The 47,654-nt window shown below is 52.5% G+C and carries 44 protein-coding genes (1 of these 44 running past the window's edge); 36 read left to right on the top strand and 8 right to left on the bottom strand.

Annotated elements, in window-relative coordinates; all coding sequences use genetic code 11:
• The 4 genes from BMX45_RS19080 to BMX45_RS19065 form a co-directional block, all read left to right on the top strand.
• Nucleotides 1-264: IS3 family transposase (locus BMX45_RS19080; RefSeq protein WP_139212466.1), on the top strand; the 264-nt coding region annotated here is incomplete at its 5' end.
• A 276-nt stretch (nucleotides 265-540) separates the two neighbouring features.
• On the top strand, nucleotides 541-2,115 hold the full coding sequence (locus BMX45_RS19075) for a cobyric acid synthase (RefSeq protein ID WP_090911044.1): 1,575 nt from the start codon (nucleotides 541-543) through the stop codon (nucleotides 2,113-2,115).
• 205 nt (nucleotides 2,116-2,320) lie between these two features.
• Nucleotides 2,321-3,193: a hypothetical protein gene (locus BMX45_RS19070; RefSeq protein WP_090911033.1), complete on the top strand. Its 873-nt coding sequence runs from the start codon at nucleotides 2,321-2,323 to the stop codon at nucleotides 3,191-3,193.
• 23 nt (nucleotides 3,194-3,216) lie between these two features.
• Nucleotides 3,217-3,456 (top strand): glutaredoxin family protein, encoded by a 240-nt coding sequence (locus BMX45_RS19065; RefSeq protein ID WP_036665795.1) that lies wholly within the window; start codon nucleotides 3,217-3,219, stop codon nucleotides 3,454-3,456.
• Between the two features lie 166 nt (nucleotides 3,457-3,622).
• On the opposite strand, the gene BMX45_RS19060 is transcribed toward BMX45_RS19065, so the two are convergent.
• Nucleotides 3,623-4,561 (bottom strand): NAD(P)-dependent oxidoreductase, encoded by a 939-nt coding sequence (locus BMX45_RS19060; RefSeq protein ID WP_090911032.1) that lies wholly within the window; start codon nucleotides 4,559-4,561, stop codon nucleotides 3,623-3,625.
• 331 nt (nucleotides 4,562-4,892) lie between these two features.
• On the opposite strand from BMX45_RS19060, the gene BMX45_RS19055 reads away from it, so the two are divergent.
• The 18 genes from BMX45_RS19055 (at nucleotide 4,893) to BMX45_RS18965 (ending at nucleotide 26,786) form a co-directional block, all read left to right on the top strand.
• Nucleotides 4,893-5,108 (top strand): hypothetical protein, encoded by a 216-nt coding sequence (locus tag BMX45_RS19055; RefSeq protein WP_090911031.1) that lies wholly within the window; start codon nucleotides 4,893-4,895, stop codon nucleotides 5,106-5,108.
• A 24-nt stretch (nucleotides 5,109-5,132) separates the two neighbouring features.
• The gene (locus BMX45_RS19050) at nucleotides 5,133-5,807 is read left to right on the top strand and encodes a hypothetical protein (RefSeq protein ID WP_009592614.1); all 675 of its coding nucleotides are present in this window, start codon (nucleotides 5,133-5,135) and stop codon (nucleotides 5,805-5,807) included.
• Complete coding sequence (locus BMX45_RS19045; RefSeq protein WP_090911030.1) at nucleotides 5,804-7,003, top strand: glutathionylspermidine synthase family protein; 1,200 nt, start codon at nucleotides 5,804-5,806, stop codon at nucleotides 7,001-7,003. Before BMX45_RS19050 ends, BMX45_RS19045 begins: the two co-directional genes overlap by 4 nt.
• The gene (locus tag BMX45_RS19040) at nucleotides 7,004-7,678 is read left to right on the top strand and encodes a hypothetical protein (RefSeq protein WP_090911029.1); all 675 of its coding nucleotides are present in this window, start codon (nucleotides 7,004-7,006) and stop codon (nucleotides 7,676-7,678) included.
• Nucleotides 7,675-8,067: a DUF350 domain-containing protein gene (locus tag BMX45_RS19035; protein WP_090911028.1), complete on the top strand. Its 393-nt coding sequence runs from the start codon at nucleotides 7,675-7,677 to the stop codon at nucleotides 8,065-8,067. Before BMX45_RS19040 ends, BMX45_RS19035 begins: the two co-directional genes overlap by 4 nt.
• A gap of 34 nt (nucleotides 8,068-8,101) precedes the next feature.
• The gene (locus tag BMX45_RS19030) at nucleotides 8,102-9,124 is read left to right on the top strand and encodes a potassium channel family protein (RefSeq protein WP_090911027.1); all 1,023 of its coding nucleotides are present in this window, start codon (nucleotides 8,102-8,104) and stop codon (nucleotides 9,122-9,124) included.
• A 449-nt stretch (nucleotides 9,125-9,573) separates the two neighbouring features.
• Complete coding sequence (locus BMX45_RS31045) at nucleotides 9,574-9,792, top strand: HPP family protein (RefSeq protein WP_254778133.1); 219 nt, start codon at nucleotides 9,574-9,576, stop codon at nucleotides 9,790-9,792.
• 771 nt (nucleotides 9,793-10,563) lie between these two features.
• Nucleotides 10,564-12,822: a hypothetical protein gene (locus BMX45_RS19015; RefSeq protein ID WP_090911026.1), complete on the top strand. Its 2,259-nt coding sequence runs from the start codon at nucleotides 10,564-10,566 to the stop codon at nucleotides 12,820-12,822.
• A gap of 18 nt (nucleotides 12,823-12,840) precedes the next feature.
• A complete protein-coding gene (locus tag BMX45_RS19010; protein ID WP_090911025.1) occupies nucleotides 12,841-14,034 on the top strand; it encodes a HEAT repeat domain-containing protein in 1,194 nt (397 codons plus the stop codon).
• Between the two features lie 22 nt (nucleotides 14,035-14,056).
• Complete coding sequence (locus tag BMX45_RS19005) at nucleotides 14,057-15,445, top strand: glycosyltransferase family 2 protein (protein WP_175495142.1); 1,389 nt, start codon at nucleotides 14,057-14,059, stop codon at nucleotides 15,443-15,445.
• Between the two features lie 58 nt (nucleotides 15,446-15,503).
• Nucleotides 15,504-16,310, top strand: coding sequence for a response regulator transcription factor (locus tag BMX45_RS19000; RefSeq protein ID WP_090911024.1), 807 nt, complete (start codon nucleotides 15,504-15,506; stop codon nucleotides 16,308-16,310).
• A gap of 175 nt (nucleotides 16,311-16,485) precedes the next feature.
• On the top strand, nucleotides 16,486-17,847 hold the full coding sequence (locus BMX45_RS18995) for a nucleotide sugar dehydrogenase (protein ID WP_015734405.1): 1,362 nt from the start codon (nucleotides 16,486-16,488) through the stop codon (nucleotides 17,845-17,847).
• On the top strand, nucleotides 17,847-18,773 hold the full coding sequence (locus BMX45_RS18990; RefSeq protein WP_090911023.1) for a hypothetical protein: 927 nt from the start codon (nucleotides 17,847-17,849) through the stop codon (nucleotides 18,771-18,773). Before BMX45_RS18995 ends, BMX45_RS18990 begins: the two co-directional genes overlap by 1 nt.
• Before the next feature lie 421 nt (nucleotides 18,774-19,194).
• On the top strand, nucleotides 19,195-20,682 hold the full coding sequence (locus BMX45_RS18985) for a polysaccharide deacetylase family protein (protein WP_090911022.1): 1,488 nt from the start codon (nucleotides 19,195-19,197) through the stop codon (nucleotides 20,680-20,682).
• Between the two features lies 1 nt (nucleotide 20,683).
• Nucleotides 20,684-21,997 carry a nucleotide sugar dehydrogenase gene (locus tag BMX45_RS18980; protein WP_090911021.1) on the top strand — a complete coding sequence of 438 codons (1,314 nt, stop codon included), beginning with the start codon at nucleotides 20,684-20,686 and terminating at the stop codon, nucleotides 21,995-21,997.
• A 20-nt stretch (nucleotides 21,998-22,017) separates the two neighbouring features.
• Nucleotides 22,018-23,889: a glycosyltransferase gene (locus tag BMX45_RS18975; RefSeq protein WP_090911020.1), complete on the top strand. Its 1,872-nt coding sequence runs from the start codon at nucleotides 22,018-22,020 to the stop codon at nucleotides 23,887-23,889.
• Nucleotides 23,890-23,933: 44 nt separating this feature from the next.
• Entirely contained in the window at nucleotides 23,934-25,691 is a 1,758-nt protein-coding gene (locus BMX45_RS18970) for a polysaccharide deacetylase family protein (protein ID WP_090911019.1), read from the top strand.
• Between the two features lie 30 nt (nucleotides 25,692-25,721).
• Nucleotides 25,722-26,786, top strand: coding sequence for a glycosyl hydrolase family 18 protein (locus BMX45_RS18965; protein WP_090911018.1), 1,065 nt, complete (start codon nucleotides 25,722-25,724; stop codon nucleotides 26,784-26,786).
• A 145-nt stretch (nucleotides 26,787-26,931) separates the two neighbouring features.
• Here BMX45_RS18965 and BMX45_RS18960 read toward each other — a convergent pair whose 3' ends face one another.
• Together BMX45_RS18960 and BMX45_RS18955 are read right to left on the bottom strand one after the other, a co-directional pair.
• Complete coding sequence (locus BMX45_RS18960; protein ID WP_090911017.1) at nucleotides 26,932-29,079, bottom strand: YhgE/Pip domain-containing protein; 2,148 nt, start codon at nucleotides 29,077-29,079, stop codon at nucleotides 26,932-26,934.
• 29 nt (nucleotides 29,080-29,108) lie between these two features.
• The gene (locus tag BMX45_RS18955) at nucleotides 29,109-29,495 is read right to left on the bottom strand and encodes a YhjD family protein (RefSeq protein WP_090911042.1); all 387 of its coding nucleotides are present in this window, start codon (nucleotides 29,493-29,495) and stop codon (nucleotides 29,109-29,111) included.
• Nucleotides 29,496-29,676: 181 nt separating this feature from the next.
• Here BMX45_RS18955 and BMX45_RS18950 point away from each other — a divergent pair, with 181 nt between their 5' ends.
• The gene (locus tag BMX45_RS18950) at nucleotides 29,677-30,186 is read left to right on the top strand and encodes a Crp/Fnr family transcriptional regulator (RefSeq protein ID WP_090911016.1); all 510 of its coding nucleotides are present in this window, start codon (nucleotides 29,677-29,679) and stop codon (nucleotides 30,184-30,186) included.
• Between the two features lie 200 nt (nucleotides 30,187-30,386).
• On the opposite strand, the gene hmpA is transcribed toward BMX45_RS18950, so the two are convergent.
• The gene (gene hmpA / locus BMX45_RS18945; RefSeq protein ID WP_090911015.1) at nucleotides 30,387-31,592 is read right to left on the bottom strand and encodes an NO-inducible flavohemoprotein; all 1,206 of its coding nucleotides are present in this window, start codon (nucleotides 31,590-31,592) and stop codon (nucleotides 30,387-30,389) included.
• Nucleotides 31,593-32,084: 492 nt separating this feature from the next.
• Here hmpA and BMX45_RS18940 point away from each other — a divergent pair, with 492 nt between their 5' ends.
• Nucleotides 32,085-32,777, top strand: a complete 693-nt coding sequence (locus BMX45_RS18940; RefSeq protein ID WP_009592920.1) for a YitT family protein — start codon at nucleotides 32,085-32,087, stop codon at nucleotides 32,775-32,777.
• A 64-nt stretch (nucleotides 32,778-32,841) separates the two neighbouring features.
• Here BMX45_RS18940 and BMX45_RS18935 read toward each other — a convergent pair whose 3' ends face one another.
• From BMX45_RS18935 to BMX45_RS18925, 3 genes are all read right to left on the bottom strand, one after another.
• The gene (locus tag BMX45_RS18935) at nucleotides 32,842-33,024 is read right to left on the bottom strand and encodes a DUF2188 domain-containing protein (RefSeq protein WP_009592922.1); all 183 of its coding nucleotides are present in this window, start codon (nucleotides 33,022-33,024) and stop codon (nucleotides 32,842-32,844) included.
• 139 nt (nucleotides 33,025-33,163) lie between these two features.
• Nucleotides 33,164-34,129: a peptide-methionine (S)-S-oxide reductase MsrA gene (gene msrA / locus BMX45_RS18930; protein ID WP_090911014.1), complete on the bottom strand. Its 966-nt coding sequence runs from the start codon at nucleotides 34,127-34,129 to the stop codon at nucleotides 33,164-33,166.
• A gap of 93 nt (nucleotides 34,130-34,222) precedes the next feature.
• Complete coding sequence (locus BMX45_RS18925; RefSeq protein ID WP_090911013.1) at nucleotides 34,223-34,834, bottom strand: TVP38/TMEM64 family protein; 612 nt, start codon at nucleotides 34,832-34,834, stop codon at nucleotides 34,223-34,225.
• A gap of 515 nt (nucleotides 34,835-35,349) precedes the next feature.
• Between BMX45_RS18925 and BMX45_RS18920 the strand changes: the two genes are divergently transcribed.
• Entirely contained in the window at nucleotides 35,350-36,051 is a 702-nt protein-coding gene (locus tag BMX45_RS18920) for a TerC family protein (protein WP_015734420.1), read from the top strand.
• A 94-nt stretch (nucleotides 36,052-36,145) separates the two neighbouring features.
• Nucleotides 36,146-36,460, top strand: a complete 315-nt coding sequence (locus tag BMX45_RS18915; RefSeq protein WP_090911012.1) for a hypothetical protein — start codon at nucleotides 36,146-36,148, stop codon at nucleotides 36,458-36,460.
• A 98-nt stretch (nucleotides 36,461-36,558) separates the two neighbouring features.
• Here the strand turns inward: BMX45_RS18915 and BMX45_RS18910 are convergent, their stop codons facing one another.
• On the bottom strand, nucleotides 36,559-37,377 hold the full coding sequence (locus tag BMX45_RS18910; RefSeq protein ID WP_090911011.1) for an AraC family transcriptional regulator: 819 nt from the start codon (nucleotides 37,375-37,377) through the stop codon (nucleotides 36,559-36,561).
• Nucleotides 37,378-37,517: 140 nt separating this feature from the next.
• On the opposite strand from BMX45_RS18910, the gene BMX45_RS18905 reads away from it, so the two are divergent.
• From BMX45_RS18905 to BMX45_RS18860, 10 genes are all read left to right on the top strand, one after another.
• Complete coding sequence (locus BMX45_RS18905; RefSeq protein WP_090911010.1) at nucleotides 37,518-38,618, top strand: Gfo/Idh/MocA family protein; 1,101 nt, start codon at nucleotides 37,518-37,520, stop codon at nucleotides 38,616-38,618.
• A gap of 170 nt (nucleotides 38,619-38,788) precedes the next feature.
• Complete coding sequence (locus tag BMX45_RS18900; protein ID WP_090911009.1) at nucleotides 38,789-39,874, top strand: Gfo/Idh/MocA family protein; 1,086 nt, start codon at nucleotides 38,789-38,791, stop codon at nucleotides 39,872-39,874.
• 52 nt (nucleotides 39,875-39,926) lie between these two features.
• The gene (locus tag BMX45_RS18895) at nucleotides 39,927-40,895 is read left to right on the top strand and encodes a sugar phosphate isomerase/epimerase family protein (protein WP_009592834.1); all 969 of its coding nucleotides are present in this window, start codon (nucleotides 39,927-39,929) and stop codon (nucleotides 40,893-40,895) included.
• A gap of 44 nt (nucleotides 40,896-40,939) precedes the next feature.
• The gene (locus BMX45_RS18890; RefSeq protein WP_090911008.1) at nucleotides 40,940-41,662 is read left to right on the top strand and encodes a ThuA domain-containing protein; all 723 of its coding nucleotides are present in this window, start codon (nucleotides 40,940-40,942) and stop codon (nucleotides 41,660-41,662) included.
• Nucleotides 41,663-41,836: 174 nt separating this feature from the next.
• Complete coding sequence (locus BMX45_RS18885) at nucleotides 41,837-42,499, top strand: uracil-DNA glycosylase (protein WP_009592822.1); 663 nt, start codon at nucleotides 41,837-41,839, stop codon at nucleotides 42,497-42,499.
• Between the two features lie 154 nt (nucleotides 42,500-42,653).
• Nucleotides 42,654-42,974 (top strand): winged helix-turn-helix transcriptional regulator, encoded by a 321-nt coding sequence (locus tag BMX45_RS18880; RefSeq protein WP_009592832.1) that lies wholly within the window; start codon nucleotides 42,654-42,656, stop codon nucleotides 42,972-42,974.
• 180 nt (nucleotides 42,975-43,154) lie between these two features.
• Entirely contained in the window at nucleotides 43,155-43,832 is a 678-nt protein-coding gene (locus BMX45_RS18875) for a hypothetical protein (protein ID WP_090911007.1), read from the top strand.
• A 178-nt stretch (nucleotides 43,833-44,010) separates the two neighbouring features.
• Complete coding sequence (nirB, locus tag BMX45_RS18870; protein ID WP_090911006.1) at nucleotides 44,011-46,449, top strand: nitrite reductase large subunit NirB; 2,439 nt, start codon at nucleotides 44,011-44,013, stop codon at nucleotides 46,447-46,449.
• A 93-nt stretch (nucleotides 46,450-46,542) separates the two neighbouring features.
• Nucleotides 46,543-46,860 (top strand): nitrite reductase small subunit NirD, encoded by a 318-nt coding sequence (nirD, locus tag BMX45_RS18865; protein WP_090911005.1) that lies wholly within the window; start codon nucleotides 46,543-46,545, stop codon nucleotides 46,858-46,860.
• 47 nt (nucleotides 46,861-46,907) lie between these two features.
• Nucleotides 46,908-47,654 carry the 5' portion of a formate/nitrite transporter family protein gene (locus BMX45_RS18860; RefSeq protein ID WP_090911004.1) on the top strand. The gene runs 42 nt beyond the window's last position, so 747 of the gene's 789 nt are visible here — the first part of the coding sequence; its start codon is at nucleotides 46,908-46,910; its stop codon lies off the right edge, out of view.

Here is a 47,654-nt window from a genome sequence, read left to right as displayed (position 1 = left end):
ATGAAGCCGTATCAGCATGCGCTTAAGTCGAGAGGCATTCTCCAAAGCATGTCACGAAAAGGGAATTGTTACGACAATGCCGTCATAGAGAATTTCTTCGGTATCCTCAAGACGGAGTTTCTGTACTACAAAGAGTTTGAAAGTGTGGAGCATTTTAAGAAAGAACTGAAAAAATACATTGAATACTATAATACCAAACGGTTAAAGGCAAAATTAAAAATGAGTCCGGTACAGTACCGAACTCATTTTGAGAAAGCTGCCTAATGAAATAACCGTGTCTAACTTTTGGGGGTCTCTTCACTACCGGATCGGCTTGTTTGTTATGCAACTATTCAATATACAGCTAACATGTTCAGGCTGATCAAGTTTCAAGGGGGTTTATGATTTCATGAGATAGAACTCCTTCATCAAACGGTTTGCTATAATGATGTGAGTAAACGGCTTAAGTAAGGGAAAAGGGTGAAGAAGATGAATGAAACGGAAGCGGAATACATAAGGGATACACCCGCGAAGATCGAGAAAGGACAAGGAGCGGTGCTCATGCTGCAGGGCACGGCTTCGGATGTAGGCAAGAGCATCGTAACGACCGCGCTGTGCCGTATTTTTCTGCAGGATGGCTATCGCACGGCTCCATACAAATCGCAAAATATGGCGCTTAACTCCTTCGTGACGCTCGATGGCAAGGAGATCGGCAGAGCGCAGGGCGTGCAGGCCGAAGCCTGCGGCATAGTCGCAACAACGGACATGAATCCGATCCTGATCAAGCCGATTCAAGATATGCATTCCCAAATCGTGATCCACGGCGTGCCCGAAATGCAGATGAGCGCGATGGATTACCGGACGCAGTTTCTGCCGAAGGCCAAGGGGATCGTCTTGGATGCGCTGGACCGGCTCCGGGAGAAGTACGATATCGTGGTCATGGAAGGCGCGGGAAGCCCGGCAGAGATCAATCTCAAGGATCGGGATATCGTGAACATGAATTTGGCAGGATGGGCGGATTCTCCGGTCATTCTGGTTGCGGATATCGACCGCGGTGGCGTGTTCGCCTCGATTGTAGGAACGCTCGAACTCCTGGAGCCCCATGAGGCGGCCAGGGTCAGAGGGTTTATCATCAACAAATTCCGCGGGGATTTGGCGCTGTTGAAGCCGGGACTGGACTGGCTTGAAGAACGGACAGGCATACCGGTGCTTGGCGTCCTTCCTTACATTCAGGACATGCGAATCGAGGCCGAGGATTCCGTAGTTCTGGATGAGCTTCAATATCAAAGACAGGAAAAACGCGACCTTGATATTGTTGTTATCCGGTATCCGCGCATTTCGAATTTTACGGATTTTGATGCGCTTCGCTGGGAGCGGGATGTCGTCGTTCGCTTCGTCCAATCGGTGGATGAGCTCGGCACGCCGGACGTCATCTTTTTGCCCGGAACGAAGGATACGATCAGCGATTTGGGGTTCATCCGGGATCGGGGCCTGGCGGAGGCGATTTTAAGGTTGACGCAGACGCATGATGTGCAGCTGGTTGGCATCTGCGGAGGATATCAAATGCTGGGCGAGCGGTTATCGGATCCGCATGCGGTGGAAGGCAGCGCCCGGGAAGCGGCGGGACTTGGACTGCTGCCGATGCGGACGGTTTTTTCAAAACAAAAAAAGACCGTTCGCGTAAGAGGGGAATTGTCACAGGAACATCCTCTGCAGCTCGTTTTATCGCATACGAAGGCTATTTCGGCAATAGGGGCCTACGAAATCCATATGGGCGTCACCGAAAGGAGCACGGAGCCTGGCGGATCAGAACACCGAACGCTGTTTTCGATTGAAGCAGATTCGGCGGATTCTTTGGAAGCCGGAGAAAATATTCAAGCATATCCTGAAGGTTTAGCCACCGCCGATGGACGCATCTGGGGTTGTTATCTGCACGGCTTGTTTGACAACGATGCCTTTCGCAGGTCCTGGCTGAACGGCATTCGGATGAATAAGGGGCTGGATGCCATGTGGGAAACGTTCCAAGCGGAAGAACGCAAACTCGCGGAATACGACCGCGTGGCGGACATCGTGCGGAATCATGTGGATATGGAGAAGATTTATGAAATCATCGGCAGTACACACCGAAAGCCATAAGGAATAGATCCTTTAGTTTGGGCGATAGTGAAGAATAGGAGGATAACACCATGCGGGCGGCATGGTGTTGTTTGCGTGGAGAGCGGGAATGGATCAGGTGCTATAATAGAAAAAGTTGATTAATTATAGGATAGGGGGGTATACTAATTACAGAAGCGGATGATAAGTCATCTTACAGCATATCCAATGAATGGAGTGATAGCGCATGTTGAAAAAGAAGGGTGCTGTGCTAACCTTAACGAGCATACTTGCAATTGGATTAATGACATCATGCGATAATGCGAAGCAGGCCACGGATACAGGCGGCCACGGCGGGAACCATAATCAGGAAGCCGTAAATCCGGAAGAGAACGGGCACAGTGGGCACGGAGGCGGGCATGAGACGGCCTCGAACAACTACCAGGCTGAATTTACATGGAATGAACCGGCAAGCGCAGGCACCCAATCAGAGTTAACGATTCAGATCATGGACAATAACGGTGGACCCGTCCAGGAATTTAATGTCAATCATGAGAAGCTGCTCCATCTGATCATCGTGAATCGCGATTTGTCATTTTTCAACCATATCCATCCCGATTACAAGGAGAACGGCGAGTTTACCGTGAACACCACGTTTCCCGCCGGCGGCGAATATAAATTGATTGCGGATTTCGTGCCGAAGGGCGCTGCAGGGAGCACGCTCAGCGAATGGGTTCGGGTGGAGGGAGAAGAAGGAGAGCCTTCGGCCATTGAGCCTGACTCAAGCCTGATCAAACAAGTCAGCGGCAAGGAAATCGAACTGAGCCTGAGCAATGCCTTATCGAATGAAGAGGCCGTGCTCACCTATCATATTCAGGATGCGCAGACGAAGCAGGGAATCAGCAATCTGGAGCCTTACCTAGGCGCGGTCGGTCATGTTGTCATTCTGTCCGCAGACGCCGAGAAGTACATCCATGTGCATCCTCTTGACGAATCGAGCACCGGTCCCAAAGCGGAGTTTGCGACTACCTTTCCGCATAGCGGCATCTACAAAATCTGGGGACAATTTCAGCATCAAGGTGAAGTGATGACCGTGCCTTTTGTTGTTGAAGTCAAATAATTTTCGTTTAAGGAGTGATCGACATGACAGAGCCATTGAAAATTTACACCATACCCACTTGCAGCGATTGCCATCATGCCAAGCGTTACTTCAAGGAGCAGCAGGTTCCATACACGGAATATGATTGCACGCAGAATCCGGAATATCCGGAAGAAGTGAGACGTCTGACGGGAAAACAGATCGTGCCTACGATCGTTATCGGCGACAACGTATTTATCGGATTTGCCGATAACTTTCAGGAAATCAGGGAATTGATTAAATAAGCAAGGTTCATGGATATAAAAAAATGAAGCATGGATCGGTCCTCGCCGGATGATCCATGCTTCTTTTGTATGGAGGATCAAGAATCGCTTCGCATGAGTTTCTTAAAGTTCGACGCAGGTCGTATGTCGCCGTCAGTCCCCGCCGATAATAGCATTCTTCTTCCTGTTAAGACGATGGACGCTTACGAATCAGCTCAATCACGCTGGCGAAGTCGTCCCCGCCATAACCTTCCTCTACCCGTCGTTTCATCAGTTCGAAGATCGGCGCGAATGTTTCAGCGCTAACGCCTTGTACTCTGCTGACCTCCCCGATGGTGTCATGAGCGGCTTGCATCGCCAGACTCGCATCCTTGGCGGAATAATCTCCGGTATCGATCTGCTTCGCCATTTCCGGCATGGTGGAGATCATGGCTTGCAGAAATGGAATCAGCAGCGTTGTCGTGAAATCCGCTGCCTTCGTGCCTTCGGAACCCGCAAGGGCCACGGCATGGATGAAGCCGCCAAACATGCCATACATGCCGCTTAGCAGTGCCAGGTCATTCAGCGGAGCGAGAGCAGGATCGGTCCCTAAATAGTGACTAGTACCTAAGCCTTCCAAGGCTTGTTCATATGTTTCGTAAGCTGTTTGTGAACCGCTGTAGAGTATGACGGCATGAGGCGTGGCGATCAGGGATGGCACGGCCATGATGCCGCCATCCAGATATTCGGCGCCATGGGTTCTCATCCAGGTCCCCATCGTGCGGGCCTCTTCGGGAGTGCCGGTTGTCAGATTTACGACAACCTTGCCGGAAAGCTTCTCCCTCATGGGTTCAAGAATATGGCGGGCGGCATCATAATCAAGTACGCATACAATCAAGAGGGGGCTGGCGGCTATCGCATCCGCGATGTCCGTAGTGCCAGAGGCACCCAAGCCTACAAGTTCAGCGGCTTTTTCAGGCGTGCGGTTCCAGACGGTGGTGACATATCCGTTGTTCACGAAGGTGCGGGCCAGTTTGGAGCCCATGGCGCCTAATCCGATCACGGTTACCGGACCAAGGATAGAGCCGTCCGCCTGCGCATCGTAAGGATGATTACCATTAGAAAATCTCTTTGGATTTGTATTCATCGATATAACCCCTTTCTGGGTTTGGGATGATACCCATCCTAAAGTATGACACTAGTGATAATGTCAAGAGAGACGATGATCATGAAAATGGATGCTACACCTTATAAAACGTAAATAATCAGGCATTGCGCGTCTAGAATGTTCGTTTTCAAGAGTTTTTTAATGGTAATTCGAAGGTGTAAATAATCAGTAGCGATGTTATTATATGGATTGTGTCTTTTTGCAGCTAATTTTTCGTCCAAGCGCCGATAGCCCATCATAGTTTTTTGAAACGATTCCCAATACAATGCGTAACAATACTCACTGCTTTAATATGGAAGGGGTTGTCATCATGGATTATGGAATGTACGTTATTTTGTTTGAAAAAAGACCGAACGGTGAGCTGGTGCAGATTGAAGAGCGGGCATGGACGATGAACATGGTCGCTGCGCTGGAGCACGTGAATTATATCGTCGCGGGCGGCAGGGAATATGAAACGATCGAAGGCAGATTAAACGTGGACACGGGCAAACTGGAGCTTCTGCTCGTTCCGATGCGGAACGATTAATTCTGTCCGAAAGGAGACATCATCTTGAGTAATGAAAAAGACAAAAAAGACCAGCCCGCTTCCAAATGGCTGACGCCGGAAGGCAAACCGATTCGAGTCTTGTCAAGCTCGCTCGGCATCGCCTTGTTGGCGAATGCGTTTCTGGTGTCGGGCGCGGCAGCGAAGGATCTCGCTTCGGAAGCGGTTACCTCATCCGAAGAGCCGCAGCTGGTATCCTGGTCGACGGAAGAAGTAAAGAAGTATTTTGACAAGAACGTGGACTGGAACATCCCGTTCCCTAGCGCAGAAGAATTCGAGGAAGAGCCGGCGGAAGGAGCATCCGCAGGATCAGGCGGGGGAACGACGGTAATCAATAACTATGGCGGCTACAATTCCGGTTTCGGCTGGGATGATCTGCTGCTCTACCACATGCTTTTCAACAACGGCTCCTATTATTCCTCCAGCGGATGGTACAACAATCATCGCGGATATTACGCGAATAACGGCAAGCCTTACAAACCCCGCACGTATTCGAGCGGTACGTTCCAGAACAAACCGGTGGTGAACTCCAATGTCCGTCCCAAGACCTCAACGTCCTCTTCGGGAACGATAACGCGCCGCTCCACATCGTCCAAGTCCGGCGGCATTGGCGGCAATTCCAGCGGCTTCAGCTCCTCGGGTTCGAAATCCAGCTCCAGATCCGGCGGTTTTGGCGGATGAGCCGCGAAAGCGTGTTTACCGTTTCGGGACAGCCTGACCCCAATCGGGATGAGCGGGTATCGAAGCTCGCCGAGCTTGGCTTTACCTGGGCGAATCTGGAAGGGGAAGCCTACTGGATAGACCAAATCGTCACCTTACGTCAAGAGACCTATCGCGAGCTGGAAGAAGCCGCTGCGGTACTGTGGGCGACGCTGGACAAAACCGTGCGTTACGTTCATCGCAACCATCATATTTACAGCTTGATCGGCATTCCGCCGATTCTGTGGCAGATGCTGGACGAATGTCCGCTGCCGGAGGAAGGGTTGATCAGCCGGTATGCCAGATTTGACTTTGCAATTGCCCATGACGGCAGCATCAAGCTGCTGGAGCTGAATGCGGACACACCCACAGGGTATGTTGAGGCTTCCATTGCAACGCCGTGGATGTGCGCTCAGGCCGGCATCTATTCTCCCAATGAGCGGATGCAAGAGCTGGTGGCACAAGCGTGGGCGGCAGAGCGTCCGGATACGGCCGCATGCATTGCTTACGGCGAGCATCTAGAGGACTCCGGCACGATCGAAGCATTGGTCCGGCACAGCGGGCTGGATATCAAGCTGGTGGATTGCCTGGATCTATGGGTGGACGAAGGCATGCTGAAGGACGGCGAAGGCCGGGAGATTCACCGGATGTTTGCTCTGTATCCGAAGGAATGGATGTCCGTCGATGATGGCGGAGATGCGCTTGCCTATGCCATCGAAACGGGGCGACTCCAGCTGTTCAACTCGCCGCACAGTATTCTGCTGCAGTCCAAAGGCTTGCTGGCCGCCATGTGGGGCATGTATGAGCTGGGCCTATTGTTCGATGAGCAAGAACGTGAAGCGATCGTTAAATATATGCTGCCGACATACAACAAACCGGTATTCTCCGGCAATTTCGTATCGAAGTCGATGTTCGGCCGAGAGGGTGGTTCTGTCAAATTGTACGACCAGACAGGACAACTCGAGATAGAGGATCAGGACGGATATGATACTAGCGTCATGTTTCCGACGGTCTATCAGAGGAGGGCCGAGCTGGCTCGCGTCGAGACGGCGGAAGGGGAATTTCATTTGCTGACGGGGATGTTCGTCCTTAATGGTATCCCATGCGGTTTGCTGGGACGGGCGGGCGGTTTGATTACGGGCAATTCGAGCCATTTTATCGCAATGGGAGTGAAATAAATGCAGTTGAAACAAGAGAAAAGGCAGCAAAGCGGTGCTCCGAAGGGAAAGAGGAAACCTCCGGTCGTCCTGGCGGTGCTTATCTTATCCCTTATGGTTTTAGCGCTGAGTGCATGCTCCGGCGGCAGCTCCACCGTGTTCCATACCGGATCGGAGGAAGTATCTTCAACCTCTAGCCGCGTGCCTTGGGACTATCGCATCATTGAAGGGACCATCGGCGATTTGATTGGCGGCGACATGACCGTCCTGCCGGATAACGAGCTCCTGCCTAACGATGACAACTATGCTACAGGGGACAAAATTTGGACGCTGCAATTCATGGACGCCGAGCTGACCACGGATGCGAATCAGCGCAACGATATCCGGTTATCGTCCTGGCAGACCATTAAGTCGTTCAAGGATAAAAAGACGGCGGAATCCGATTTGGCCAACCTGAAAGTGACCGTCAAAACCGACGTGAAGCTGGTTGGGGTATATAAAACAACGTACAAAAAAGACACCAGGCATTTTGCCGTTGTTGAGCTGCCGACGGGCAACCGGATCAAGCAGCCGATCGACGAGAAGCGTTATGCCGCAATGGAGAAGAAGGATACGGTTGATGTTGTATTGGAGGAAGTGCATGATTTCGCCGATTACGACTTGGCCTATGCAAAATTTCGGGGGTGGGCGGATTGACGGTTGTCATTAATATTGTAATTAGTGTGATCTGCATTATCGTGCTTCAATTGCTGGGGATGCTGATTTTCAGCTGGATGACCCGGTTTAACGACATGGAAGAGCTGAAGAAGGGCAATGTCGCGGTTGGTCTGGCATTTGGCGGCAAGTTTATGGCAACGGCCATTATTTTGGGGATATCGGCATATACGAATTCATCGATATGGCATATGATGTTGTGGTTTGCCGTCGGGTATGTATGCTTGATCATTGCCTATTGGGTATTCGAGCTGGCGACGCCGGGTCTTCGAATTTCCGAGCAACTGCAAAAGGGCAACGTAGCGATCGGCATTCTGCTGGCCATGGTGTTCATCGGCACGGCCTTTGCGATCAGCAGCCTGATCATTTAGGCCGATTGGCACCAATGGTGAGAGGAGCAGGAGCATGCACTTTTTTCTGAGATTATCTTTGAAAATGATGCGTCTGCGTAAAACAACGATCAGCGTGATCGTGGTGCTGTTTGTGGTGCTGTGCTCGACCCTGGCATTCCTGCTGGAGCCGGAAACGTTTCACCATTGGTTTAACGCCCTTTACTGGGTGCTTACCACGATGGCAACCGTAGGTTATGGCGATTATTATGCAGCTACCGTGCCGGGTAAGATATTAACGATATTCATCTATATCTTTGGTATCGGGCTGCTCAGTTTGGTGATCGGTAAAGTGATCGAATCGTTTGGAAGCATGCAGCGGCAGAGAGGAGCGGGCAGGTTGAACTTTAAGGGCAGCGGCCATGTCATCATTATCAATTGGAGCAAAAAAGCGATGTCCGCGATTGATGAGATTCTGTCGTATTCGCCGCAGTCCGAGATCGTGGTCATCGACGAATCCAGCCGGCATCCCGTCGAGCATCTCGAACAGGTGCATTTTGTAAGCGGCGATCCTGCATCGGATGACGTGCTGATGAGAGCGAACATTCTGGAGGCCAAGTCGGCCATTGTCTTCGCGGACGCCCGGATCGACGAATCGGCACTGGTGGACGGCAAGTCGCTACTGATTGTTTCCAGCATCGAGCGGATAGCGCCGGACGTACATACCACGGTGGAAATCATGCAGGAGAAGCATGTGCAGAATTTCCGCCACAATCAAGTAAACGAGTTTGTTCTCTCGCATGATGCCGTTTCCCGATTGGCGGTGCGGGCAGCGCTGCAGGAAGGTAACTCGGATGTGCTGATGCAGCTGCTCAGCCGCCAGCACGGCGACGATATTTACGAGGTGGCATTAAACCCCGCGTGGAAGACCTATGGAGATGCATTTCAGGATCTGCTGCGGCAAGGAGCGACGCTGATCTCCGATCGCAGTGACCTCAGCATCAACCGCAAGCTCGATTTGCCGATTCCGCGGGATGCGAGGCTGTATGTGGTTACGGACGAAGCGACCATGAACCGGATTGCCGGTAAGCTTGCTTGAGGGGCTGCGACCATTTATTTTAAAGACCATGCTGTCTCACACGAACGAGTGAGGCAGCATTTTTATTGCGAAGCTGCCAATTTCGTTGTGACGTTGCGAAATCCTATGGGTTAATATGGCTGCTTGATCCAGATGGTCGGGGTAAATCGACTGCTTAACATGCTGGATTTTCCGGAAATGAGACTTGGGTCAGCGGTCGGATGACGAGGATAACGGCAGCTGACACCTCGTTTGAGGGCTGTCGGCAGCCAAAGTGTGGGACATCTGTCGCGAATGGATGGACATATTCGGAGTGCTCGATCCGTTGCAGCAGGTCTTCCCGATGATCCAGACCGGCCAGGCTCCTGAAGCAGCGTATAGGCAAGGGATGCGGCAAAAAACTCGCTCGCCGGGATATGAAGGGAACCTAGACTCCTCCGTCGTCCGCTCTGCGAGCTTATGCATCAACCATGGCGCGCCGATTGGGGGGAGCGGCGATCAGCCTGAAGGGAATGACCAAGACGACCCATCCTCCGGCCGACGCAGGCCCCTTGGTCGTTATTATGGCTGGCAGCGGCTGGTCATTCCTGTTCACGCCTGTGCTCGTCGGATCGGTCATGATCGTGGTGGTGGCTCTGCTTGTCAATAATGCGGTAAAGGAACGAGGATATCCGACTTTGTGGTGGTGAAGGCAGTTTTTTCTTTGATGAATAAACGGTAATCATGGCAAGTTTTTCAATTTCATATCGTCAACAACAGACCCGGACCGACAATGGACCGGGTCTGATTTATGTTGTCGCACTGCAGATTTGAACATTAACCAAACTAATTTATATAACGCAATGAGGGGAAGTTCAAACCGAAATCCCGAAAAATAGGCGATACTTACCACTTGATCCTGGTTATCAAATCTATAGAATATTACACAATCCCGGTACAGGACTCTATTCTCATTTTGGATAAAAGGTTAATATTGCCAAACCTTTACAGAATGCGGTTCTCAGCCGTTTTTTTATACGACTTTGGTATCAAATTTGTCATAACTATGGATAATGATGTAAAAATGACCGGAACTTTAGCAATTTTTTTGCGTTTAACATTACGATTCGCGAAAATTTTCTGAAAATATTCGTAAATCTCGCTGTATCTCACGGATGGGATGAAGTCGTTCGGTTCCAGCCTTGTCAGGGCAAACGCACGTTGGTTTCACACAACTAACATCAGGCTGTGAAGTTGTCAATGAACAGGCAGGAAGGAGCAGCGATTTGATTTATCGGGGGAAAATTATGGAAGAAGTTTGTTTTACTTCTTTTTGACTACTATCGAGATCGGAAAAGTTGGTAAAGAAGGAATATGGTATCGGGAGCGCATCGGCTATAGAATGACGAGTATGGCTCAGTCGTCATATGTCGGTGCAGCAACAAGCATGTCAAAGAAAGGGCAGGTGAGCAACGAAGACGATGAGCAGGCGAAAATGGTGGGTGGTCGCAGCATTTTGCACTATAGTGCTTCTCTGCGGTGCCGCTGTAATCTTAGGATATCTACGGCCGTCATTAAAAACGTATGCGGATGCGGACGGCGTGAAAATGAAATTCAAAACAGAGGGAACCTCCTTTCTGGTATATGAGGATGAAGAGGTCTGGAAAGAGGTTTTTGCCAAGGGCGTGAACCTGGGCGCAACCGTACCGGGGCATTTTCCCGGCGAGCTGCCAGCCACCGAGGAAGATTATCTGCGCTGGTTCAAACAGATCGATGATATGGGAGCAAACGTCATTAGGGTCTACACGGTGCATAATCCGGTCTTTTATTCCGCGCTGGTGAAATACAACCGGGATAAGGGCGATGATCCCCTGTACTTCATGCAGGGCATTTGGTCGCCGGAGGAGCAGCTAATCGAGCGTCGGGATGCTTATGACGAAGAAATCGTCCAAACGTTTAAAGCGGAGATCTCGAAGGCTGTCGCTGCAGTTTACGGGGATATCAACGTTGAGCCCAAGCATGGGCAGTCGAGCGGCAAGTATAAGGTCAATGCGGGCAAGTACCTCATGGCCTGGCATGTGGGTACGGAATGGGACCCAGCCATGGTTGATAACACCAACAAGGTACATAAGGATGTCCCTCAGTATAAAGGGTCCTATTTCTCGGGGACGAAGGACGCAAGTCCCTTCGAGAATTGGCTGGCATCTTTATTGGACTACACGGCTGCCGAGGAGCAGAAGTACGGGTGGCAGCATCCGATGACATTTACCAATTGGGTCACGACGGATGTGCTCGAGCATCCGGGGGAACCGCTGTTTGAAGAAGATCTGGTGTCCGTCGATGCAAGGCATGTCGAACCGGTGAACTGGGATGCGGGATATTTTGCGGCATACCATGTGTACCCGTACTATCCTGATTTTTTCCGGACGGACAAAACATTGCAGACCCTTCCCGACGGGGACGGGGGCTACAACACGTACAAAGCCTATTTGCGAAAATTGAAGGCAGCGTTCGAGGATATGCCGATCATGGTTACCGAGTACGGCGTGCCTTCCTCCATCGGTATTTCCCACCACGGTCCTGGAGGGAAGGACCAAGGGGGACATGACGAAGCGGAGCAAGGCCAAGTGAATGTCTCGCTGACCCAGGATATTTACGACGAAGGCTATTCCGGAGCGATTTTGTTCATGTGGCAGGACGAATGGTTCAAGAAAACATGGAATACGATGCCTTTTGAAATACCGGCAGACCGCCGGGCATTCTGGTTGAATGTGCTGACCAACGAAAAGATGTTCGGCGTTCTGGCGATGCAGCCGGGTAAAGCGGAACAAATTACGATCGACGGGGATTTGACCGACTGGGATAAGCTTCCTGAAGGGGAAGTCAAAACCTGGTCCGGTACGGCTCCGGGCGTAAAAAACATGAAATTGACGCATGACGAGGCTTATCTGTATATCGGCATGGAGCTGGACGAGGCATTCGATCCCGAACGTTCCAAACTCTTCATTGGAGCGGACACCATCCCTGGCGGCGATATACCGAAGAAAGAGCTGGCCGGACGAACGCTCACCGGCGGTGCTTTGGAAACGTTGATTCAGGTTGGTCAAGAGGACGAATCTCAGGTAACCATAGCGCCATCTTACGATTTCCACAGCCGGTTGTACGGCAAGGAAGGCTATTGGATGCTGCCGGGAGAGGAAGCCAAGGGAACGAAGGACGATCCCGTCGTACCGGGCGGCTCGTTCCATTCCTGGAAGCTGGCCATCAGCCTGCTGATGAATCCGCCGGACACCCGATTCTCCCATCCGTTCGTGGATGAGACGGTGGGCACGCTGAAACGGGGAACCAGCGATCCGGAATCTCCGGATTTCAACTCCCTTACGGCATGGCAGTATCAAGACCGCTTCGTCGAGATGAGGATTCCGTGGATGCTGCTAGGATTCGGAGATCCGAGCTCGCTGCAGGTGCTGGACTACAGTCCGCTTCAAGACAAACGCACGTTCAGCACGACCACGGCGGATGGTATTCGGCTGGTTCCATGGATTACTGAAAGAACCGAGAATACCGGCAAACCAGCTTCAGGATCGGAGCAGTCCATTAATCTGTCGGACATCGAGCCTTATACATGGGAGCTGTGGGAAGCAACCCAATACAGCGAACGCTTGAAGCAAAGCTATTACGATATGCAGGAAATATTCACGCGTCTCCCTGAAACGGGGCGGCAGCCAGATGCTAAATAAAAGGAGGAGCCATCGGAGATGTTTTCAAATTTAGAAATGGCATACGTCTTTGTCTATGTATGCCTCGGCCTGATTGCAGCCGGCATTATCCTGTTGTTCCAAATGAAGATCAAGCATAATGCCATACAAAGAGAAACGGAACGATTTACGGAAAAACACCATGATTACTTTGTGTATGTGCAGAGTCATCTGCATGATGATACGACGCTGGAGCTGCCGCCAGGCAAATTGACGTCGGCCGAACGCCGGGTCATTCAAGCCAAGTTTATGGAGTGGATCGAGCAATTCAAAGGCGACGCCAGAGAGAAGCTCCTGCGTTTGTGCCGGGACGCCGGGTTTGTGGAACAGGAAATTCGGGCATTATCCAGCATGAGGAAAGACCGCCGTATTGAAGCGGTCTACCGCCTCGGCGGGATGCGGGCGGAAGAGGCCGTTCCCCAGCTTCAGCAGTTGATGAACCAGACGAGATACGGTCCGATGACCATCATCATTGCGCGGGCAATTGCCAAAAGCGCGGTTTCGTCCCAGCAGATTCGGGAAATGTTGTCCAAGCTGCTGTCTTACGATAAAGCCATTCACCATATGGCTGCCGATATTTTGCTGGAGACCCGGCTGGATTCGGCCAGCCTCATGCGCAAGCTTCTGGACGATCCCGATCCCGGACTGGTCAAGGTTTCGCTTGTTGCCATGTGGGGACAGGCCATTCCGGCCGTCGTGCCGGCACTCGACCGATTGGTCGGATCCGAGGAGAAGGACGTGCGTGCCGAGGCCGTCAAGCTGTATCTTGGCTCGAACCCGGCCCTGAAGGATGACACCATTGCGGCGCTCATGAATGATCATGAGTGGGAAGTGCGGGCGGCAGCGGCGAAAGCGCTCGGTCGGCTTCATGCCGCAGGCAGCATTCCGCTCCTGGCTTCGGCCCTGAAGGACGAGAATTGGCATGTGCGGAACAACAGCGCGGAGAGTCTGGCCATGTTGGGAGAACAAGGCTTCGAGACCTTGTGCCAAGCCGCGCTTACAGGTGAAGGTCCAGCCAGGGAAACGGCGCTGTACCGGATCGAACGGATCATGTCCAACGAAGGCGAATACGAGCAAGTCGAGCAAATGGTGGCATTTAATAAAAGAAAACTGGTGTACGATCGTTATTTCGGCGTTCAAACGAACAAACGGATCGGCACGGTTGCAGGAGTAGGGGGAGATTACACTGCTTAGAGATATCCTGCTCACTTACGGGATGGTGGCGATTTATTACGTCATGATCGTTAGCGCGCTTTATTTTGTAATCCTGATGTTTTCTTTCAGAAATATTAAGGATATTTTCAGACGCGCGACGTATTCCAAATACAATACGCTTTCGGGCTCGGAACTGGTACCATCGGTATCCTTGCTGGTCCCGGCCTATAACGAAGAGCTGACGATCGCAGAGAATGTCCGCTGCCTCATGACGCTAAACTATCCAACCTACGAGGTCATCGTCATCAATGACGGATCCTCCGACGAAACGTTGAAGGTGCTGATTGAGGAGTATGGTTTGACACTGCTGCCCAATCCGGAGATCCGCGGCAACATCAGCACGAACAAGGTGCGGGGCATTTATTATAATCCGCAGTACCCGCAGCTGTACCTCATTGACAAGGAGAACGGCGGTAAGGCGGATTCCTTGAACGCGGGCATCAACTTGTCCCGTTATCCGCTGATTTCTTCCATCGATGCGGATTCATTGCTGGAGAAGGATGCGCTGATCCGGATGGCCCGGATGTACATGGAGAATCCCGAGGAGACGGTGGCGATCGGCGGCGACGTCCGGATTGCCAATGGCTGCGTCATCGAGAACGGTGAGGTTAAGGACGTATCCTTGCCGCGCCGGATGTGGCCGATGTTCCAATCGATTGAATATATGAAAGCTTTTCTAGGGGGCCGAATCGGGTGGAGCCATTTCAACGGGCTCATCATCGTCTCCGGGGCCTTCGGCTTGTTCCGGAAAGACTATGTCATTGCGGTTGGCGGTTATCGCGGCGGTTACCCCGGCGAAGATATGAACATCATTATCAAGCTGCACCGCTATATGCTGGAAAATAAAATCAAATACCGCGTTTCCTTTTGTCCGGAAGCGGTGTGCTGGACGCAAGCGCCGGACAGCTACAACATTTTGTCCAATCAGCGCAAGCGCTGGGGACGCGGAAACTTGAAGAACATGATCGAGAACCGGGATATGGTGTTCAATCCGAAATATAAAGTCATGGGCTTGTTGACCATGCCCTACAACGTTATTTTCGAAGCGCTAAACCCTTACTTCAGAATTACGGGCCTTCTGGCTCTGCTTGGATATGTTTTGCTGGATATGACAAATTGGCATGTGCTGGTCGTGTTCGGGCTTGTCAATTTCTTAAGCGGGTACCTGCTCAGCGTGGGGGCCCTTATCCTGGAGGAGATCGCCTTCCGCCGGTATACCAAATTGTCCGATCTGGTGAAAATGCTCCTCTTCTCGGCGCTCAAGTTTGTGGGTTACCATCAGCTGGGCGTGCTGTGGAGAGTACAGGGACATATTCAATATTTGCAAAACAACAATTCATGGGGCACCATGACCCGGCAGAGCTGGAAAGATAAGAACGAAGCGGCTTGACTTCAAGGCCCGGTTCAAATGCAGCATCAAAATATAAAGAGAGGTGGGACTTACAGTTATGTCTCAATCGGCAACATTGCAACGCGTGCAGGCCGTTGATTTTTACGGCCGCGTGGAGGAGGAAGTGAGAGAACATCCCAATGGAACAGCCTTGCTGTTTCTGTACTGTGCTGGCAATCCGTCCGGGACGGAGGCTGAGCTGGCGGAGGTTCAAAGCTTTGTGAACCAGCTGACCGGCGTAAACGGCGAGGTTCTGCACGACGCCAATACCGGCGTATCGGCGGTTACCCTGCCTGGCTACACGCTGGATGCCGCCCATTATCAGGCACTGCTCCTGAAGCAGCATCTGCAGGGCCGTTTCGAGCAAGCCGACCCGCGTATTACGCTTGCAGCGCTTACGGAAGCGCCGCCTCGGCAGACGTTGAAGCAGATGTCGGAAACCGCCAGGCTCAGCACCTCTTCGGATATTCATATATTTACGCAGGAGGAAGCGGACAGCGGCCAAAACCGCATTCTCATTGTGGACCAAGATGCCACGGTGAGGGAATTTTTACAAATTCGCTTGGCCATGCAGGGCTACGAAACGCTGGAAGCGGTGGATGGTTTGGAGGCACTGGAGCTCATCCCGAAATGGGAGCCGGATCTTGTCCTGACCGAGCTGAATCTGCATGGCATCGACGGCCTGCCGTTCATTCATCATATCCAGCAGCTGGACGTGAAGGAGCCGCCGAAAATTGTCGTGTTAACCGAGAAGCGGGTAGAGCAAACCATCAGCCAATGTTTCCAAAACGGGGTCGATGACTACGTAACCAAACCGTTCTCGCCGGTGGAGCTGGATGCCCGCATCCGCCGCTGCCTTCATTAAACACATGGTTATTAAAGCTTTTAGTTAGATGAGAATTGAAGATTGATACGTGATTAGTTGAGCTGAAGAGGTTCTTTAATCGCAAGGAAAGAGTTCAACAAACAAGTCTGTCTTTTGGCCGACGAACAAAAGAAATAGACGAATAGACTATACATCCGATGGAGGTTGAATACTTGTGAATGAGGAATATGAAACTTTATTGAGTGCCATTGAAAATAAGAAAGCTGTACTGGGTGTTGTGGGACTAGGTTATGTAGGCTTGCCGCTGGCTGTGGAAATGGTGAAACAAGGATTTACGGTCATCGGCATCGACCTGGATTCCGACAAAATCGACCGCATTTACCGCGGCGAGTCCTATATTACGGACATCTCGTCCGAAGAGCTTGCGGCATGCATGGAGACCGGACGCTTTAAGCCGACAACGGATTACAGCATGATCGCCGTCATTGACGCGGTCAGCATCTGCGTGCCGACGCCGCTCAGTGAGAACCAAGACCCGGATACTTCCTACATTACAATGGTAGTCGATCAGCTCAAACGCTTCATGAAGCCTAATCTGTTAATTACGCTGGAGAGCACGACGTATCCGGGAACCACGGAGGAACTGATTCAACAACCGATCGAGAAGCTCGGTTACAAGGTCGGCCAGAACTTCTATCTGTGCTTCTCGCCGGAGCGCGTCGATCCGTCCAACAGCCGCTTTAATACACGGAACACGCCGAAGGTGATCGGCGGGACGACGGATGCCTGCCTGAAGCTGGGCGAAGCGCTGTACAAGCAGTACGTGGAGACGGTTGTACCCGTCAGCAATCCGAAAGTTGCGGAAATGTCCAAGCTGCTGGAGAACACGTTCCGCAGCGTGAATATCGCCTTTGTCAACGAGATGGCCATGATGTGCGACCGTATGGGCATCGATGTATGGGAAGTGATCAATGCGGCGGCCACCAAGCCGTTCGGCTTCATGCCGTTCTATCCGGGGCCAGGCATCGGCGGCCACTGCATTCCGCTGGATCCTATGTACTTATCGTGGAAGGCCAAGGGCTTCCGCTTTTACAGCAAATTCATTGAGCTGGCACAATCCACCAATGACAATATGCCTTATTACGTGATCAACAAAACGGCAACGATTCTGAATGAATATGCCAAATCGATCAAGCGCTCCAATATCCTGTTGTTAGGCATGGCCTACAAACCGGACATCAGCGATTTGCGCGAATCCCCGGGCCTTGAAGTTTACGAACAGTTCAAGGAGAACGGGGCTTATGTCGATTACTACGATCCGTATGCCAACAGTTTCGTGGATAAGCAAGGCGAGACGATTCGCAGCGTGGAGTATGATCTCGCGAAATTCAGCCGGTACGATTGCATCGTCCTCATTACGAACCACAGCAATCTGGATTATCATTCGATCGCTTCCGCCGGCGTGCCGATCTTGGACACGCGGAATGCATTTAAAGCGTATGCCGAGCCTCATATATACAAGATCGGCCACTCCGTTCAGCATGTGCCTGAGCCGGGCGAGGCTGTCTTGATCTGATGAAATGGACGAGAAGACTGAGGCATATCAATGCAAAAGCGAAGTGGATCATCCTGGCTGCCGGCATCTGTCTTTTGCTGCTGATCCTTTTTCTTCTTCCGTCAGGCAAGGTGAATCAAAATAAGGCTACCTGGCTGTGGGATGCAAGTCTGATCCGAAGCGAAACCGAGGAGATTGTAGCCTTTAGCGGCAGGGAAGGCATTACAACGATCTTTTTGCAAATTCAACAAGAGGTTACGGACGAGGAGTACCGCCATTTCGTGGCTGCAGCACATCGGCAGGGCATCAGCGTCCATGCTTTGAACGGCCACCCTGACTGGGCTTATGAGGAAGGCCGGCAAAAAGGGATGGACCTGCTGGCCTGGCTGGAAGAGTACAACCAGGCTTCCGCACCCGAGGAGAAATTCGAGGGCGTGCAGTTCGATGTGGAGCCTTACGTGCTGCGCAGGTGGGATCGTGAACAGGAACAGGTGGTGGAAGAATGGAGCGCCAACACGGAAGTCTGGGTCCGGGAGGCCAAGCGTCAGGGTCTCCCGTTCAGTGCCGCGGTTCCGTTCTGGCTTGATTCGATACCTGGACCGAGCCGAGCGGATACCGATTCGTTCAGCCGCTGGATGATCCAAAATACGGATGCGATTGCCGTTATGGCATACCGCGACAGTGGGGAGCAGATGTATGAATTATCCAAGGAGGAGCTGGAGCAGGCTGACGAACTCGGCAAATCCGTGTGGATCGGCATGGAGCTCGGGGATACGGAAGAAGGCGAGCATTTGACCTTTTATTCCAAAAGCGAGCAGGAGATGGAGGACGAAGCCCTGCGCGCCGCCAAGCTTGGCAGCGACCATTCCTCCTTTGCGGGATTGGCCGTCCATCATTATCAGGCCTGGGTCCACAAACGAACCGCGATGGGCGGGGAAGAGCGGTGATATTGCCATGATGGCCTGCCGCCTCTGCTCCGTATTACAAGGAAACAACTTCATATCATTCACTCATTCAACGTACCTCCGAAGGTCTCCAAGAGACTTCGGGGGTATTTTTTTTTGTCCAAGGAAGGGAAGAGAAATCGGGTCTGCCCGGTATTGTCTAGAAATTGTAGAGAACCGAATTCTATAATGAAAATCATTGAGCGGCAGGCAGAGGAACATGCTTTGAAACAAAGGGCAAATCTTTACATAATATGGACGACAATCCCTAAGCTCTTATATCATTGATTTTTGAAGCAAGGTGGAATTTATGAATTTTTTCAAAAAAGCATAGCAATTACGTCAGGTTGGTGTTAAATTCTAATGGTTTGTTCAGGAGGGGCTCCAGAATAAGCCCTGTTTGAAATGTTAAAGGAGTATTCAAATGAAGAGAGTTTCTAGTAGTAACCGAGTGTTTAGCATAATTACCCGAATGACCGCTTTGCTGGCGATCCTGGCGTTTATGGGAGGCTGCGGTTTTTTTGGCGGTAAAGCTGCCTCCAGCGATGAAGCGGGAGGTCCGATAGCGCCTGCTCAAAAGGTGGAGCGGTATACCGGGGAGAAGAGCAGGGAAATTCCGTACGTGTATACGGCCAGGAAGGAATTGGCGCTGACCTTTAACGGCATGGGCGATAAAGCCACCATGACGGCACTGATCGATGAACTGGAAACGTACGGAATCAAGGCGACCTTCTTTCTTCCGGGCATCCGAGTGGCGGAGGAGCCGGACATTGCGGGCGCGATCTTGGCCGGAGGCCATGAAATCGAGAATAATACGCTCAATCAGCTGGATATGAACAAGCTGAATTACGATCAGATCTATAAGGAGATCAAGCTGGCCAACGACGTTATTGAACGGGAGACTGGCGCCCAGCCCCGCTATGTCCGGACGCGTTCGGGCGATTACCCGGAAGATGTGCCGCTGGCGGCAGCGCATCTTGGAATGAAGGCGGTTGTCAGCTATAACATCAATCCGAAGGACCGCGATATGCAGAGTGCCGACGCCATTGGAGAATACGTGGCGAGGTTCGTCTCCAGAGGGGGCATCATCTCCATGAATACCGACGTCAATCCGGAAGTGGTCTCTTCCATAAAATACATTGCCAAGGCCGTGGACGATATCGGATATCGCCTGGTTACGCTGGATGAGCTGGTGCAGAACGGAGGCGAGCGAAAGCCGCTCGAGCAAATTCCGGGATATGATGCAGCCCGCATTAATCCGGATTATCAACGGGCGAAGTATGAGCTGGTTTATCAAGTCGATACCGACAAAAAAGAAGTCGCCCTGACGTTTGACGATTTTGGAAGCGACAAAACGGTGACCCGTATACTCGATATTTTGGCCGAGCATGATGTCAAAGCGACCTTCTTCCTGCGGGCCAAAGGCGTGGAAAGCAATCCGAATTTGGCGCGGGCGATGGTGGAAGGCGGGCATGACGTGGCCAACCATTCCTACAGCCATCCCGTCGTTACATCGCTGACGCCCGAAGAGCTTCAGCAGGATGTCGTCAAGGCGCATCAGGTCATTACCGAAGCCATCCAGCAGCAGCCTGTCATGTTGTTTCGTCCGCCGACTGGCGTGGTCGACGATAAACGGGCCAAATCGTTGGCGGCAGTCGGTTACCCGGTGATTGCCATGTACGACGTGACGACGCTGGATTGGGATATTTCCAATAGTGCCGACGATATTGTGAACGGGGTTATGACTAAGACGCAGCCAGGAAGCGTCATCTTGCTGCATATGCTGGATGACATTCACACCATTGAGGCGCTGCCCCGCGTGCTGGAAGGCCTCAAGGATAAAGGATACACGTTTGTAAAAATGGCGGACATGATGCAGTTGCAGGACCAGGCCGCAATGGAGATGGAGTAGAATGGAATTATATGAAAAAATGCTGGACCGCGTGGATAAATTAGCGGTCGTCGGACTGGGTTATGTCGGACTGCCGCTGGCGGTCGCGTTCTCGAAAAGGCTGGATGTCATCGGCTTTGATCTGAGCGAGGCGAAGGTGTCTCAGTATCGCAGCGGATTCGATGCTACCGGTGAGATCGGAGATGCCTTGCTTGCGGGCTGTTCCGCCGATTTCACCTCGGATCCGGACAAGCTGAAGGAGGCTCGCTGCTTTATCGTGGCCGTTCCGACACCCGTAAAAAGCGGCAATGTGCCGGACCTGAAATTCGTGCGGAATGCCAGCCGTTTGGTCGGTCGCGCCTTGAAACGGGGAGCGGTGGTTGTCTATGAGTCAACGGTCTACCCGGGCGTTACGGAGGAAGTCTGCATTCCGATTCTCGAAGAGGAGTCGGGCCTGCGCCTGGGCGAGGATTTCAAGGTGGGGTATTCCCCGGAACGGATTAACCCCGGAGACCAGGTCCACCGGCTGGAGACCATCGTGAAAATCGTGTCCGGCAATGATCCGGAGGCGCTGGAGACGGTTGCCAGACTGTATGAGCTGATTATCGAGGCAGGCGTTCACCGGGCGGAAACCATCCGGGTGGCGGAAGCGGCAAAGGTTATCGAGAATGCGCAGCGCGACATCAACATTGCCTTTATGAATGAGCTTTCGATGCTGTTCAACCAGATGGACATCGATACGAATGCCGTGCTGCGCGCAGCGGAAACGAAATGGAATTTCCTCCCGTTCCGCCCTGGCCTCGTCGGCGGGCATTGCATCGGAATCGACCCGTATTATCTGACGTATAAGGCTGAGGATACGGGGTATCATTCCAAGATTATTTTGGCAGGACGGCATATCAATGACGGCATGGGAAAATACGTCGCCCAGCACGTCATTAAACTTGCGATTCGCCAAGGGATAGATCTGATGAAGGCGAAGGTGGCCGTCATGGGCCTTTCGTTCAAAGAGGATTGCCGGGATATCCGCAATTCCAAGGTCATCGATATTATTCGGGAGCTGCAGGATTACGGGATCCGGCCGATGGTGGCGGACCCGCACGTAGACCCGAAGCAGGCTTATGAGGAATACGGCATCGAACTGTCGGACATGAGCGAGCTGAGCGGAATCCAGATTGCGGTTGTGGCGGTCGCTCACCGGGAGTTCAAGCAGCTCGGGATTGCGGCATTCAAGGACATGTTCAGTTCTGAACAGGCGAAGCTTCTGATCGACGTGAAGGGAGCTTATCCAAAAACCGAATGCGAAGCCCATGGCTTTCATTATTGGAGTTTGTAAGATAACGATGGGAGAAGGCAATGAGGATTATAAAAAGAAAGCAACCGAAGAGCACCAAGGAAGTGCTAACGCTTCCGCGCACGGACAGGCGGACTCTTTCCTATGTACCCGATCCGGAGCAGATCCGGATGAACGCGGACCGAAGAGGCAACCGGGCGCAGAAGCCCGGAGAGGATATGTCCAGCTCTGAGTATGTCAACAAGCTGCGGATGCTCAGCCTGCGTTACGAGGCGGATTTTGAAGTTTTGCTGGTCCCGGACGGGAAAAAGAAAAAAGCCGGGATCCAGGGCGTGGCTGCCGATATTTCGGCCACGGGCCTTCTGCTCAGGCTGCCGGATGCCTCTTCAAGCCTCGAAGTCGGCGACAAAGTGAAAGCGCGATTCCGCATCCCGCCGGGGGCTATGCCCGAGGGCTTCGAATCGGCCGTCAGGATCGATGCAGCCGTTGTCCGCAGGGCCTTGAATTCGACGGAAGCCGGCGAAGAGCATCTGCTTGCCTTGGAGTTCGAGAAACCGCTCACGGATTATTTTCAGCGCAAACGGTGGGGGTATTCCGTATATTCCGCCAGCGCACTGCTGCTCGTGGCGGTGCTCTTCATCATGCTGATGCGGGCGGAGAGCATCATTTATTTCAAATACAACATGGTGCTGTATTTATACAGTCTGATCGCGGCCCTGTTTCTGCTGACGCGCTACCTGTTCGGAGCGTTGTACCGCGATGTGCCGATCAATCCGGATTATACGCCGGGAGTTTCCATTATCATACCCTGCTTCAATGAAGCGGAATGGATCAAGCGTACGATACTCAGCTGCATGAATCAGGACTATCCCGTAGACAAGCTGGAGGTCATTGTGGTGGATGACCGTTCGACGGACCAGTCGGTACAGCAGATCCAAGACATGATCGAGTTGATTCATTCCGAGGCGGGGCGTTACGCTACCCGGGAGCGCCTGTCCTATATGGTGCTGCCCGAGAATGCGGGCAAACGGGCCGCTCTGGTCAAAGGCGTCGAGATGGCCAAGCATGATCTGGTGGTCTTCGTGGATTCGGACAGCTTCCTGGATCCGACGGCGATTCGTCACCTGGTCCAGCCCTTTCAGGATCCTAAAATGGGCGGCGTTGCCGGACGGACGGACGTTGAGAACAAATACACCAACAACATGACGAAGCTGCAGACCGTCCGTTATTATATCGCCTTTCGGATCATGAAAGCGGCAGAGTCCTGGTTTGACAGCGTGACCTGCCTGTCGGGTCCGTTATCCTGCTACCGGAAAGAGCTGATCGTGCAGCATGCGGACGCTTGGTTGAACCAGAAGTTTCTGGGCAGGCCCGCCACCTTCGGAGACGACCGGAGCATGACGAACTTTATTTTGAAAACGCATCGTACCGCTTACCAAGATTCTGCCATTTGCTCGACGATCGTGCCTTCGCAGATGAAGGTGTTTCTGAAGCAGCAGATGCGGTGGAAGCGCTCCTGGCTGCGCGAATCGCTGCGGGCCGGAAGTTTCATATGGCGCAAAGAGCCGTTTATGGCGTTGTTTTTTTACATAGGCCTGATCGTGCCGATTGCCGCGCCTGTCGTGGTTGCCTACAACCTCATGTACGTGCCGATCGTTCACGGTATTTTCCCGGGGACCTTCCTGATGGGATTGCTGCTGATGGCGCTGCTGATGAGCTTGGCCCACCTGCTGTTCCGGAAGAGCAGACTTTGGGTGTTCGGCTTCGTATTTTGCCTCTTTTATGAATTCGTCCTGTTATGGCAGATGCCGGTGGCTTGGTTTACCTTCTGGAAATCGACGTGGGGGACCCGGGAAACGCCGCAGGATATCGAAGCCAGGGAGAAGAAGGAAGCCCGCAAGCGCAAAGGCAAAAAATTCGGATTACCGTTCTGATCGTGTCAAAGCGGTTGAAGTGAGGATTGAAGTGAGGATGACATATGGCTAAAAAACAAAAAACAGCCCTCAATGTTCGGCAAAAAAATCGCAGGAAAATCATCAAAGTAACGGCACAGGTCATTGTATTGGCCGTTGCAGCCTTCCTGCTGGCCAATGCGATTTTCGATTTTCGAACATATAAGGAGCCGGACAGATCCGCCTGGCGTCAGGATCAGGGCTTTATTGCCCTGTCCTATTTCGGAGTCGGCCGCACCGGGACATCCAAGCTCGTATCCAAGACCCAGCTGGATGCCCAGCTGAAGGCCTTGTACGAACAGGGCTATACGACGGTTTCGCAGCAGGATATCATCGATTATTACAGCCATGGCAAGAAGCTGCCCGACAAGGCGCTGTACCTGTCCTTTGAAGACGGGCGGAATGATTCCGCGCTGTTCGCGCAGCCGCTGCTTGAAAAATATAATTATAAGGCTACCTTTCTGTCCTATGCCAACAAAATGGGCAACAGCGAACGGAAATTTCTGCAGCCGAAGGACATGCTGAAGATGACCCGCACCGGTTATTGGGAACTTGGGACTAACGGCAACCGGCTGACCTATATCAATATTTTCGATAATGAAGGCCGTTATGTCGGCGTAAAAGACGAGCGTGAGCTGACGGTCAAATCCAACGTGGAATATTACAACCACTATTTGATGGATTTCATCCGCGACGAGAACATGATTCCGCTCGAGAACCGCGCGGAAATGGAAGAACGGATCCGGGCCGACTATGCGGCAATGGACAAGGTTTACACGGAATCGCTGGGTTACGTTCCGGTCACGTATATGATCATGCACGCCAATGCGCTCGGCGGAGGAATGAATCAGCTTGTGGCGAATGCCAATACGGATCAGATTCAGAAGCTGTTCGGGATGAATTTCAACCGGGAAGGCGTTGCCTTTAATTCGAAGGATAGCGATCTGTATAATCTGACCCGGGTCCAGCCTGCGCCGTATTGGTCTACCAATCACCTGTTAATGAAGCTGCGCAAGGACCAGGGGCAGCCTATGCAGTTTGTACGGGGCGACACGGAGCAGGCTGACAAGTGGGAGCTGCTTGGCGGAGCGGCAGAATTTAGGGATAACCGGATGGTGGTCACATCGCCCGCGTCCCAGGCAGGAAGCTTGTATTTGAAGAGCAGCGAGGAGCAAGACGTCACCGTCTCGGCCAGAGCGCTCGGCAATGTGGTAGGACGGCAGTCGGTTTATGTCCGTTACGACCGAACGAAGGGTTCGTATCTCAGGCTTCTCCTGGAGAACAACCACGTGGTGGTCGAACAGAAGAAATCGGGCCAAGCTCCCGAGGAGCTGTTCACGTACGCCTTGCCGAAGGTGGCATGGGGCGAAGAGGATCTGCAATTCGATAAGGCTTCGGTCTATTCAAAGGAACAGACGCTGTCCGGAGACCGGGATGATGAGAATGAGTACCCTGTCAACATACTCGGAGATCGGTGGCTGGAGATTTCGGTGAAAGGCGATGCCCTGTCTGTGAGCGTTGATCGACAGTTGCTTCTGGACCGGCAGCCTGTGGATGCATCGATCGGCGCAGGAGGCGTGGCGCTTGAATCGGAGTATCATGAGCAGAACGAAAAGGATGATATTTACGACGCCGTCTTTGAAGATGTCACGATTGTGTCGGAGCCACCGGGTGGCGAACGTAAGCTGCTGTTCACGAACAAGCCGTCCGGACTTGCCGGTGTCCTGACCGGCATACAGCGAAGCATGAACCGCGCGGTCGACTGGGCTGTCGAGACTTTCTAAAAATTGGGGAGCTTAGGGCGTGAACAACGAATGAAGAATCGCACGAAGAAATGGGCGGCAGCTGCGGGGTTTGCGGTATTGTGTGCCGCCGTCTCCTTCTGGTGGTTGGAGGATCAAGAGAAGGAGCCATCGATGCTGCCCCAGCCGCTGCAGGCGCAAGTCAAGCTGTCTGCCTGGATTACGGATTGGCAGTGGGAGACGGGCATGGCAGATTGGAAGCAGCTCAGTGGTGAGCTTGAAGAAATCAAGCTGTTTGCAGCCTATTTCAATCATAAAGACGAGCTTTACTTGACGTCGGATTTTCGGGAGGCGCTGCCTGCGTTCCTGGAGGCGTCCAAGGAAGGAGAGCCGGCTCGCGGCATCCTGACGATCGTCAACGATCGTTTCCATACCGATGGAACGGCCAAACAGAAGGATCCGGACCTGATATCCCGGCTCGTCGCTACTCCCGAAAGCCGCAGCCAACATATCAAGCAAATTTTGGACATGGCATCCCAGCATGGTTTCGACGGCGTGGAATTGGATTACGAGAAGGTCCGCAAGGAGGATGGGGCCAAGCTCTCCGCGCTGTACGAGGAGCTGTATGAGCGCCTCCGGGCGGAAGCCCTCTCGCTCCGAATCGTGCTGGAGCCGGGCGTATCCCTGTCATCGCTTAAGCTGCCGGAGGGGCCGGATTATGTCCTGATGGCATACAACCTGTACGGGGGGCATAGCGGACCCGGACCGAAGGCGGATTATGCCATGATCAAGGAGCTGGGGGGCAAACTGCGGCAGCTGCCGGGAGACCATGCCATCGCGCTGTCGGTTGGCGGGTTTGACTGGGCGGAGGATGGCAAGGCGGTCTCTTTAACGGAGAAGCGTGCGGTAGAGCTGGCGCGTGACAGCCCGGACGAACCGAAGCGGGATCCGGACAGCGGGGCCCTATACTTCGAGTACACGGACGACCAAGGCATCAGGCATACCGTATGGTATGCGGACGGAACGACCCTTGCCGGATGGATGGATGCGGCGGGGGAGGCGGGCATTTCGAAGATTGCGATCTGGCGGCTCGGCCAAATGGAAGCAAATACGCTGCAGAAATTGAGCGAGTTTTGACAGCAATCCCATCATGAATGATTTAGCCATAACCCAAAAGGACACCCCGTTGCTTCAATAAGAAGCCGCTCGGGGTGTCCTTTCACGCATGGGAACATTCGGGGGGCAGAGCGCTCGTCATTCTGTCCGTCCCCGCCGGAGGGGGTCAATGAATGAGCTTCGAAGCCTTCGCTTTGCGGATCAGCCCGCTGCTGGCCCGGTTGATCGGCTTCTTGAGCGCGATTCCGATCACAAGCGCGATCCCGGCGAAGACCAGCATGAGCAGCATATCGCGGATGACGATATCCCACAGGATGCCGCCGACGGCTTCCCGCATCATGCTGATGGCATAGGTGAACGGCAAATACGGATGCAATGCCTGGAAGAACGGCGGCGTCATCTGGATCGGAAAGGTCCCGCCAGCGCCGGCCAGCTGCAGCACGAGCAGAACGATCGCCATTGCTTTTCCGACATTGCCGAATACGGACACCAGCGTGTAGACGATCAGCATGAAAACGCAGCTGATCAGCAGCGCAAACAGAATGAACCAGCCGGGGTTCACCACATAGGTTCCCAGCAAATAAATATCGCCTAGGGTAACGAACAGCGCCTGGAACAGGGCAATGGTCAGAAAGGTGAGATAGCGGCCGAAATAAATCTCGATGCTGCGAAAACTTCTCTCTTCCTCATGGACCTCCACGGAGAGCAGGGAAACGAGCAGCAGGGCGCCTACCCACAAGGACAAGGTCGTGAAGAAGGGCGACATCGCGGAGCCGTAGTTCGGGATGGGGTACAGGCGATTCTCTTCCAGCGTAACCGGCTCGGCAAAAAACTGGCTTTCGAGCTCGAAATTATTTTTCAGCAGATCGATAACCTCTTGGATATCCCCTTCCGCTTCCATCTCGCGCAGCCGGTTGGCCAACTGCGTAATCCGAAGCTCCGCCTCCGGCAGACGATTTTGGGCGAGCTGCACTTCTTCGCCCCCCACTTTGAGCCCTTTCCGGGCATCTTGGAGCAAACGCTGGATGTCGGGGACGCTGGCAAGCGCCTGGGTCAATTCCTGCTGAACGCGCTTGGCCGTACCTGCGCCCTTGGTGAAGGCCTTGCTTATCGCCGGGCCGATTTCGCTGTCGTACCGGCTTAGCAGCGCGTCGGTCAGCCCCGTAATGTCATCGGTCAGCTTCTTCAGCTTATCGATGGAATCCGCAGGTGCTTCCTCCCCCCGTTCCACGGCTTGAGCGATGGTTTGGAACACGGCTTGAGCCGAGGTCCATCGTGCGGCAATGTCCTCGAGCTTGTCCACCGCGGAAGCCGCCGCCGGGGAGATCGAGCCCAGCCGCTTGAACAATTGCCCCAGCCGGGCCGCGGCTTGCGCTGCAGTCTCAGCGCGCTCTTTCGCAGCGTTCAGGCGGCTGGCCAGCTCCTTCGGGTCGATGCCTTTTTGCCCTAGCGCGTCCAGCACTTGCGAAAGCCCTCCGGTGGCTGCACCCAGCACCTCCAAGTCCTGCCGCAGCGCAGGTTCCAGCGATTTCGAGGCCCCTGCGGCCTGATTCGCGAACTCCGCCAGCGCACCGGCCATTTCCTTGCCGTCCGCGGCAATCCCTTCAAGGCGGGGCAGAGCGGCATCGGCCTGCTGAACCAACCGGTTGGCCAGCTTGATATCCTGCTGGGCCGTGCTCACCGCCTCGTTGAGCTCGGGAAAGCTTTTTTCGAGCCGGAACAGCAAGTTTCGTACTTTGTTGATCGCAGGGAGCTGGTTCTCGATCTCGATCCCGAGCGTGTTAAAAATCTCGAAGATGGTGCCGTTGGCGGTTTTGATGAAATTTTTGCTGACTTCCTCCACGACGGCAGATGCCCCCTGGGCCGTCACCTTGGGCGAAATGGCGTTGATTTTCTCGTTCGTGTAATAGAGGATCTGAGCCTTGACGGGCTCATTGGTCAGTACGGTGCCGATCCGGGCGGAGAAGTTCTCCGGAATGACGATGGCGGCATAATCGGTGCCGCGCCGCACCCCCTGTATCGCATTCTCGCTGTCCTCCGTAAACCGCCACCCCAGCTTCTCATTGTGATGCAGGGACTCCACGATTTCTTTGCCCAGGTTAATGGGCTGGTCGCGAAGAGTGGTGCCTTTATCCAGGTTGGCAACGGCAATGGATACACCTGAGGTTTGGCCGTAGGGATCCCAGGAAGCTTCGATGTTAAACCAGGCATATAGAGAAGGAAGGAGGGCAAGACCCCCGATGATGACGGCTGCAGCCCAATTGCTGACGATTCTACGGATATCGGCAGAATATATATGGAAAATATTCTTCATGAGCGCTCCTGTCTTGTACGTAGTTGGAGCTAGTATGCCGCCAAATCCGTGCCAAGATACGAAACGAGCCGATCCTTTATCTCTTCCTTGAGAGAAGGCCGATCGCAGAGCAGGCTGCCTTCATACCCGCGGCACAGATAATGCACCTGCAGCCATTCCTCGGAGGTACGGCCCTTGCTTTGAATCCGGATGCCGCGCCGCTTCATCTGCTGTTGAATGGACCAGGCTTGTGCCGAAATCCCTTTTTGGATATGCTGCAGATTTAAAATATAGATATCGGCCATTTTGAGCTTGAGGGTCTTGAGGATTCCAATATCCCGTTCGAGAACAGACTGAAGCAGGTCATGCAGCAGATAATCTTTGATCAGGGCTTCGTCTTCGACCGAAGGCGGAGGAGGAGTGGAAGGTTTCATCATAAGAGACACATCCCCGGACATGAAAAAATACAAGAACATACGTTCTATTATATACATGGTATGCCATCCTTATTCGGCCTGCAACCATTAATTTCTGGCATTTGTGATCACCCCCGGTGGATTCATGGCGGCATATCGTTTACACTCCTGATAACTGCATTTTTTCGGGAGGAGATTAACCATGATACTGCATAAAGGCGAAATATTGTTCCGGCAAGGGGATAGCGGGGATCATTTATATCACATTCGGAGCGGATTGTTTAAGGTGACCCGTCTGCATGCCAACGGCAATATGGTGCTTTTCAATATTTTATATCCCGGCGAAACGGTACCCCATCACTCGCTGATCAGCCCGAAGGAAACGCATGGAACCGCGATCGCGCTGATTCAGAGCGAAGTGGAGGTAATATCGGCAGAAGCTTGGTATCGACAGCTTCAAGAGGATCCGCAAAAACCGCTCGAGGTTGCCAGGTTGCTGCAGGAAAAGGTGAGGTTCATGCAGATGCGGCTGGATCACTTAACCGTGGGCGGGCCGGCGGAGCGGCTGGAGCTGCTGATCCAATGGCTGGATGAGTATTCCCAAGGGATACATTTGACCGAATATTTGACTCAGGAAGAGATCGGACAACTGATCGGGGTAAGGAGAGAAACGGTAAACCGGCTGCTGCGAGAGCAGGGCAAGCACGTTTAGCCCATATCCCTTTGCCGACGCCTGAACCGGCTTTATACATAGGTTTTATAGAACCCTGAACGAGCATGCACGGACAGAGCAATGAGTCGATGCACCCTTCGCGGCTGATCGATGCCGCCGGAAGGCATCAAACCAAAAAGGATGCCCCCCATGCAGAAGAAGGGCATCCTTTTTGGTTTTGAGATACGGTTAGACTAATATTAACTTTCCAGCGTACCGGCCGGACCAAAGAATTCATAGTGGATCCGGTCAGCAGGCACCTCCATCGATTTCAAATGGCCGTTCACGGCACGCATGAACGGAACCGGCCCGCAGAAATAGAAGTCGGCTTTCGAATCGACCGTTTTGCGAAGAAACTCCAGATCGATGTAGCCGGTTTGGTGGCAAGTGTCTTCCGTTTCCGGCTGTTCATAAATGACGTACGTGCTTAGCTGCGGATGCTGCGAGGCGAGCTCATCAATATGCAGCTTCATTGCGTGCTGACTGCCGCATTTGGCCGCATGGATAAAGGTTACTTTCCGTTCAGGCTGATTCAGCAGCACGGATTCCAGCATGGCCACCATCGGAGTCAAACCGACGCCGCCGCTGATCAAGGCAAGCGGAAGATCGGAGTCCGTATCCAGCGTAAAGGTACCGGCCGGAGCCGTGACCTCGAGAACGGTCCCGACCTCGGCATGACGGTGCAGCCAGTTGGAGACGATGCCGGCAGGCTTTCCATCCAGCTCGTCTTCGCGTTTCACCGTAATTCTGTAGTAAGGATATCCGGGTGCGGACGAGAGGCTGTAATGACGATTATGATAATAGGCTTCGCCCTCAGGTTTTACCCGAAGCGTGATGTATTGGCCGGGTAGATAATCGGAAATTTCCCCGCCGTCCTGAGGTACCAGATAAAAGGAAGTAATGACGGAGCTTTCCTCCACCTTCCGGTCAATGACGAAATTACGGTATCCGCTCCAGCCGCCGGTTTTGTTTGCGGCTTGCTGGTACATATCCGCTTCGATGCCGATAAAGACATCGGCAATGACGCCATAAGCTTCGGCCCAAGCCTCGATAATTTCGGGCGTTGCGGCATCGCCAAGCACATCCTTCATGGCGCCGAGCAGCGTTTCGCCGACGATCGGATAGTGCTCCGGCAAAATGTTTAATGCCCGGTGCTTGTGTCCGATTTGTTTAACAACCGGGACGATCGCTTCAAGACGGTCGATATGGGCCGCGGCTGCGTATACGGCATTGGCCAGGGCAAAGGGCTGTTTTCCTTCCCTTTGATTCGCATGGTTGAATATGTTAAGAAGTTCCGGATGATGATGAAACAATTTTTGGTAAAATGCGCTTGTGATCGCCGTGCCGTGGGTTTCCAGAACCGGCACGGTCGATTTAACGACCTCAATCGTACGTTGGCTTAACATGCAGACTCCCCCTTGATTCATAAGATACCTTAGTCGAATTGGTGTTCCCTTTTAAGTATAGACAGGCGATAAAGCCGCTCTTGTGATTTAAGTCACATCGGATTTAGCGAATATGTGAACAACATTTTTAGGCGAGGGAGGTTCTTAAAGCCGGATTTTTTACATATTCCATATAGAGATTCCAATTCATTCAAGCCTGCTGTTTAGCTTGTATGCCAACTGTGTTATAATAATGTTAGCACTCTAACTAAAACGAGAAAGGATCAGGATACCATGTGTCCCCGAAGGACGAATCCCCAAAGGACGATTTGGAAACGTTATGATCTCTCATACACATAGCTTCCTTTGTAGAGCGAAGTCGGACGTCTGAAGACAAGGACGGTCTCTACGAAAGGATGGGAACTATGGTTCGAAGGATGAACTCCTCCAGGTTGCCTCAAGGTAGAGATTGGCCTATGTCTGACCAATCTACTACGACAAGAGGGATCCTGTATGAGGAAAAGACAAAACACATTTATCACCATGTCAGCGATGTTGTTCGGAACGTTTTTAATGGCTTTTACGTATTATCACATTAATTTTCACAATCATTTGACCGAAGGCGGCTTTGTCGGCCTTGCGCTGCTTGGCAAGTATGCGCTTGATATTCCGCCAGCATTGAGTATGGTCCTTATGGACATACCGGTACTGCTGATTGCCTTGTTCATCAAGGGCCGGAAATTCATTTTCAATACCGTTGTTGCGGCGAGCATGTTCACCTTGTTCTACGCATTGATCGAGCGGTATTCCACGCTGGTTATCGATCTGAATCATAACTTGCTGGCAGCCGCGCTGCTGTCCGGATTATTGACGGGCTTTGGAGCCGGCATCGTGCTCCGCTATGGCGGGGCGACAGGCGGCGACGACGTAATCTCCGTGCTGTTCAGCGAGTGGAGCGGGCTTAAGGTAGGGACGGTGTTTTTCCTGATGGATGCCGTAGTACTGCTATTATCGCTATTCTATATGCCACTGGTTGAAACCTTATATACTATATTAGCCGTATCGATTGCCGGGCAAGTGATCACCATCACAGTGACGTACGGTACCGAGAAAGCGGAAAAGAAACCGGTTCGGAAGGCGGTCCGTGCCCCAAGCACTCCGGTTACTCCGAAAACAGCGCAGCATACCGTTAGCGGCCGTTCATAATGCGGTCCCAATAAAAGAAGCTCACCCGCATGTAGGGTGAGCTTCTTTCATGTGCTTGATACGCTTACTTCTCGTCCTTGGGGTGGTTCTCGTCCCACTCCTGTGCCTTGGCGGTGGCGATGGCGATGGCACGTCCCTCATCGTAGTCCTCCTCCAGCAAGGCATTGGCAATTTCCACGGCTTTATTCCTCACCCGCGGCTCCAGATTTTTCATGGATGGCGGGTAATCATTTTTGCTCCAAGGCATGGTACGATCCCTCCAATTCAACTGTTCATCGTATGTACTGTATATTACCCCGTGCAGCCAAATTGAATAAACGGGTTCAACCACACCCCATAAAAAGTGCATTGCCCCTTCAAGGGCAATGCACTTGGAAACTTGGATTTTATTCGAACAGCTGCAAATACTCGCCGTAGCCTTCCTTCTGCATCTCTTCCTTCGGCACAAACCGGAGCGCAGCGGAATTGATGCAGTAACGGAGCCCGTTCGGTCCGGGCCCGTCGTCGAACACATGGCCGAGGTGAGAGTCTCCTTTTTTGCTTCGTACCTCGGTGCGGACCATCATGTGGGTGAGATCCATTTTTTCCTTGATGTTGTATTCGCGAATCGGACGGGTGAAGCTCGGCCATCCGCAGCCGGCGTCGTATTTGTCCGTAGAACTGAAGAGCGGCTCGCCGGACACGATATCAACGTAAATGCCTTCCCCGTGATGGTCCCAATACTCATTGTGGAACGGGGGTTCGGTTGCGTTGTTCTGCGTCACTTCATATTGGATCGGCGTCAGGCGCTGCTTAAGCTCGGCGGTATCCACAGGCTCCGACCAGTGCTGCTCAATGAAATCCTCCCGTCCGGAGCCTTTGCGATAGCGTTTGTAATGGCTCGGATTTTTCTTGTGGTAATCCTGATGGTATTCCTCTGCTTCATAGAAGGTGCTCGCCGGGATGATCGGCGTCACGATCGGTCCGTCGAAACGTCCGCTGGCCGCCACGGCCTGCTTGGATTGCTCCGCAAGCTCGCGCTGCTCCTCCGTATGGTAAAAAATAGCCGTCCGGTAAGATGTCCCGCGGTCATGGAATTGTCCGCCCTCATCCGTAGGATCGATTTGCTGCCAGAAAAGCTCGAGCAGCTTCTCATATGGGAAAACTTCCGGGTTATAGGTGATTTGAACGGCCTCATAATGGCCTGTGGTATCGGAGCATACCTCTTTATAGGTCGGATTTTCCTTGTGGCCGCCAGTATAACCGGAAACGACCTTCAGAATGCCCGGCAGCTCGTCAAAGGGAGAGACCATACACCAGAAGCAGCCTCCCGCAAAGGTAGCCAATTCGCTTGGGGTTGAACGATTATTCATCTATTATCCCTCCATCGTTTTATAACAATATAAAATGTAAGTCATATTGTTATTATAATCATTTTGGTCAAGGAAACCAAAATATTGCTCCGATTATGTCGTTCTCCCCTTATACCACCGGAAAGCGGCCATGAACAAAGCGGTTAGCAGCATAAGCGCTGCCGCAACAGCCGCGAAGATGACCGGATGATCGGCCAATCCGCTGCCAAGCCAGGCGTACAGGAGGATGGCTGGAATTTTGCCGATGGCGGAAGCGGCGGTGTACGTCCAGAATGGGATGGAGGCGACGCCGGCATATAGATTGACGGCCATTTGGGGTATCACGGGCAGCAGGCGGGCGAGCAGGATCGACTGAAAGGGGCGCCGTTCGACCGCGGTCGTAAACCTGTGTAAAGCCGTGTATTTCCCAAGCAGCCGTCTGCCGGGCTCCTGATATAAAGACCGCACAGCCGCATACAGGATGACGGCGGCGATCGTCGTTCCGAACCACGATATGGCGGCCGCCCAGACGGTTCCGTATGCATACCCGAGAATAGCGATGACCACTTTGTAGGGGGCAATGGGAAATAAGGCAAGCAGGGCTGCCAGCAGGATCATGAGGAAGAGCGGGGGATCGCTCTCCAACCACTCCGTGATATCATGCCTGTATGAAAAAGCAAGTGCCAGTACTGCCGCATATAGGATGGGGATGATCCATCTCTTCATGTAGAATCCTCACTTTGCATCGTTGACCTGAATAGCACCATGATAGCAAAAAAACAGGCATGCTGCCCGTATTTCGAAGACTCTCGCAATCGATACTATGGAAAAATTTGAATATACAAGCGATTTTTCGTATGTTATAATGTGTCCAACCGAATAGTTCCCAAAGGGGAGTAGCTTCATAAGAAAACCTCTGTCGCGGCCTTATCAAGGATGAACAACCGCGACTTCAACGGTAGGTTTTCTTGCGGTATAGAATTTCATGGGCTCTGCCGATGACTTATAAATTCTATATCGTAAGTAAAGTCGTCATTACGGGACTAACCATCCCCGGCTTTATTGGCAACGATAAGTTGTTTAGCGAGACCTTTGCCTGATTGTTTCATGATGAGGTGGAGGTCTATTTTTGCGCCCAAAAAACGCTGTAGACCCTATCGATGAAGGGAACAGCGTTTTTTTGGGTGGTGGACATCGGTAGGTGAAAGCCTAATCGGAACATGAAGAAAGGGTGGGGAATCATGGATTTGCTGTCGATGGAATTTTGGACCGCGCTGCTGTCGATTGTCCTCATTGACCTTGTGCTGGCAGGCGATAATGCTATCGTTATCGGTCTCGCCGCTCGCAATGTCCAGAAAGAGGACCAGAAGAAGGTCATCCTGTGGGGAACCGTCGGCGCGATCATCATACGGATCGTAGCCACGCTGCTCGTTGTCCAGCTCTTGATGATCCCCGGCTTGCGCTTGATCGGCGGCATCGCGCTGCTGTGGATTGCCTACAAGCTGCTGGTCGATGAGAAGCAGCATGAAATTTCCGCGGGCAACCAAATGTGGGCGGCTATCCGTACGATCATCATCGCGGATGCCATGATGGGACTGGATAACGTTCTTGCCGTAGCAGGCGCTGCCGGTGAAAGCTTCATGCTCGTTATTGTCGGACTTGCGATTTCCGTTCCGATCATGGTGTGGGGCAGTACTATTATCCTGAAGCTGACGGATCGCTTCCCGATTATCATCACGATCGGCGCTGCGGTGTTAGCCTGGACCGCATCGAAGATGGTGGTGGAAGAGCCGATGATTCACGGCTGGTTCGCAAATGGCGTCGTGAAGTACGGGTTTGAGGTTATCGTCATTGCCATCGTCATCGGCATCGGAACCTGGATGAAGAAGAAGAATGAGCACAAAGCGAAGAGCAACCCGGTACAGGTTAAGATGGTCGACTAGTTTAAGACTTTGTCTGAACCGGAACCAAGCGGTATAATGTCTTCATGAACGAACAGAGCCCATAAAACCCTGTTCGCATGAGGAGGAGTAATGCATGGAATCTGCGGGAAAGTCCGTAGAAGAACGGATAGCGGAATCGTACCGTCAGGATGAGGATATGATGATCCTCGTATTTGCCCAGTGGTGCGTGAATCACGGTCTGGATCCGGCTGAGCTGTACCGTAAAGCTTATCCGGATCAGCCGGACAATGAGCGGTTGACGCGCGTGCTCGAATTGACGGTGCCCAAAGAAGAGGCTGGCGAAATACCGGATCAGACCCTGCTTGGCGTCCTGTCGATGTTCGGTAATGAAGACTTGGCTATCGTTGTTGCCGAGGCAGCGGCCAGCCTTGGTCCTGACAAGAAGTAACGGAATCAGGGAATATCTTACATGCGATTCAAAGAAGAAGCGGGTCGATCAAGGAAAAACCTTGGTCGGCCCGCTTTTTTGCCGTGGAGATATGGCCATTAATTGGAGGTTCGGCTGGACATGCGGAATTGCTTGGGCGAAACGCCGAATCGGGAACGGAAAACGCGGTGAAAATAAGTGTAGTTCGCAAAGCCGGAGGTTTCGGCAACATCCTCCAGGGAGAGGGGGCTGAATACGATCCGTTCCTTTGCCATGCTCAGTCGCACGTCCATGGTGTACTGCATGATGGTGGTGCCGAACGCTTCCTTGAACAGATGGACTGCCCGGGAAACGCTGATGCCCACATGGGCGGCGACATCCTCCAGCTTGAACATGGAGGAGGCATTCTCTTCAATGTAGTTCTTCATGCGGTAGGCGAGATACGTCTTGGGAGTTGTTGACGGCTGCTCCGATAACAGACGGTCCACCTCCAGGCACAGAATCCGCACGGTGTAATCCGAAATCTCGGGATAAGGATCCGATACGCGCCGCTGCTCGAGCAGAATTTGCCGAAACAGGCTCAGGTAACGCTCCTCCAGCGGCACCCTGATTTTGGTCGGGCGTTTCTTGGAATTCCACCACGCGTCAGCCCAAGGCCCTTTGAAAAAAATATGATAATCGCCGCTTTCGATGGTCAATTCACCCAATGCGTTGTATTCGTCATCGATTCGAAGTTCATAAGGCTGTCCGGGCGTGAAAATCAACAGATCCCCTGCCTCGACGAGCGACAGCTTGCCGTCGATTTTGGCGCGGCATTTGCCGTCGGTCTGCCAACGCATCAAATAGGTGTCGAAACCGTCCGCCAGGGACATCTTGAAAGGTTTGCGATGAAATGAGAAATCCGCTGCTACGACTTGGTTGGAAAGATTTGAATCCATTGCTAAAGTCCCCTTTGAAGAATAAGAAAATAATGACCAGATTGTTCATGTTTTAATCATATTCTTCATTTTAAACGAAAGCATAAAAGAATACCATTGTACTAGTCCGAGCACATCTATTGGTTCAAGGAGTGACATCGATGAAAAAAATGAGAGCAGGTATAATCGGCTGCGGAACCATCAGTGGCGTATACTTCACGAACTTGAAAAACAGCCCTTGGGTTGAAATCGTGGCATGCGCCGATCTCATTCCGGACAACGCCAAAGCGAAAGCAGCAGAGTTCAACATCCCGAACGTATACACGGTTGAGGAGATGCTCGCACAGACAGATATTGAATTTATTATTAATTTGACCATTCCGGCCAGCCACGCCAATGTCGATATCGCCTCCCTGGAAGCAGGAAAGCATGTCTACAGTGAAAAACCGCTGGCCATAACCCTTGACGAAGCCCGCCGCGTCCTGAATATCGCCGATCAGAAGGGGCTTCGCGTCGGCTGCGCACCGGATACGTTCCTAGGCTCCGGCGTACAGACGGCCAAAGCGGCCATTGAATCCGGGCTGATCGGCAGACCTGTTGCCGCAACGGCGTTTATGATGGGGGCAGGACCGGAAGCGTGGCATCCCAATCCCGAATTTTTTTACGCGTCGGGCGGAGGTCCGATGATGGACATGGGACCTTATTATGTGTCGGCCCTGGTAGAGCTGCTAGGTCCCGCAAGCCGGATCAGCGCATCCACAGGCATCCAGATCCCGGACCGTTCCGTCGGCTCGGGCCCGCTACAAGGAAAGCCGATCACGGTTCAGACGCCGACGCATTTGGCGGGGACGCTGGATTTTGAGAACGGTGCCATTGCAACCATGATTACCAGTTTCGATATCTTTGGTGGGTCCAATCTGCCCTGGATCGAAATCTACGGCACGCAGGGCAGCCTGAGTCTCGGCGATCCGAACTACTTCAACGGGGAAGTGAAGCTTCGCAAGCACGGCTCCGAGGAATGGGAATTGCTTGAGCCCGCCTTCGAATGCGGGAAGAACGAGCGGGGTCTGGGCATCCATGATATGATCCAATCGATCCATGAGCAGAAGGACCATCGCGTAAGCGGGCGCCTGGCTTATCACGTGCTGGAGATCATGCAGTCCTTTCAGCAGTCTTCGCTGGAGGGCAGGCATATCGTTCTGCAAAGCACATACCGTTATGGCAAACTTCCGGCACCTCAGCAGGCTGAATCGGCTGAATAGGGAACTGGAAGCCTGGTCCATATTCTTGTAAACTGGTTATGAACAACAGGCAAACCAGCTTCTGACGGATCTGGCAGGATGATGAGCTCTTGCCCGGCAATCCGCATGAAAGCGTTGCACTACTATTGGGACAGCTCCAATAAGATCAACTGTATGAGGAGGAAATGGACATGTCGAACACGTTGAAAATCGGAATTATCGGCTGCGGGGGAATCGCCAACGGCAAGCATATGCCGAGCTTGAAGAAGCAGGCGCAGGCCGAATTGGTCGCTTTTTGCGACATCGTGGAAGAGCGTGCGCAGAAGGCAGCTGCTGAATACGGGATTGAAGGCGCTAAAGTGTACACGGATTTCAGGGAATTGTTGAAAGACGGCAGCATTGACGTCATCCATGTATGTACGCCGAACGATTCGCACTCCGAAATCACGGTAGCATCCCTGGAAGCCGGCAAGCACGTGATGTGCGAGAAGCCGATGGCAAAAACGGTTTCCGAAGCACAGGCCATGCTGGACGCCGCAAAGCGCACAGGCAAAAAACTGACCATCGGTTATAACAACCGTTTCCGGGACGATAGCATGTACTTGAAGGGGATCTGCGAGGAAGGCGAGCTGGGCGAGATCTACTACGGTAAAGCCTTGGCCATCCGCCGCCGTGCCGTACCGACCTGGGGCGTATTCCTTGACGAGGAGAAGCAAGGCGGAGGTCCGTTGATCGATATCGGAACCCATGCGCTGGATTTGACCTTGTGGCTGATGGACAATTACAAGCCGAAAAGCGTGCTGGGATCCACGTTCCATAAATTGGGTCAGCGCGAGAATGCGGCGAATGCGTTCGGTCCGTGGGATCCGAAGGAATTCACGGTAGAGGATTCCGCTTTCGGATTTATTACGATGGAGAACGGCGCTACGATCGTTCTGGAATCCAGCTGGGCGCTTAACGTCCTGGAGATCGGCGAAGCGAAAGCCGTTCTGGCGGGAACCGAAGGCGGAGCCGACATGAAAGACGGCTTGCGCATCAACGGCGAGAAAATGAGCAGACTGTATGAAACCAAAGTGGATCTGAACGCCGGCGGCGTAGCTTTCTATTCGGGCTCCAAGGAAAACGACTCGGACCGTGAAGCAAGAATGTGGCTTGAAGCGATTATAGAGGATAAGGATCCGGTCGTTAAGCCGGAGCAGGCGTTTGTGGTGACGCAAATCCTGGAAGCGATCTATGAATCGGCGAAGACGGGTAAAGCGGTTTATTTCGATAACTAAATTCCTTGCAAGCAATCAATATGATGACTAAGCTAAACCAGGAGGTTATACAATGAAATTAGGCGTATTTATGGTATTGCTGAGTGGACGTAAACTGGAGGATGCATTGGACTACGTGGCATCCAAGGGCCTTAAAGCAGTTGAAATCGGAACAGGCGGTTATCCCGGAAATGCACATTGCAACCCGGTCGAGCTGCTGGAGAATGAAACCGCGCTGAAAAACTTCAAAAACGCGGTGGAATCCCGCGGGCTGATCATTAGCGCACTGAGCTGCCACGGGAATCCGCTTCATCCGCAAAAGGCAATCGCAAAAGAATTCCATGACACATACGTAAAAACGGTGGAGCTTGCCGAGAAGCTTGAAGTACCTGTTGTCAACACATTCTCCGGCTGCCCAGGCGACCACGAGGATGCCAAATACCCGAACTGGCCGGTAGCGCCTTGGCCTAACGACTATCAAGAGATCCTGACTTGGCAGTGGGATAACAAGGTCATTCCTTACTGGACCGAGTGGGGTAAATTTGCGGCAGACCGCAATGTCAAAATCGGTTTGGAACTGCACGGCGGCTTCTCCGTTCACACGCCGGGCACGCTGCTCCGTTTGCGCGAAGCCGCAGGCGAAGTGATCGGTGCCAACCTGGATCCGAGCCACATGTGGTGGCAAGGGATTGACCCTGTTCAAGCGATTCAAATTTTGGGCCGCGAAGGAGCGATCCACCACTTCCATGCGAAGGATACAAGCATTGATCCGATTAACGTGAACAAACACGGTCTCACGGATATGCAGTCGTATGCGAACATGCTGGATCGCGCTTGGCAGTTCCGCAGCGTAGGTTACGGACACGATGTGAAGGAATGGGCGGATATGATGAGTGCTCTTCGCCTTGTTGGATATGACTATGTCGTGAGCATTGAACATGAAGACGGACTGATGTCCGTTGAAGAAGGCTTCTCCAAAGCGGTGCAAAACCTTCAGCAAGTGCTGATCGAAGAGCCGCTCGGAGAAATGTGGTGGGTCTAACAGCGTAGAGAATAACCGAATAAGCAATTAGGGGGAACAGCAACATGCTTAACGTAACCATATGGAATGAATTCGTGCACGAGAAAATCCATGATGAGGTTCGGAGCGTTTATCCGACGGGCATTCACACAGCTTTGGCGGAGGGTCTGCAAAATCCGGATTTCATCATTAGAACGGCAACGCTCGACCAGCCGGAGCATGGATTGACGGACGATGTACTGGATTCAACCGATGTGCTGTTGTGGTGGGGGCATATGGCTCATGACCAGGTTAGTGACGAAATCGTAAGCAAGGTCGTAAAACGCGTGCAGGATGGTATGGGACTGATCGTTCTCCATTCCGGACATTTTTCCAAACCGTTCAAAGCTTTGATGGGCACGAGCTGCGATTTGAAGTGGCGCGAAGCAGGAGAACAGGAAATTATTTGGAGCGTGAATCCGACGCATCCGATTGCGGCGGGAATTACGGGACCGATCATCATCGAGCACGAGGAAATGTACGGGGAGTTCTTTGACATTCCGGCCCCTGATGAGCTGGTATTCGTCAGCAATTTCGAGGGCGGGGAAGTATTCCGCAGCGGATGCACATTCAAACGCGGGCATGGGAACATTTTTTACTTCCGTCCAGGGCATGAGACCTATCCAACCTACTACAACCCCGAAGTGCTGAAAGTAATCACCAATGCGATTAACTGGGCTCATTCTACGGCAGGCAAGCAAACGTTCGGCAACAGTCAGCCGGTTCGCGCGCTTCCCGTTTTAGTCTAAGCCATAAACAGCGCATTATCGTAAGCATCAGCGAACGAGCCGTTCAAGGTACAGTCCTTGTTCGGCTCATTTTTTTGGTATGTTGGGGCTGCTTTTTCGAAATGTTTTTGCCGGCCGGGGATAGAATATACGTGAATATGGGGTATTGTATGATATAGGAGAGGGGGCTGTACAATGAACGAAGTACAAAGCGCACCTGTAGATCCCGCAACCATCGCCATATGCCGGGCCAGGCTCGTCCATCAACCCGTTGAGGGCTTCCTGCTCGGAAGGGGAGTCCGCTTTGCGAAAATCATGTTCATCGGGGAAGCGCCCGGGGCTCATGAAGTTTTGGAAGGCAAACCTTTCGTAGGGCAGGCAGGACAAGAGATGAACGCGTACCTGGAACGTCTGAAACTGACACGGGATCAGGTATATATTACCAGTGCCATGCGAAGCAGGCCCTATAAGGATAAAGTGCTCGTGAGGCCTTCAGGCGAGAATGTCATCAGCCGATCGAATCGCACGCCGACCAAAGCGGAAATATTGGCCCATGCGCCTTTGCTTGATGAAGAAATCCGATGGGTCCGCCCGGACATCTTGGCACCGATGGGAAATACGGCGCTGCACCGGTTAATCGGAAGCCATGAAACGGTGACGTCGCTGCACGGCAAGCTGATGGAAGGCCCGGTTCAGCAAGCGGCTGATCCGGAAAATCCCGGAGCAGGCTATGTGTTTTCACCAGAGACCTATAAGATATTCCCTCTGTTCCATCCAGCGGCGGTGCTGTATAATAGGAAATTATCCACTTTGATTGAGGACGATTTGGATATTTTGGCTCGGATATTAGGGGGATAAACGCTGATTTTCTGGGAAAAAGGGGCTAGGAGGTTTTCAGCTTCTCGAAAATATGCTAAAATGAAACATACTTACAATTCGTAAGTTTTCTAGATTTATGGGTGAGCTTATGAGTTTCTATAAACAAGGTGACTTCGTAAAGAGGTGAAGGGATATGGAAGTTACAAATGTTACGATGTGTCCCCGTTTCGAATCGGCCTTTTCTTTTCTGGGCAAACGGTGGAACGGCTTGATTATTCAAACGCTGATGAGCGGGCCTAAGCGCTTTAAGGATATTTCGAATTTGATTCCGTCCATGAGCGATAAAATGCTCTCCGAGCGGATGAAGGATTTGGAATGCGAAGGCATACTGATTCGTCATGTCTATCCGGAAACTCCGGTACGTATTGAATATGAACTGACTGAAAAAGGCAAAGCACTGCGTCCGGTGATGGAGCAAATTTCATCATGGGCAGAACAATGGGTCGACAGATGAGTCATCTTAAGACTCCCGTTGACGATTAAACCCTGGCATGAGATATCCTCATTTCAGGGTTTTTTTTTCTAACCAGAATGGCTGATTCTTTCGTCCTGCAAAAATATCCGGACATGCACCAAGCTGACGGACCTTCTATATGATGTAATAATCCAGGCGGCATATCAAGGAGGCGAGCCCATGATCAAGCGAACGAATATCTCCCGGTTCCATTATGGACAAGAGGACATCTCAGAGCTTGAAAACGCTTCATTACAAGTGCTTCATATATTTGAGAAAACCAAGCAGGTGCTGAGCCAGTATGTACCGGAATCACTGTGGTCGGCCGTGTGTGAAACAAGCCCAGACGCTGTAGCATCCCTTAGCCAAGACGGCACCGCTCGGGTCGACATGTTCCAGAAGTGGGTCAAAGCTCCCGGCGGATGGAAGTTCATTGGCTATGAAACCGAAACATTGAATTCGTCTTCCGAGCAGAATAAGGGACGGATGGGAAGATTCCTGCATATGATCATCTGGTCGCTCTACGAGAAAATCGTGATGCTGCATCCCTTCCTCGGCAGCGAAGCGTTCTTTGACGGGGAGGAGCTGGACGTGATCGCCCATTATTTTGTGCCTACGTATATTAGTGCCGTGCCTTTGGTGCAGCAAGGAAAAGCCTATAAGACCATTCAGGCCGGCATCGTACTGTACCAGGAGCATATCGAGGCGCCTGCCGTCATCATGCCGTCGGAAGGAGGCCTTTTGGAGGGGAACTGGATGACCGGGGTGAACCTGGATTCGGGGGGATTTGCCGGAATTCGGCCCTATTTAAAAGTGCCGGGCGGCGAACGAGCCTATATGGAAGCCGAAATCATATAGCATGCCGTTTATTAGGATAACCTTGTTCCAATCGGACAGGGTTATTTGGTATTTTTATTTAAATTTTAAAGATTGATGTGAAAAAAATCACAAAAATATATGCCTTTACACGATATAATTTACTTGTAAGCAGTGGAATACACGAGCACCAGACCACGTGTTGGGGAGGAATCAAACGATGTCCAATATAAAGAGAGATAAGTTGGTTGTCATTGGCAACGGTATCGCAGGCATAAGCACGGTCGAGCAAATCATTAAATTGGGTGGGAAATTTGACATCACCGTCATCGGACAGGAGCCTCACCCGAACTACAATCGCATTATGCTGTCCTATGTGCTGGAAGGCAGCAAAACCTTGGACGACATCGTATTGAATGACTGGAAATGGTACGAGGACAATCAGATCACCCTGCATACGGGTGTGACCGTCACCGCCATCGACGGGGAGCGCAAGGTTGTAACTGCCGATAACGGCTTGACGGTTCCTTATGACAAAGTGATTATAGCTACAGGTTCGAACCCTTTTATATTGCCTGTCCCGGGCAGTGATAAAGAGGGAGTTATCGGATTTCGAAATATCGCCGACTGCACGCAGATGCTTCAAGCCGCCAAGGCATACAAGAAAGCGGCCGTCATCGGCGGAGGGCTGCTGGGTCTGGAAGCCGCGAAGGGATTGGTCAGCCTGGGCATGGAGGTGACGGTGGTTCATCTCATGCAGGATTTGATGGAGAGCCAGCTGGATTCCATGGCATCGGGGATGCTGCAAAGGGAGCTGGAGCGGCAGGGCATCCGATTCTTATTAGGCAAACAAACCACGGAAATCATGGGCGATGAGAGAGTCACGGGGCTACGGTTCAAAGATGGGGATGAGCTTGAAGCGGAACTCGTGGTCATGGCCGTGGGGATCCGAGCGAACGTTGCTGCCGCCCAAGCGAGCGGTATCGAAGTGAACCGGGGAATCGTAGCCAACGATTATCTTCAGACCTCCTGGCCGGATGTGTATGCGGTCGGCGAATGCTGCGAGCATCGGGGGGCATGCTACGGCCTGGTTGCGCCGTTGTTCGAGCAGGGACAGGTTCTTGCCAAGCATCTCTGCGGCGTGGACAGCCAGCCTTACGAGGGCAGCATCGTATCGACGAAACTGAAGATCAGCGGCGTTGATGTATTCTCCGCAGGAGAGTTCATGGAGCAGGCCGAGCACTCGGTGATCGTGGCGAAGGACGATTGGCGCAAGACTTATAAGAAAATCTTGCTGCGCGACAATATCATCGTCGGCGCAATACTGTTCGGTGATGTCAGCGATTCGGCCAGCCTTCAATCCATGATACGAAAAAAGACGGCCATGACCGAGGAGATCTATCATTCGATCATGGGCACCGAATGTGCAGGGAAAGGAAACGGAAAGGCCTTCTCGCTCGATAAGATGCCCGACGATGAAATCGTCTGCGGCTGCAACGGCGTAACCAAAAAGGCCATTGTGGATGCCGTGACGCTTCAAGGCCTTACGACGGTGGACGAAATCAAAGCTTGCACGGGAGCGACCCGTTCTTGCGGAGGCTGCAAGCCAGTCGTGGAGCAAATCCTTCAGAGCGTGCTGGGCGATGGCTTTAAGACGGCAGGCAAACAAGGCATATGTCCGTGCACCACGCTCGACCGGGACGAAATCGTCGCCGAAATCAGCGCCAAGGGGCTGACCACGACGAAGGAAGTCATGCATGTTCTGAACTTCAGCAACCCTGAGGGCTGCTCGAAATGCCGTCCCGCCATCCATTATTATCTGGCCATGCTGAATCCGGTGACCCATCAGGAGGAGAGGGAATCCCGCTTCGTCAACGAGCGGATGAACGCCAACATTCAGAAAGACGGCACATACACGGTAGTGCCAAGAATGTACGGCGGCGTGACCACGCCGGAGGATTTGAAGAAAATTGCGGACGTATCGCTTAAGTACAATGTTAAGGTCGTTAAGGTAACCGGCGGACAGCGTCTGGATCTGATCGGCGTGAAGAAGGAGGATCTGCCAAGCGTATGGGAAGAGCTGGATATGCCGTCCGGTTATGCTTATGCCAAATCGCTGCGGACCGTCAAGACCTGCGTAGGCTCCCAATTCTGCCGCTTCGGCACGCAGGATTCGATGGGCATGGGTGCATTCCTCGAGGAGAAATTCGAGCGGCTGGACTTTCCGGCGAAGTTTAAAATGGCGGTCAACGGATGTCCGCGAAATTGTGCCGAATCGTGCACGAAGGACATCGGGATCGTCGGCAATGACGGCGGATGGGAGATATTTGTCGGAGGCAACGGCGGAACAAAGGCGCGCCTGGCCGATTCGTTCTGTAAAGTGAAAACGGACGAGGAACTGATCGAGATCTGCGGCGCCTTGATGCAGTACTACCGTGAGACCGGCAAGTACCTCGAGAGAACGTCGGAATGGGTAGAGCGTCTGGGACTGGAACAAATCCGTGCGGCGGTCCTTGATGATGCTAAACAGCGCAAGGATCTGGTGGGAAGAATAGAGCTGGCCCTGCAGCAAGTGGAAGATCCGTGGAAGAAAGTGCTGAACGACGATAAGCTGCGCAATACGCTGTTCCAGGACGCAAGACCGGTCGGCAGCAAGTAATCCAGGGGGAGAACGATTCCCCCTTGACTGCCGGATTATAGAGAGCTTATGGCTTGGATAGGAATCGAACAAGAGAAGTGGAGGCTGCGTATTATGGAAACCGGAACTTATATCACGGTAGGGAATGAACATGAATTTCTGTCGCAACTCGGAAGGGTGGTCCAAATCGGTGACCGGGAGATTGCCGTCTTCCGGACCTCGGATCATCAATGGTTTGCTCTGGAGAATAAAAGCCCGCATCCCAAAGGAGGTCCGTTAGCCGAAGCCATCGTATCCGGGCATTACATTTACGATCCGTTACACGATTGGAAAATCGAGCTTTCGACAGGGCTTGTGCAGGCTCCGGATAAGGGCCAAGTTCGGATATATCCGGTTCGCGCCGTGGACGGAAAGGTTGAGGTAGGTGTATAAGGCCGTAATAAGCAGCTTCAACAGACGAAACCAAGAGGTGGTAACCCATGTTTAACAATGATGTGGAAGCCGTCGTCAATGCCGCGGTCGCGAAAAAAGAGCAGATGAACAACAACTTGCTGCGTTACATGGTATCGGCCATGCTGGCCGGTGCTTATGTCGGCATTGGGATCGTATTAATCTTTAAGCTGGGCGCGCCGCTGGCAGCCGCCGGTTCGCCTTTCCAGTCCCTCGTCATGGGAGCCGCATTCGGGATTGCGCTCACGTTGGTTGTGTTTGCCGGTTCAGAGCTGTTCACCGGAAATCATATGTTTTTTACGATAAGCACGTTATCTAAACGAACGACGATGGGGGACACGCTGAAAAATTGGGGACTTGTGTTTATCGGCAATTTGGCGGGAGCGATCCTGCTCAGCTATCTGATTTATGCTTCCGGCCTGTTCAAAGGGCTGCCGCCCGATCATCTCATCTTCACGGCAGCGGCCAAGAAAATGAACGATCCGTTCATGGAGCTGTTTTTTAGAGGCATATTATGTAACTGGCTTGTATGTCTGGCCCTGTGGATGGGGATTCGGGCCAAAGGAGAAACCACGAAACTGATTTTAATATGGTGGTGCCTGTTTGCCTTCATTGCGACAGGGTATGAGCATAGCGTAGCGAACATGTCGCTTCTGACGCTGGCGACGATTTTGCCGGGACATCCCGAGACGGTATCCATCGGCGGCTGGATCAGCAACATGGTGCCGGTCACGCTGGGGAATATCATTGGCGGCGGATTGTTTGTAGGCATGGCT

The sequence above is a fragment of the Paenibacillus sp. cl141a genome, from assembly GCF_900109305.1.
GTDB lineage: Bacteria > Bacillota > Bacilli > Paenibacillales > Paenibacillaceae > Paenibacillus_AQ > Paenibacillus_AQ lautus_A.
Note: the sequence above shows the minus strand (reverse complement) of the source record. Positions and strands in the feature narration are given on the sequence as shown.

Excerpts from the sequence above, each read along its gene's own strand:
- BMX45_RS18910 (WP_090911011.1), bottom strand. The coding sequence starts at position 37,377 with ATGGATTCAAATCTTTCCAACCAAGTCGTAGCAGCGGATTTCTCATTT.
- BMX45_RS19000 (WP_090911024.1), top strand. The coding sequence starts at position 15,504 with ATGTCTCAATCGGCAACATTGCAACGCGTGCAGGCCGTTGATTTTTAC.
- BMX45_RS18880 (WP_009592832.1), top strand. The coding sequence starts at position 42,654 with ATGGAAGTTACAAATGTTACGATGTGTCCCCGTTTCGAATCGGCCTTT.
- BMX45_RS31045 (WP_254778133.1), top strand. The coding sequence starts at position 9,574 with ATGGCGCGCCGATTGGGGGGAGCGGCGATCAGCCTGAAGGGAATGACC.
- BMX45_RS19060 (WP_090911032.1), bottom strand. The coding sequence starts at position 4,561 with ATGAATACAAATCCAAAGAGATTTTCTAATGGTAATCATCCTTACGAT.
- BMX45_RS19040 (WP_090911029.1), top strand. The coding sequence starts at position 7,004 with ATGCAGTTGAAACAAGAGAAAAGGCAGCAAAGCGGTGCTCCGAAGGGA.
- BMX45_RS18950 (WP_090911016.1), top strand. The coding sequence starts at position 29,677 with ATGATACTGCATAAAGGCGAAATATTGTTCCGGCAAGGGGATAGCGGG.
- BMX45_RS18900 (WP_090911009.1), top strand. The coding sequence starts at position 38,789 with ATGTCGAACACGTTGAAAATCGGAATTATCGGCTGCGGGGGAATCGCC.
- BMX45_RS18915 (WP_090911012.1), top strand. The coding sequence starts at position 36,146 with ATGGAATCTGCGGGAAAGTCCGTAGAAGAACGGATAGCGGAATCGTAC.
- BMX45_RS19005 (WP_175495142.1), top strand. The coding sequence starts at position 14,057 with ATGGTGGCGATTTATTACGTCATGATCGTTAGCGCGCTTTATTTTGTA.
- BMX45_RS19010 (WP_090911025.1), top strand. The coding sequence starts at position 12,841 with ATGTTTTCAAATTTAGAAATGGCATACGTCTTTGTCTATGTATGCCTC.
- BMX45_RS18925 (WP_090911013.1), bottom strand. The coding sequence starts at position 34,834 with ATGAAGAGATGGATCATCCCCATCCTATATGCGGCAGTACTGGCACTT.
- BMX45_RS19015 (WP_090911026.1), top strand. The coding sequence starts at position 10,564 with ATGAGCAGGCGAAAATGGTGGGTGGTCGCAGCATTTTGCACTATAGTG.
- nirD (WP_090911005.1), top strand. The coding sequence starts at position 46,543 with ATGGAAACCGGAACTTATATCACGGTAGGGAATGAACATGAATTTCTG.
- BMX45_RS18935 (WP_009592922.1), bottom strand. The coding sequence starts at position 33,024 with ATGCCTTGGAGCAAAAATGATTACCCGCCATCCATGAAAAATCTGGAG.
- BMX45_RS18905 (WP_090911010.1), top strand. The coding sequence starts at position 37,518 with ATGAAAAAAATGAGAGCAGGTATAATCGGCTGCGGAACCATCAGTGGC.
- BMX45_RS18985 (WP_090911022.1), top strand. The coding sequence starts at position 19,195 with ATGAAGAGAGTTTCTAGTAGTAACCGAGTGTTTAGCATAATTACCCGA.
- BMX45_RS18990 (WP_090911023.1), top strand. The coding sequence starts at position 17,847 with ATGAAATGGACGAGAAGACTGAGGCATATCAATGCAAAAGCGAAGTGG.
- BMX45_RS18955 (WP_090911042.1), bottom strand. The coding sequence starts at position 29,495 with ATGATGAAACCTTCCACTCCTCCTCCGCCTTCGGTCGAAGACGAAGCC.
- BMX45_RS18940 (WP_009592920.1), top strand. The coding sequence starts at position 32,085 with ATGAGGAAAAGACAAAACACATTTATCACCATGTCAGCGATGTTGTTC.
- BMX45_RS18965 (WP_090911018.1), top strand. The coding sequence starts at position 25,722 with ATGAAGAATCGCACGAAGAAATGGGCGGCAGCTGCGGGGTTTGCGGTA.
- BMX45_RS18970 (WP_090911019.1), top strand. The coding sequence starts at position 23,934 with ATGGCTAAAAAACAAAAAACAGCCCTCAATGTTCGGCAAAAAAATCGC.
- nirB (WP_090911006.1), top strand. The coding sequence starts at position 44,011 with ATGTCCAATATAAAGAGAGATAAGTTGGTTGTCATTGGCAACGGTATC.
- BMX45_RS18890 (WP_090911008.1), top strand. The coding sequence starts at position 40,940 with ATGCTTAACGTAACCATATGGAATGAATTCGTGCACGAGAAAATCCAT.
- BMX45_RS19075 (WP_090911044.1), top strand. The coding sequence starts at position 541 with ATGCTGCAGGGCACGGCTTCGGATGTAGGCAAGAGCATCGTAACGACC.
- BMX45_RS19055 (WP_090911031.1), top strand. The coding sequence starts at position 4,893 with ATGGATTATGGAATGTACGTTATTTTGTTTGAAAAAAGACCGAACGGT.
- BMX45_RS18975 (WP_090911020.1), top strand. The coding sequence starts at position 22,018 with ATGAGGATTATAAAAAGAAAGCAACCGAAGAGCACCAAGGAAGTGCTA.
- BMX45_RS18895 (WP_009592834.1), top strand. The coding sequence starts at position 39,927 with ATGAAATTAGGCGTATTTATGGTATTGCTGAGTGGACGTAAACTGGAG.
- BMX45_RS18960 (WP_090911017.1), bottom strand. The coding sequence starts at position 29,079 with ATGAAGAATATTTTCCATATATATTCTGCCGATATCCGTAGAATCGTC.
- hmpA (WP_090911015.1), bottom strand. The coding sequence starts at position 31,592 with ATGTTAAGCCAACGTACGATTGAGGTCGTTAAATCGACCGTGCCGGTT.
- BMX45_RS19070 (WP_090911033.1), top strand. The coding sequence starts at position 2,321 with ATGTTGAAAAAGAAGGGTGCTGTGCTAACCTTAACGAGCATACTTGCA.
- BMX45_RS18885 (WP_009592822.1), top strand. The coding sequence starts at position 41,837 with ATGAACGAAGTACAAAGCGCACCTGTAGATCCCGCAACCATCGCCATA.
- BMX45_RS18920 (WP_015734420.1), top strand. The coding sequence starts at position 35,350 with ATGGATTTGCTGTCGATGGAATTTTGGACCGCGCTGCTGTCGATTGTC.
- BMX45_RS19045 (WP_090911030.1), top strand. The coding sequence starts at position 5,804 with ATGAGCCGCGAAAGCGTGTTTACCGTTTCGGGACAGCCTGACCCCAAT.
- BMX45_RS19065 (WP_036665795.1), top strand. The coding sequence starts at position 3,217 with ATGACAGAGCCATTGAAAATTTACACCATACCCACTTGCAGCGATTGC.
- BMX45_RS18875 (WP_090911007.1), top strand. The coding sequence starts at position 43,155 with ATGATCAAGCGAACGAATATCTCCCGGTTCCATTATGGACAAGAGGAC.
- BMX45_RS19030 (WP_090911027.1), top strand. The coding sequence starts at position 8,102 with ATGCACTTTTTTCTGAGATTATCTTTGAAAATGATGCGTCTGCGTAAA.
- BMX45_RS18980 (WP_090911021.1), top strand. The coding sequence starts at position 20,684 with ATGGAATTATATGAAAAAATGCTGGACCGCGTGGATAAATTAGCGGTC.
- msrA (WP_090911014.1), bottom strand. The coding sequence starts at position 34,129 with ATGAATAATCGTTCAACCCCAAGCGAATTGGCTACCTTTGCGGGAGGC.